Genomic DNA, 57,671 nt, shown 5'->3' with positions numbered 1-57,671 from the left:
GTCACTATGTTCAGTAGTAACAGAAGTTTCGGTAAAGCCGCAACATTTGCTAGCCATACAGAACGACTCGTTTGAATATATTCCTGCTTTGGCGTACATATAAATGGCTTTTCACGGCCCCAAAGCACGGGTAGCCACGACAATGCACCAAGCTCCCAAAAGTTGATATGCATCAACCATGCTCGTAGTTTTGCCTCGACACTTGGCTGATGGTTTTTCTCGATTTGCTTATTAAGCGGTGTCTGATCTTGAAAATACGCCCACAACCGTCTAACCAAAAATATCGTATAACTTGCATATACCGCATACAAAGGCGTGAGTAACGACACATCAAAGTTGGTATTCAAAAGCGCAACACCAATCACCAATAATGAGCAGATCTGGAGAAAGATAAAAAATCCTGTGAAATTGATCCATGCACTGAGCTGCGAGACATGAGCGCGTACGTCAGTTAAACGCGCGACTAAGGGCTTTTTACTTTTAGAGCTTGGCGTTTGAAAAACTTTAGAGCTTGGCGTTTGAAAAAATCGTGGTATGGATACATAGTCGTTTAGCACTTGCATGTTGCCGTAGATCCAGCGTCGACGTTGAGACATCAAGTCGTTCAGGGTATTGGGTAATAGACCGGTGGCAATGACTTGCGGTACGAATGCACTACGAAGACCACTGTGATGCATCAGAACGCCCATCTGTGCATCCTCAGTAATGGAAGCGCCTGACCAGCCGCCTAAGCTTAGCAAGTCAGAGCGACGAATCACCGCATAGGTGCCTGTCGATAACGCATGGTCTCGGTTAAACGGACGATATAAATGATGATTAAAATAATGATTTAATTCACTACGTGCGTCTAGTTGTCCTGTATTGCGATAAAACTGAGGGAACTGGAGTAGGGCATGGTCAGGATGGCGTTGAATTGCATCAGCAATGGCTGCTCTAGCATGTGGCAAGGCTTGATAATCACTATCGACGACAATGAGATGGGTGCACTTTGGATTCATCAACCCTAAAGCTAAATTTAATGCGCCTGCTTTAAACCCTTCTACTGCGTCAATATGATAAAAATGCACCTGACGCTCAATGTCCAAACTGGCACAAAACGCCGCTAATGGCTGGTACATAGATGTTTCAGTATTATTGTTATCGATAATGATAATTTCGTCTTGAGGTGCTTTTATGGCTAGTAAGGATTGTATGGTAGCAATAACCAATGCTGGCGGTTCTGCACGTGTCATTAGTTGAAAGCTCAAAGCAGTAGTCGTGCCAGCTTGTGTATGGTTTTCTTTTTTTGTTATAACTCGCCCTATAGGAGACTCAATCGTAGTTTCCAATATATTTTTATAAAATGTTGTGTTGTTGACCGCCATGTCTTGTCCCTATGTAACAGTCTATATGTACTATTTAATGAAAAATAATAACGAAAACGAAACGGGTATTTATTTATTTGATACTCAATAAATGCCCATTTAGTGCTGCCAACATCATAGCGTAGAGACTGACAGAAAGTTGGTGTCTAAGTGTTTAAGAATGCTGAATAATGTAAGACTGAGTAATTTTTGTAAAAAAAAGAATGACTTCCGAGAGTTTTGTTTTAATCGAATTGTTCAAATGCCACCAATATTAGGTACTCGGTAGGACTAAACGCTGAAACAGCTTTATACAAAAGCTTATAACGTTAAAAAGGCATTATCAGAAAATAGCGTATGTCTGAATAATGTCAGAGTAAAGAAACTGTATGGCGTTTTCATGACAAGGATTTTTTGTGACAAGGATTTAGAGACACCGCTACGTTTTTCAATATTAATCACCTAAATCACCGCATACCTGCTCTTAACCTACGCTTCTTTATCAATTGGTATGCTTTTTGTCATTACGTTGTCATAAGCGCGCCGTATCCTTGAGCCCATTATTAATAGATGCTTCTTCAGTCTTTATCACTGGCCTTTGAGTGGGCCGTTGATACAAGATCGTACAGAAGGTAGCATATAAAAAGAAATAGGGTGTTTTTATGAGGGGAGCTGGTCGGCTCGGCAGTATCACTACACGTATGCTAGTTATTTTAGCGTTGGCTTTTGCCCTTATTATTATGATGGTGTACTGGGTCATTGAAACCCAAGGCAAGCCGCGCATATTGGCGATGACTTCAGAGACAGTGGTCGAAACAGGCAATGAAGTCATCAATAGCATCATGACGAGCATCAATCACGTTGATGGATTGGCAAAAGCCACCAGTGCTATCGCTGGCGGGTTGCCCAAACAGGATGCCTTATATAGGGAAGCTTTTAGTAACCTTATGCGCGAAACCGATCAGCGAATCGTGGGCGGCGGCGTGTGGTTTGATCCCAACATGTATGCTGAAGGACGAGAGCGCAAGTCATTTGTGTGGGCGCGTGATCAAGCTGGCGTCATGCTGCCAACAGAACGCTACAACCAAGTGTCGCAAACGCCCAATGCCTATTATCGAGACTGGTGGTACATCCCTGCGATGTACGCACGTCATGACCACTGCGTCTGGAGCCGCGCGTATTTTGATCCGGTCAGCAATCAGCCGATGATGACCTGTGCTAAAGCCCTCTATGGCAGTCGCAATCAAACATTTGATGGCGTGGTGACATTCAATTTGCTATTGGATAACCTCGATGCTGCCATGAAAAAATGGCAAGAAAAGATCGGCGGCTACGTGTTCTTAGTAGATTTGGACAATCGGTTTTTGACATTTCCTGACCAGTCTATTGTTACCCAAGTGACTAAAAACAATCCTCAAGGTGAGATGGTAACGGCGAACCAGTTGGCAGAAAAAAACCCCGGTTTTACGCCTATCGCTGATAGTTTGGATAGTATCAACCAGACGCTTATTGATGAAGCAGTTGCCAAAGATGAGAGTCGTTATACCTTGGCCGCCCGTAGTATTTTGAGTACCACCAATCTAGGCAAAATTAGTGAGCAAGAGTCCAAACTGCTCTCTGCCTTGCTGCTTTTAAACATCGATCAAACCTTTAATCTGGTTGACAGCCATCTGGTCGATACCATCGCTGTACCCAATGATTTTGTATTGCAGCAACCTGCCACCGCTTTCGTCTTTCGCATGCCATTCACTTATTGGAAAATGGTCATTGTGAAGCCCAATAGCGACATGATGAGCGTGGCAAATGCACTATCAAACAAGCTGATCCAAGCGATGTTATTGGGTTTTCTACCGATTTTGCTACTGACCGCCTGGGTGTTCCGCCATTATTTTACGCGTCCATTAAAACGTATGGCATTGGCTGTAAATGAGATGGGCGTTCTGATTGAGCAAAAACAATATCAAAAACTCAGTGCGCATAAATTGCCTAAGTCTAATGTCAGCGAGATTCAAGTAATCAGCGAGCAGACCAACCAGTTGATTGACCGCGTTGTTGAAAATGAAGGGGCGCTTGCCGAAATCAACGTCCATCTAGAAAAACAGGTGGCAGCACGTACTCAAGACTTACAACAAGCGATGGATGAGTTAAAAGCCTCGCAAGTACAGCTGGTGCGCTCTGAAAAAATGGCCACACTTGGCCAAATGGTGGCAGGTGTGGCACATGAGGTCAATACGCCGCTCGGATATGTTCGCAGTAATATGGAATTGGTCGGCGACAATCTCACACGCTTTGATGAACTGATTGCTCATACAGATGAGCTGTTGCAAGCGCTAAAAGCACCTGATGCTGACCAAGAACAAGTGGCACAGCTAATTGACCAAACCTTGCAATGCTGTGAGGAGATCAAAGAAGACGAGGTGAGTGAGGATCTGGCAGCTTTGATCAAAGACGGCTTATACGGTGTTGATCAGATTGCAGAGCTGGTGATTAGCCTACGTGATTTCTCTCGCATTGATGAGTCAAAAGTCAAAGACATCGATATCAATGAGTGTATCAATACTTCATTGGTCATGACGCGTAACAATCTTAAGAGTTTAGACATTACGACCAACTTAGGCACACTGCCTTTGGTTCAATGCAATCCTTCTCAAATCAACCAAGTGCTGCTGAATTTATTCAACAATGCTGCCCAAGCCATAGCGCCTGATCGGAAGGGTGAGTTGCACATTACCTCATCTGTCGATGAAGTGCAGCAAAACGTTGTGGTACAGGTCAAAGACAATGGTGAAGGTATCAAAGAGAGTACGTTAGCGCGTATCTTCGAGCCGTTCTTTACTACCAAAAAAGCGGGAGACGGTACAGGTTTGGGCTTGGCAATCAGCACTCAAATCATGGAGCAGCACGGCGGTAGTATCAAAGCCAGCTCAATCGTTGGTGAGGGCACAACTTTCACCATCACGCTGCCCATACAGTCTAAATCTCGTGAGAATAAAACCTCAAAAGCTTTGTTCGAAAGTTAAGACATCTCCAACAACTTATTTAAAGAGAGCGTCATGCAAAAACCAAGAATTGCCTTTATCGATGATGAGCCGCGCATTTTGCGCAGTCTAAAAATGCATTTTCGCCAGTCACATGATGTGTTTACCACCACGGACGCCAACGAGCTGATGAAATATGTCAGCGAACATGATGTACAAGTGGTCATTAGTGACCAGCGCATGCCAGACAAGCAGGGCACTGAGGTGTTGCGTGAGGTCAAGGAAGCATCGCCAAATACCATCCGCATCTTATTGACCGGTTATGCGGATCTTAATGCAGTGATTGACTCGGTAAATGAAGGTGAGATTTATCGTTATATCACCAAACCTTGGCAAAATGATGAGCTTAAAAAAGTCGTCAACAAAGCCACAGAAATTGCTCAGCAAACGCAAGACATTGCCCAAGATACCAGTCAAGCACATGATACAGAAAATCATGCTGCTACTAGCATCAGCGGCAAGCGAAACATACTAGTGCTAGATGATGATGAAGAAGTCTATCAACAAATGAAAAGCTATTTTAAAAATACCTATAGCGTCAGTTGGGCAAACAACCTTGAGCAAGCAGCAAAGCTATTGCAGAAAAAAAGCTTTGGCGTCACTATTACAGATGCAACGCTCAATCAAGAGAACATCACGCCCATTGTTTATGCCTTAAAAAATATCCAGCCCAACCTGATGGTGCTCATGTTGACTGAGTTCAAAGATGCGCACATGGTGATTGACTTGATCAATAAAGGTCAGGTATATCGTTGTCTGCCGCGGCCTACCAACTTCTCTATCATGAGTATCAGCCTTGACCGCGCTTTTCAGCACCATGAAAGACTGGTACAGCAGCCAATACTAGCCGCCCGCCATCACGTTGAAGAAGTGCCAGAAACAGAAGCGTCTCTTTTCTCTGATAGGCTCAAAGGTTTCTTTACCAAATTTATCGGTTGGCGTTTTAGTAGATAGCACAGATTGGATCTACACTTGGTTATAAATCGGCGCTATGGGTTACCAAGAGCGCCTTTCATGGCTTTAGAATTATACTTTATGGCACTAATTATCCATTACATTCAGTTTTACAAATTAACTAGAAATATTCTCAATTTGAATCAGAGATATTCTCTAAATACTGCAAATAAAACAATAAATCACAATAACACTCCTTACCTCTTCCAGTATTATTAAAACTTAACAAAAACATCGTAGTAGTCCTCAGTATTAATATTTAAATTGAGTTAAAATCATTCTTAAGTTGGCGTATTAAATAATATGATTGACGATTATCTCAACTCTACCCCAAGGACATCAGAATGAACAAAACTACATCGAACCACTCATTACGTAGTAAATTATGGTTAGCATTACTTGTTAGTGCAGTTGGTCTTAGCGCTTGTAGTAATGAAGTAGAAGAAGCACCAGAAAGCACGGTCGAATCTACTGAAACAGCGGTAGTTGCAACAGAACCAACCACAGACACAGCAACAGTCGTACCTATGGATGAACCAGTCGCTGACACTGGTATGACAGGTACAGAAACCACTATGGATCCTGCTAGTACTACTACTGGTACAGCTACAACGGACACAGCAACTACTGGTACGATGACTGATGGTACAGTAACCGAAGGCGCTATGACTGATGGCGCAGTAATGGATGATACTGCAACTGTAGGCACAGATACTGCAACTACAGAAACAGCTCCAGCAGCACAGTAAACGCTAAGCAAAACATTAAATAAAAAACCGCATCGACATTCGATGCGGTTTTTTTATGGAGAGTTGAATATTTAGTACCTTACTTTTATTAGAACATTTCTTAAGTTGTCTATATGGTGAGGAAATTTGGTGCGCCCACCAGAACTCGAACTAGCGACCTCTACCATGTCATAAGTCAACCAATGTTATAGTATGGCATTATCTTATACATACCGATTATAGTGGTTTTATCTCTACTCCAACGTAGATTAAAATAAAAGCAGCACGTTTTTATTAAAACAGGTAGGCTGTAGAAGCCGAAGAGATCCTTCTTAGAGGATATGTCTATCCAAACTTGTGATGATTTAAGCTCAACAAACTGAGAAAATATAAGCCGAGCGGTGATTGCTATCTTACCGTGATAATAACAAGCGTGATGAAATAAATGATAAGAGAACTCAAAACCTTCGTCGCAGTTTGTGAATTAGACAGTTTTGCCGCTGCTGCTCGGCATGTAAACCTTACCCAATCTGCGGTCAGTGCGCAGATTAAAACCTTAGAAGACAACTTAGGGTTGTCGTTATTTACACGCTCTGCTAGAGCCATCGCGCTCAATCCGCAAGGCACACGTATTTTACCGATAGCTAAAGAAATTTTAGCGCTCTACGCGACGATGCAATTACCCTCAGATACCGACATTGCTAGCTATTATGGACAGCTCAAGATTGGCGCTATCAACTCAGTGCAAGTAGGTATTTTGCCAGAGGCTCTAAAAGCGATTACGCTGTTAGCCCCCTTGATGCAGACAGAAATTATTCCAGGGCGTTCTATAGAGCTGTTTGAAAAGCTAGAAGTCGGGAGTATAGATGCTGCAATAACCATCCAGCCTGCTTTTGCTTTGCCTAAAGATATAGTTACCCAGTCTATTATGACCGAACCTTATGTGCTGATTAGTCCCAAAAAATGGCCTTTTCATAGTCTTAGACAGACGCTTGAGCAGCACCCTTTTATCCATTACAGTCTACAGTCTTCAGCTGGAGCAAAATTAAGCCGGTTCTTCAAACAACAAGACATCAAAGTGAATACGATCATGGAGATTAATGATCTTGATGCCATTGTTAGGATGGTTGAGTCGGGATTAGGAGTGGCTTTGATTCCCTATGCTGGACTATGGATTAGAAGTGCTGCGCCAGTCCAAATTCACCATTTAGGGGATAACAGCTTGGTTCGAGAAGTTGTACTGGCTTATCGTTATGCGGATCGTCAGCAGCCACAAATCAACGCTTTAAAGCAAGTGTTGGGGCTATGATTTATATAGAGATTCTATAACGTCTATCTCTTTTCACTGAGACTAGGCCTTCGCTTGTGTCATTCGTGATTGGCTATGAATCAATCCAGCTTATACAGACTCAGCCTAATCGATCAGCCTTTTTCAGCCCGCAAATCTTCTTATAAAAATCTTCCCTACTAAAGAACCTCTTCCAAACGATTTTCATTGAAAGCGCTAAATTCTAAAAGAGCAACCTAATCCATAACTTATTTTGCTAAGCACCAATATTTTTTGGGCTGAGAGCGGAATATTTACGTTTTTCTTGCTCACTATTCTCGGTTACGATGGCTCTGCTTTTTAGTAACGCCAAGACAATTAATCTAAATATAGTTGAAATACTTTAAAGTCGCTACAGTATTGCTGATGTAAATTTTTTGCAGCCTCTGTCTGCGTAGGCACAGCAAGCAAGAAAAATTTGCACCAGCAGTACGTGTTGTATCGATATTACTTTTCACCGACTATACATAAGTGTTGCGCGTTGACTCATTTAACTCATTTCCAAGAAGACATAAAAATATGAAACACATTGATCACCTAGCAAACAATGAAGTCGTTACTCGCATCGAAAAAGATTTACTTGGCGAACAAGCCGTTCCTGCTACTGCGTTATACGGTATTCAAACACAACGCGCGTATCAAAATTTTAACATTACAGGTATGCCAATCAGTCATTTTCCCGATCTCATTAAAGCGCTGGCCATGGTAAAAGCAGCGGCGGCTAAAGCCAATCATCAGCATGGCCTGCTTAGTAATGATAAGCTCAGCGCTATTACCGCAGCATGCGCGGATCTTATTGGTGGTAAACATCATGAACAGTTTATTGTTGATCTCATCCAAGGTGGGGCGGGCACGTCGACCAACATGAATGCCAACGAAGTGATTGCTAATATTGGATTGAAAAAAATGGGATTTGAGTATGGCGAGTACCAGCATCTACATCCTAATAATGACGTCAATCGCTCTCAGTCGACCAATGATGTTTATCCTAGCGCGGCACGCTTGGCGATTGTATTTGCTGCAAAACCGCTTAAAGAGGCCATCATCAAGATACAGCACAGCCTAGCAGCCAAAGGACAAGAATTTAGCGGCATTCTAAAAATGGGTCGTACTCAACTACAAGACGCCGTACCGATGACTTTGGGCCAAGAATTTAACGCCTTTGCTAGTGATTTAGGCAGTGAAATTGCTCGAATCGAAGATGCCTGCCTACAATTGTGTGAAGTGAATTTAGGGGGTACGGCTATTGGGACTGGTATCAATGCGCCCAAGGGCTATGCCAGTTTGGCTGTCAATGAGCTAGCTGACATCAGTGGTTTGCCAGTGACAATTGCCGAAGACCTGATAGCAGCAAGTGCCGACATGGGTGCCTTTATTACCTTTTCTGGCTCGCTCAAACGCTTATCAATTAAATTGTCCAAATTGAGCAACGATTTACGCTTACTATCGAGCGGACCGCGCACAGGTTTGGGCGAGATCAATCTACCCGCTATGCAACCTGGTTCGTCCATTATGCCCGGTAAAGTCAACCCCGTGATTCCTGAGGCAATGAATCAAACCGCATTTCAAGTGATGGGTACTGATATGACGATTACCATGGCGGCAGAAGCGGGGCAGTTACAGCTAAATGCTATGGAGCCACTGATTGTTTATAACCTACTTAACAACACACGTATGTTAGAAAAATCGATTCGAATGCTAGATGATTTATGCATTCAAGGCATTACAGCCAATGAAGTTCAGTGCGCGCAACATGTCGAAAACAGTATTGGCATCGTGACAGCACTGGTGCCATATATTGGTTATGAAAATGCAAGTCGTATCGCAGGACACGCTTTGCTTAGTGGTTCAGGTGTTGCTGAACTGGTCAAACAAGAAAAGCTGCTCAGTGATGAGGAACTCGCGGCGATTTTGTCACCCGATACGATGGTGAGCAGTATCTAACCTCTCTTCCAGCACTGATTAAGACAAGCCACGCAGATTTTAATAGATAAAAATAGCCACTCTTGTAGACTGTTGTAAACGGTTATATCAACAGTCTGTAAGAGTGGTTCATAAATTTATCTAAGAGTTCAAGCCGTACTTATGATTACAGTTCAATCACCTTTACGCCAGAATCCATAAGTAATTCTAAAAAGGCCGCTGATTTTATCCTTAAGCTTTCGGGCGTGTACAACTTCGCAATATCATCTGAGTGCCATCTTTCTGCTGCCAATGTAAATCGTTTGATCAGTATTAATCTTACGAAACCATTCGATAGCTTGTTGACCGACAATGCCTATTGCCCCTGCAAATAATATAGGGTTTGTGGTATTCAAAATTTTTCTCCTTTCCATTATGAAAATTTCTGTAAGTAGGCAAGCTTGGTTAAGTTGTTATGGCACTATAAGCTCATAGTTACTGTTTATGGTATTTTTATTTAATTGGTCTCACTTGGTAAGCGTGCGATGACTTTTATTTCAAAATCAAACCCAGCAAGCCAAGTCACACCAACGGCGGTCCAAGAGGGATACGGTGGTTCTTTGAAGACGCTATCTTTTACTTTCATCATTGCATCAAGTTGATTTTCAGGATCGGTATGAAAGGTCGTAACGTCTATCACATCTTCAAACGTACAGCCTGCCGCCTCTAAGGTATTACGCAGATTATCAAATGCCCGCACTACTTGTTTCTCAAAATCGGGCTCTGGGCTACCATCCTCAAGACTTCCTACTTGACCTGAGACAAACAGTAAATCTTTTGATTGAATCGCTGCAGAGTAACCATTTTTCTCATAAATAGACTGTCTGTCGGCTGGGAAGATTGCTTTTCTTTGAGTCATGAAATTCTCCAAAACATTTAGATTAATATATATTGAGAGTTAGAAAGACATAGCGCTTCTCACTGTGCTTTTGATCATGTAACATACGCTATGTATGTTAATTTATCACATACGACACGTATGTCAATATAATATACGTGCCGTATGTATTTTTTTAAGGGGTCACTATGTCAAAACGTGCGTTAAAAATGGCTGAAACGAGGAAGAATATAATCGCAGCGGCCAGAAAATCATTTGCTGAATACGGTTATTCAGAGACGTCGATGGATAAGTTGACTGCGGATGTGAATCTGACTAGAGGTGCGCTCTATCATAATTTTGGCAATAAAAAAGGGCTGTTCACCGCTGTCGTTGAGCAAATAGACTTGGAAATGGTAGAGAAAGCCAAGGCAAGAGCAGAGGGGTGCAATGACCTTTGGCACGGACTAATGATTGAAGGACAAACTTATATTGAAAGCGCACTTGATCCAGAAATTCAGAGAATTATTTTATTGGATGGTCCCGCTGTACTGGGGGATCCTTCTCTTTGGCCCAGTCAAAATCGCTGTTTAATGTCTACCAAGCAGATTGTGACTCAGTTAATTACAGAAGGAACGATGAAAGAAGTAGATCCAGAAGCAGCATCCATGTTCATCAATGGTGCTGCCATGAACGCTGCACTTTGGATTGCTTCAAATGCTGATCCAAAAGTCGCTTTACCAAGTGCATTGGCTGCATTTGATATCATGTTGTCAGGGTTTAAGTCATAACTTTGATCAAGTAAAGTCACTTATCTCAGTGGCTTGCAAATAAGAGTAAAACACGCTACTAGACCCCTTATATGACGCGCATAAAAAAGCCCCAATATCAGGATTGGGGCTTTCTAAATTTGGTCGGCATAAGCAGACTCGAACTGCTGACCTATACCATGTCAAAATGGGTCGACGAAAAGACCTAGAGTTATTTTATCTCACATACGTTGATTTTATTGACCTGTAACGGTGATGATGGTAATCAAACAGGTCTTGCACCTTTAAAGATATTTCGTAATTAGAACCCAGTGCTAGTTGTGATCTATCCTTCAAAACACTGTGATCATTTCAGCGAGTTAAAACATCGATATCATTAGCATACAGCTTAAAGTTCGAACCCTCACTAGGGGGTTGGATCCTTAGACTGTGCCGAACATATTTTTCTAAGCATGGTTACATCACAAACTCGAAAGCAGAACACTTGTTTCGCTGTTGAGAATGCCATCAATCTCTCTTACTTGACGCAGCACTTCATCAAATTCTCTTAAGCTTGTCGTGTGTATTTCTGCTACCAAGTCCCACGCCCCATTGGTTGTATGAAGCTTAATCAATTGCGGGATACCTCGTAACTTCCTAATCACTTGTGAAGTAGACTTTCCTGTTACTTCAATCATCATCATCGCTTTGACAGTTTCCTCATCTAGTGCCTCATGCACCCGAATCGTAAATCCCAAAATAGCGCCGTTATGAATCAGTCTATCCAATCTGTTTTGGACTGTGGCACGCGAGACTTTGAGTTTTTTCGCAAGGTTTGAGATGGTTGCTCGACCATCTTGTCGAAGTTCAGATATCAGTTCGCTATCTAAAGAGTCATAAGTATAATACGCCATAAAAACGCTTCCATTATTGAGTTTTGACATTATGCTAAATTGTACCTAACAATGTGTCAAAAAATAATCAATATTTAATAAATTATTGACATTTTAACTGACAATTATAGTTGGTAGGATATTGATTGTCGGTTAAATAAACAATATTCATGGAATGGAGCAAAATTAATGTCTAAATTTATCGTATCGCAAAAGCAGGGTGTGCCATTTGTTAGCGTGCAGGCGATGGCTGAGATAATTAGCAATTATGGTATAGAGCAGACCATAACAGAATTGGTAGATGCTTTAGAGCAAGATTTTTCTCGCTGGGATCAGTTTGAAAAATCCAGTCGTTTTGCTTCTCACTCCAAAGACGGTGTTATAGAGTTGATGCCTGTCAGCGATGGCAAGATGTTTGCATGTAAGTATGTCAATGGCCATCCCATCAATACCAAGCGTGATTTGCAAACGGTAGCGGCCTTTGGCGTCTTGTCTGATGTCGATACAGGCTATCCCATTTTACTGACAGAGATGTGTATTTTAACCGCACTGCGTACGGCAGCGACCTCGGCACTGGTTGCCAAATATTGTGCGCCTAAAAACGCCCAAACGTTAGCCCTCATTGGTAACGGTGCCCAAGGAGAGTTTCAAGCAATGGGTATGAAGGCAGTGGTGGGTATCTCAAAAGTGCGTTTATATGATGTTGACTCAGCTGCGTCTGAAAAAGTAGCACGCAACCTTGCCGATTCAGGCTTGGAGATTACTATTTGCAAAACGGCAGAAGAAGCCGTTGACGGCGCAGATATCATCACTACCTGTACCGCTGATAAGAAAAATGCCACTATTCTCCGTGATGATATGGTCAAAAAAGGCGTCTATATCAATGCTATCGGTGGTGATTGCCCTGGCAAAACGGAGTTGGATGCCAACATATTGTTAAGAGCGGATCATGTCGTTGTAGAGTTTGAACCACAAACCCGTATCGAAGGCGACATTCAGCAGCTCTCTCAAGACTTTCCTGTGACAGAGTTTCATCGCATCGTAAACGGTGAGAAAGAAGTGCGCACCAACGAAAATAACTTAGTGGTGTTTGATGGTGTTGGTTTTGCCTCAGAAGACTTTACGGCTTTGGTATTTTTGCGTGATTTGATTAAAAAACAGGACGCATATGAGCTACTTGATTTGATCCCTCATCAACAAGATCCTAAAAACCTCTATTCGGTAGTGAAAGCTCACAGCAAGAATCGTAGCGTAGTGACGACTGAAGCTTTGTCTATGGCGTAAATGGGGGCTATATATTTTACCTGATATAAAATAAATATAGCGCTGCTGAGATGAATTTTGCGCCGCCTCTGTCTGCGAAGGCACAGCAAGCTAGAAAAATTTGTTTCAGTAGCGCGTGATACTGGGATATACCTTTCTTATTTAAGAAAGACTATGGCTAAGTAGTTAGGCAAAAATAAATTTAAATGATGAAAAAATTGTTTTATCTAATGGAGACAAAATAATGACTGATTTGATGAAAAACATAAGAATAGTAGAAGTTTATTCAGATGTTGCCGGACATAAAAAAGGCGCATCTTTAGGCATTGATGCATTGCGAGCATCATCAAAAGAGCTCAATGCAGAATATTATGAAAAACTGCAATTTGACAGTATTAAGGATGACAGTAATAAATATGACAGTGATTATGAGGGAGAATCGCAATTTTCGCATGCAAAATATGCGGATGTGATTGAGCCAATCATCTCTAAGCTAGCACATAAAATAAAAGACATAAGAAATGAAAATAAATTTCCAATCGTTATCGCAGGCGATCATTCTAGCTGTGCAGGTACGATGCATGGTCTTAAAATGGCGCATCCTGATGCTGAGATTGGTGTGGTATATATAGACGCACACGCTGATTTTCATTCGCCTTATACCAGCGGATCAGGAAATATGCATGGCATGCCTTTGGCAATGGCGTGTGCAATCGATAACTTGGAATGTAAGCGTAATGAGCTTTCTGACGCAGAAAAAGAGTATTGGGAACGATTAAAATTTATGGCATCCGACGAGCCATCAATCAAGCCAGAAAATATCGTGTTTTGTGCCGTTAGAGATTACCAAGAAGAAGAAATGGAGTTAATCAAAAGACATAAAATTCCTTTATATAGCGTGGCTGAAATAACGAAAAAAGGCATTAGCGCCACAGTAGCAGAAATCTCTAAAAAACTAGAATACTGTGATCATATTTATGTGTCGTTTGATGTTGATAGTGTTGATCCTTTATACGTCCCAGGAACAGGTACGCCAGCAATGAATGGCCTATCTTATGAGCAAGCTATGCAGCTCAATATAGAATTAATTAAGAATGAAAAAGTATGCTGTTGGGAAATAGCAGAAATTAATCCTTTGTATAACAACTCAAAAGATGACTCAACCAGAATATTTAAAATATTAGAAGAAGTTACTCACTCTCTTTTAAATAATTACTAACATAAAATTTTTAAAATGAGTTAAAAGAATCCAACATAAATAATTATATAAAATTATTCATGTTGGTTAAAAAGGGATGGAAGGTAAAAATAATATGGATATTATTAAAGCCAGCGCTTCAGAGCAGGATGTCAGCAGTACCAGCACTAAGATCAACATCAAACAATTTTTAAAATTCTTCATACCCTCTATGATAGGGTTGATCGTCTTTGTATATCCTATTCCCTATGTGGATGGTAAGTTTGTCAGCTACTCAGAAGGATTTACCATTCCTATCGCTGTACTAAAGGATTACATACAAGGTTATATGAGCGACTTTTTACCATTGCTTGTTGTCACCTCAATTATGATTACGGTGGTTGGAAGCTTATATACTAAAATCATGCAACCTTCATTGATTTTAAACAATCAATTTTTAAATAATTTACTGAACGTAAAAACATCTTGGCTGATACTTAGAATGCTTGGTGCGTTTTTTGCTGTCGTTACTTATTTTAAACTTGGGTTTGAATTTATATATTCAGACAGTATTGGTGGTCTATTATTGTATGAGTTAATGCCCATACTTTTTGTCGTTTTTTTCTTAGCGGGATTGTTGCTGCCGTTATTGTTGGATTTTGGTTTATTAGAATTCGTTGGTGTCTTATGCACGAAAGTCATGAGACCGTTATTTGGTTTGCCAGGTAGATCATCTGTCGATTGCTTGGCATCATGGTTAGGTGACGGCACGATTGGCGTGTTATTAACTGATAAGCAATTACAAAGTGGGTTTTATACCAAAAGGGAAGCGGCAGTAATTGCGACAAGCTTTTCAGCAGTTTCGGTCACATTTTGTTTGGTGGTGATTTCTCAGGTCAAGTTAGAAAGTTATTTTATCAACATGGTTGGCGTGGTTGCGTTATGTGGCATCGTTTGTGCGCTCATCGTACCAAAGTTATTCCCTTTATCTAAAATTGAAGACACGTATATAACAAAGAACGATGAGGTAGATTGTGAAGCCATTCCTGAAGGAAGAACGTTATTCAACTATGGCTTACATAAAGCGGTTCAAAGAGCAGAAAAGAGTCCAAGTTTTTTTACTTTCTTAAACGATGGGTTAAAAAATATCTTGGATATGTGGATAGGAATACTACCCATCGTCATGGCAATCGGGACTTTAGGTCTGATTGTTGCAGAAAAAACGCCTGTATTTGATTATCTAGGTATGCCATTTATTCCATTTTTAGAGTTATTGAATATACCGTTTGCAGCAGAGATGTCAAAGACCATTATGGTGGGTTTTGCTGATATGTTCTTACCGGCTATTATTGGCTCTTCCATAGAATCAGAATTAACGCGGTTTGTCATCGCTTGCTTATCAGTTTCTCAATTAATTTATATGTCGGAAGTAGGTGGATTGATTTTAGGAACAAAAATCCCCGTTAGTTTTTTTCAGTTATTAATAATTTTTCTATTGAGAACCGTTATTTCACTACCGATCATTGCATTATGTGCTCATATGATTTTCTAATGACATTTTTAGTTGCTCTCCTTATATATTGATAATTTCTGTAGCATTGTTTGCATTCTTTACGATAAGAAATTGGTCTCATTATGGTTTGACTACATTCTTTATATTAAGCACAAAAAAAGCCCCAGTCGTTAAACTGGGGCTTTCTAAATTTGGTAGGCATAAGCAGACTCGAACTGCTGACCTCTACCATGTCAAGGTAGCGCTCTAACCAACTGAGCTATACGCCTATTTAGGTTGAGCATTTTAGCAAGTTTTGAGGACTTTGCAAGTCTTTTTTATACCAATATTAAGTTATTGTCGAAATACTCAAGAATTGACGTATGTATTACTGGTGATACTCAACTTAATAACAGCGGTAACTTAAAGTTGTTACAATACTGCGTATAGCGTGCAGCTGTAATGGCACTACAATCTAGTAGTTTTCCTATGGGCGTTCAACATGAATACTAATAGATATTCAGCAGTTTTTAAATAAAATTAAAATATAGAGGAAAAAAATATGGGCTTATTAGTTGATGGTCAATGGCAAGATAAATGGTATGACACTGACGCCAACGGTGGGAGCTTTAAGCGTGAAGACGCGGGGTTTAGAAACTGGGTAACGGTAGATGGTAGCGCAGGCCCATCAGGTAAAGGTGGGTTTAAAGCCGAAGCCAACCGTTACCATTTATATGTATCCTTAGCCTGTCCTTGGGCGCATCGGACCACGATTTACCGCAAGTTAAAAGGCTTGGAGGATATGATCTCGATGTCAGTGGTACACCCTTTTATGGGAGACAATGGATGGACATTTGCAGAAGGCGATTGTGTCACGGGTGAACCAATTGTTGATGCAAGCTATCTGTATGAGGTGTATACCGCCGCCAAGTCAGACTATACTGGACGCGTGACAGTTCCTGTGTTGTGGGACAAACAAACCAATACCATTGTGAGCAATGAGTCAGCCGAAATTATTCGTATGTTTAATTCAGCCTTTGATGAAGTAGGGGCAACAGAAGGTGATTTCTTACCAGAAGAATTATTAGAAGAAATTGATGAGATAAACGAGTTCGTCTATTCTGCGGTGAATAATGGCGTCTATAAAGCGGGTTTTGCAACCACACAAGAAGCTTATGAAGAGCCAGTGACAGCGTTATTTGATGCATTAGATACATTGGAAGCGCGTTTAGCCGAGCATCGTTACTTAATGGGTGAGAAGATAACAGAAGCCGACTGGCGCTTATTCACTACCTTAGTGCGCTTTGATGCCGTTTACGTCGGGCATTTTAAATGCAATATACGTCGCATCGTTGATTATCCAAACCTTTGGGGTTATCTGCGAGATTTATATCAAGTACCTGGTATCGCAGAGACGGTCAATATGGATCATATCAAGACCCATTATTACACAAGCCACGCCAATATTAATCCCACTGGGATCATACCTGTTGGCCCTGTCCTTGATTTTAATGAACCACATGAGCGCGATCATTTATAATACCAAACTTAAGAAATCCGATTGACTGTATTACATTCGCCTTGCCTAGAAGGTATCGTACTTTGCTTTACTATGCTGATCTTTGTAAATAGTATGAGTCTACTGATTAATGTAAAAATGGCGCCAGCTGATATCAATCAGCTGGCGCCATACGTTCACAATAGGCAAAAGCAAATTAAGTAAAATTAAGCGTTGTTCAACTGTCTTGCTGCCTCTAACGCAAAATACGTCAAGATACCATCAGCACCAGCACGGCGGAAGCCAATCAAAGATTCTAAGATAACCGCATCACTTAGCCAGCCATTTTGAATGGCAGCCATATGCATGGCGTATTCGCCCGATACTTGGTAAGCAAACGTCGGTATGCCAAAGGTGTTTTTGACTTCGCGGATAAGATCTAAATAAGGCTGACCCGGTTTAATCATTACCATGTCAGCGCCTTCATTAATGTCCATTGCAACTTCATGCAAGGCTTCAGCGCGATTACCAAAGTCCATTTGGTATTGCTTTTTGTGTCCGCCTTTTAAGTTGCCAGCACTACCTACGGCATCACGGAACGGACCGTAGTAAGCAGATGCATATTTGGCTGAATAGGCCATAATGGCGGTGTTGACAAAGCCTTCTGCTTCGAAGGCATGACGCATGGCTCTGATACGGCCATCCATCATATCGCTTGGAGAGATGATGTCAGCGCCAGCACGAGCATGTACCAATGCCTGTTTGACCAAAACCTCAACCGTTGCGTCATTAACGACATACCCATCGTCATCAAGTAAGCCATCTTGACCATGTGAAGTATATGGATCTAACGCCACATCCGTCATTACCACCATTTCTGGGACAGCGTCTTTGACAGCTTTAACTGCACGTGCCGTCAGTCCGTCTTCGTCGTAGGCTGCTTTACCGTCAGGCGTTTTTAATGAGTTATCGACGACAGGAAAAATGTCAATCGTAGTCACGCCTTCTGCTAACAACTCTTTGGCATAGTCGATGAGCAAATCGATGGATAAACGTTCAACACCTGGCATGCTAGCGATAGATTCGCGTTGATTATTGCCTTCTAACACAAAAACAGGGGCGATAAAATGCTTAGGGTGTAGCTCGACTTCACGTATCATTGAGCGCACGTTATCGTTATAACGCAGGCGACGCAGGCGAGTTTCAGGGTACTGGCGGTTAAAAGTATAAGTCATGAGTTTTCCTTATTTAGTTGTCAATCATCATTGTTTTGGTTTTAAAGGTGATGGTCTCAAAAAACGGCTTTATTCAATCAGTTTAGTAGGCTGTAAAGTTTTTATGGCATATATGTTGGTAAAAGAATGAGCATACTATACCCAATCATAGGTAACAAAAGCAAAAAACCCCACCAAGTCGGTAGGGCTGATTGCATTAATCAATTTGTACTAATTGACGGTCAAGGTGAGGGCAGAGCAATATCATAAAATGATTGCCTTACAAATACTAAGGCTCAATAATCTGCGTAACAGGTACTTGCTCAACACTGTTTTCATTCAAAATCGTTTTGTCAGTGATTATGCCCAAAGCCGCATCTTTTCTGCCGTCATTGTTGATATCGACAACCGCAGTAGGTTTGAAGGTAGTTACCTCTTCTCCTTTTGCTTGCTTGATAGCGGCAACTTCTTGCGGAGATGCGACACGTGCTGAACCAGCAGCATCAATAGCGTTGGCCACTTTTGCCTTATTGGTATTGGCAGGTAGCGTCAAAACTTGAGCTAAGTTAGTATGCTGCGGTACAGGTATAACAGACGGTACGTCTAGATTGGCACCGCCGCCCAACACTTGGTATAGCTCAATTTGACTGATGATTTTTTGTAGTTCTAAATCCAATATACCTTGCTGCGTTGAAAATAACGAACGCTGCGCATCGAGCACATCCAAGTAGTTGTCAATACCCGCTTTAAATCGTGCATCAGCAATTTGATACGTTTGCTCAAAGTTATCTTGCAAACGATACTGTGATTCGAGCTGCTCGCCAAGTGTGGCGCGCGTCGCTAATACATCTGACACTTCACGGAAAGCGGTCTGAATAGAGCTCTCATAACCTGCCAAAGTCTGTTCACGTTCAATTCTAGCGACCTCATAGTTGGCATCTAAGCGTCCCGCATCGAAAATAGGAACACTAACGCTTGGTCCAAACGACCAACCGAACGAACCACTCTTGAACAAACTATCTAAACTGCCACTACTGACACCAACGCTACTCGCTAAGCTAATTGAGGGGAAGTAAGACGCCCGTGCTACTTCAATATTGGCACCAGCCGCTTTTAGATTGTATTCCGCTTGTAGGACATCAGGGCGGTAGCGTAGCAACTCACTTGGCAATCCAGCATTGAATATTTGCTGATTTGTAATGTTGCTAACCGCTGGCGCTGGAATCAAGTTGGTTGGAATTGGTCCACCAACCAAAAACTGTAACGCATTACGCGATCTTAAAATACTACTTTGCGCCCTTAATACAGCAAGTCTAGCCGTCTCTAATGACGCACTTGCTTGTAAAGAAGGTAGCTTTGGATCAATGCCTGCTTCAAAACGTTTGCCAGCGATAAATAGTGATTGCTCACGGCTCTCAACCGTTGCTTCTGCCAGTTTTAGCTGAGCCAAGCTGTAGCTTAAATTGGCATAGCTCTGGGCAATATTACTAATAAGACTGATTTGAGTTGAGTCTTTTGCAGCTGCCGTAGATAAAAAATTCTGTAGCGCTTGATCTTTTAAACTGGCAATTCTGCCCCAAAAATCAAGCTCATAATTTGCCAGACCAAGATTGACATTATAGCCATCACTCGTAACGCTTCTTTGACGCTGACGAGAGTAGCCCGCTGTACCGTTAATGCTTGGCAAATCACTAATGTCTGTGATCTGATATTGAGCGCGTGCTCTTTCAATCGCCAAACGGGCACTTTCAAAGTCTTTGTTGTTTTCAAGACCTAGTGCAATCAAACCTTTTAAACGCTCATCACTATAAAAGTCTTGCCAACGCTGACTGGCAACACTTGGTTGCTCAGCCGTACTGACAGTCTCTTTATCAAACGCTCCGTAAGTTTGTCCAATCGGAATGTTAGGCTCAGCAAGGACAGGGCGTGTATCGGCCTTTGGAATGGTGTTACAGGCAGCCATGCTCATCGCTAAAGCGGTTAAACCTAATAGACGACCGCCATTTTTGCGCATCCGTAAAAAAGCTGGCTGCGCAGCAGTAGCGACGTTCGCTACCGCTACTGAATTGTTGGTAAATGTTTTTTGAGCACTCATTGTGTATTATCTCCAAAGCTTGCAGGCTGGTAACTCTCAGAAGGCGTTGGGTTGTGTGGGTCAGGCGTACCATTACCACCGTCTTTATCATTTGGTTTGTTGTTCTCATATTTGTGCGGGAACAAACTACGCACCCAAATATAGAACATAGGAATAAAGAAGATACCCAAGAAGGTTGCGGTAACAACCCCACCAAGTACACTGGTACCGATGGCGTTTTGACTACCTGAGCCCGGACCTGTGGCGATAAATAATGGCACAACACCCAGTCCAAAGGCAAGCGAGGTCATAATAATAGGACGCAAACGTTGACGCGCTGCCGTCATGACCGCCTCTTGAAGACTATAGCCTTCTTCTTGGTGTTCTTTGGCAAACTCAATAATCAAGATGGCATTTTTGGCGGACAGACCTACTACCGTAAGCAGACCCACCTGCAAGTAAATATCATTACTAAAGCCGCGTAACCAAGTAAATATCACCGCACCCAATACACCAAGCGGGATGACTAATAGCACTGAGAAAGGAATAGACCAACTCTCATACAAAGCAGCCAAACATAAGAATACGACTAAGATTGATAAGGCATAAAGCATTGGCGCTTGAGCACCTGACTTTTGCTCTTCAAGTGACATACCCGTCCACTCGTAACCCACACCTTCAGGTAGATTTTGTATCATCGCTTCCATCGCGCTCATTGCTTCACCAGTACTCAAACCTGGCGCTGCGGCACCTTGGATATTCATTGACGGTAAGCTGTTATAACGAGTCAGACGCGGTGACCCAGACTCCCATTCGCTGCTAGAAAACGCATCGAATGAGATCATTTCACCAGAGTCATTACGGACATACCACTTGCCGATATCATCAGGATTGGTACGACTGTCTGGTTCGCCTTGAACATAAACGCGCTTGATACGGCCACGATCAACGAAGTCATTAATATAACCTGAACCCCAAGCCGTAGAGATAACACTATTGATATTGGCCAATGACAAACCATAAGCTGCCGCTTGTTCTTGGTTGATGTTAACTTTTAACTGCGGCGCATCTTCTTGACCATTCGGACGGACATCGGCGACTTGTTCATTTTGCGCCGCCATACCTAGAAGCATATTACGAGCTTCAAGCAGACCATCGTGTCCTAAGTTGCCTGTATCCTGAATCATCAAGTCAAACCCGCTTGCGTTACCAAGCTCAGTAATCGCTGGTGGTACAATCGCGAAGACTTGCGCTTCATTCAACTGGGTAAAGAAATAACCCATTGCTCGACCAGCAACCGCCTGCGCAGTATTCTCTGCACCTGAACGATTTTCCCAGTCCGACAAACGTACGAAAGCCAGTCCCATATTTTGCCCTTGTCCGGCAAAACTGAAACCTGCAATCGTAAAGACTGAGGCAATATTGTCAGTTTCTTGCGTTTCGTAATAATCGCTCACTTTATCAAGTACTGCTTGCGTTTCGTCCAGCGTCGAACCAGAAGGCAGCTGAACTAAGGTAAACATAATACCTTGGTCTTCTTCTGGTAAAAACGACCCTGGAATACGTAAGAATACGACGGCCATAAGACCGATAATGGCTGCATAGCCAATCAGATATAGCCATTTTAAACGAATGCTTTTACCAACGAAGTTTTCATAAGAACGGCTAAGCTTGAAGAAGCCTCGGTTGAACCAACCAAAAAAGCCTTTTTGCTTTTCGCTATTGCCTTTTTCGTGGCTTTTGCTGCGTTTGAGCAAAGTCACACATAGGGCAGGGGTAAAGATAAGTGCAACCAACGCTGACAGCACCATACTGGTGATCAGAGTAATAGAGAACTGACGATAAATCACACCTGTTGAACCGCCAAAGAAGGCCATTGGTACAAATACCGCAGATAGAATCAATGCAATACCGATAACTATCTTACTGATCTCACCCATGGACTGTATGGTAGCGTCTTTGATCGAAATGTGTGGATCTTCTTCCAAGATACGTTCGACGTTTTCGACGACGACAATGGCATCATCGACCAGTAGACCGATGGATAGTACCATCGCAAACATGGTAAGCACGTTAATACTAAAGCCAGCGACATAAAGTACGGCAAAAGTACCAAGCAGTACGATAGGTACAGCAAGTGTTGGAATGATCGTGGCACGCCAGTTCTGTAGAAACAAGAACATGACAATGAATACCAGTACAATGGCTTCTAACAGCGTCATCACAACCTGTTCGATAGACAAACGAACGAATGGCGTGGTGTCGTAAGGCACAACAGATACTAGACCCGCTGGGAAGTTTGCTTCCAGCTCAGCCATACGTGCACCAACCGCTTCACGAGTCTCAAGCGCATTTGCACCACCAGCCAATGAAATACCAATACCAGCTGCTTCTTGACCATTATACAGTGAGACCACGCTGTAGTTTTCACTACCAATCTCAACATCTGCGACATCACCCAAGCGCACTTGTGCACCAGAGGTGTCTGTCTTTAATAAGATGTTTTTGAATTCTTCAGGAGTTTGTAGATAGCTTTGTACAGTGACCGTGGCATTGATAACTTGCTGTTCAGTATTAGCAGGGGCTTGCCCCAACTGTCCTGCAGAAACCTGGGCGTTTTGCGCACGTACGGCATTGACCACATCAGATGGCACCATACTATAAGCACGCAGGCGGGCAGGGTCTAACCAAATACGCATTGCATAAGTAGAACCAAACACCTGAACTTCACCGACACCCTCAACACGGCTGATCTGATCGACGACATTCGAGCTGACATAATCGGCAATATCGCTGCGATCCATACTGTCGTTTTCAGAGACAAACCCTAGCACCATTAAGAAGCTGCTAGAGGATTTGTTAACGTTGACACCTTGACGCTGTACCGACTCAGGCAGCGAGCTCATGGCCGCTTGCAGTTTGTTCTGTACCTGTACCTGTGCAGTATCAGAATCTGTTCCGTTTTCAAAAGTAAGCGTAACAGAAGCGCTGCCGTTCGAGGAACTCGACGACGACATATACATGAGACCATCAAGGCCTTTCATGCGCTGTTCAATAATCTGTACTACTGAGTTTTCGACGGTTTGCGCGTTAGCACCAGGATAGCTGGCACTGACTGAAATAGTCGGTGGTGCAATACGTGGATACTGTTCAATCGGTAAGCTAATGACCGATATCACCCCGATGAGCATGACCAAAATAGCCAATACCCATGCAAAAATAGGGCGATTAATAAAAAAACGTGACATAGTATATCCCTAAGTCTTCCTATCTTTGAATGGAATTATTGTGCAGCGGCTTCTGTTTGTTTTTCACTAGAATTATTATTACCAGCTGGCTTATTATCCACTGTTTTTGCAGCTTGCTGCGGCGTTTTAGCGTTTGGTGCAGAAGGCGCAGCCTTAGTATTATCTAATGGCTTAACAACCACTTCTTGATCAGGTTTGACCTTACTACCACCAATCACTACTACCTTATCACCTGCTTGTAGGCCATCCGTAACGACCCATTGCCCATTGTAGGTGCCATTGATAGTAACTGGACGTACTTGAATCTTATTGTTCGTATCAGCGATATAAACTTGCGTATCACCTTTAGGAGTACGGGTCACAGCGCTTTGTGGTACTAAAGCCGCATTGGTGATCACGCTTTGCGTCAAGCGGGCAGTCACGTACATGCCAGGTAGCAAGATATTATTGCTATTTGGGAAGATGGCACGCAAGGTCACAGCACCTGTTGACTCATCAACCTTCGCTTCAGACAATGCGAGCTTGCCACGTACAGGATAGACTGAGCCGTCTTCTAACACCAGCTCAACTGAGTTCATACCTGGTTGCGCTTTGCCCTCAGATATTTGCTGACGCAGCTTTAATAGCTCAGATGACGATTGGCTGATATCGACATAGATAGGGTCTAGACGTGAAATAGTGACCAAAGGGGCAGTTTGACTGGCGCTTACAAGTGTACCCGCAGTCACACTAGAGCGGTCGGTGCGCCCTGTTAAAGGAGCACGTACGATAGTACGGTTGAGGTCTAAATTACTAGCATCTAAACCTGCTTCAGCGGTCTGAATACCTGCTCTTGCACTTTCGACACCGGCTTGTGCTTGTCCGACAGCAGCGGCAGCGCTTTGTACCGCCGCTTGTGCTGTGCGTACTTGCGTTTGTGCTTGGTCATATTGCTGTTTTGAGATGGCGTCAATGCTCACTAAGCCTTGTAAGCGCTGTAGATCATTTTGCGCTTGTGCTAATGAGGCTTGACGGCTGGCCAGCTCAGCTTTTGCATTAGCAGTGTTTGCTTGTGCTGTCTGGTAATTGGCCTGTGCTTGTTGCACAGCGGCCTGACCACTAACGACAGAAGAAGCATAGTTGTCAGTATTGATGCGATAAAGTGGTTGACCTTTTTTGACGTTACTTCCTTCGCGGAACAGTACTTCGTCAATGACACCATTTACCTGCGGGCGAACGTCAGCGGTTTGATAAGCCGTTGTGCGTCCAGAAAAAGTTTGTACTTGGGGTACAGTCTCGAAAGTGACAGTTTGCACGTTGACCACCGCAGGCGGCATCTGCTGCTGTGCGGCTTGCTCACCAGCGGCGTCCTCGTTTTTGTCACAGCCAATAAGTACAGCTCCAGATAGTACAGATGCTATTACAAGCGCCAGATAAGAATGCTTCATCAATGTCCTCGGCAATATGTATAAAATAAATAATGACAGTATAAAAAATTATCAATAAATCTTAGTGAATCGAATATTAAAATTAGTATTTACTCCAAGCACCCATACTATCTCTGCTAAATTAATATTTGATTACATTTATTTAGCAAAATCTCGCTACTAGGACACCTAGTAGCAAAAGAGTAGTTAAGTATGGGAATAGGAGTCTTTCACTTCAAATCTGTAGCTAAACTACAAATTCGACTGATAAATTTAATGAGTTATTATAAACTATAGGGGTAACCCCACAGTCAAGTAATTGAGCGCAGGATTTAGAACGAAAAAAGATTAGATAGATTTGCGTGAAAGAAGTAGAGGTCGGTACAGTAAGCGTTATCGCTAGTACCAGCTAATCCAAACACATACAATCTTCAATTGAAAGCTATTGTAAAATTTTGTGAAAATAGCAAAGCCATACGAGCGTAAAGGTCTTGAAAGTGCGATAAATCGGGTTTGTAAACAAAAAAACTAATTTGGCAACCCTTAAATCTGCGCATGACTCCAGTATTCCATCCTTTTTCTCTAACGATGAATATTCGACTCTATATATTATTGACAGTAGCATTCAAAGCTACAGTTACAGTAAGCGAGCGCTGGCAAGTTCAGTCAATTGATAGAGACCTTTACGATACTGATTATCAGGCAATGTATGAAGGGCTTCTTGCGCCAATTTGGTTTCTTCTAACGCCCGCTTCTTACAATAGTCTAACGACCCTGATTGGCGTACCAATTCGATAAGCTGCTCAGTGTTTGGTGTTTTACCTGTCTGTACAGCGATACGTAATTGATCATAGCCTTCAAAGTCGCTGTCTTTTAACAGCTCAAGCGCTTTGATGGTAGGCAAAGTCGGCTTACCTTCTGCCAAGTCATCGCCCAAGTTTTTGCCCATCACTGCACTGTCACCACTATAATCAAGGACATCATCAATAATCTGAAACGCATTACCAAAGTGCTGACCAAAATCACCCAGTGCCTGCATATGCTCTGTTTTGTCTTGTAAAATCGCAGCGCCCTGAGTCGCCATCATAAATAAGCGTGAGGTCTTGCCATCAATAATACGCAAGTAGTCCTCTTCTGTCGCAGCTGGGTTGTGCTGGTGTTGAAGCTGTAATACCTCACCTTCAGCGATATCACAGGTGCCGTCCGAAAAAACTTGCAATAGGGGTAAGCTTTGAAAGCCAACCAGCAGGTTAAAAGCGCGAGCAATCAGATAATCTCCAACTAAAACCGCTGTCGCATTGTCCCACGTGGCATTGGCTGTGGGTTTGCCGCGGCGCTGACCTGACTCATCAATCACATCGTCATGAACCAAGGTTGCGGTATGCAGCATTTCGGTAATTGCTGCCAAATGCATGGCTTGTTTTGAGGGCGCATCATCGAACATACGGGCACATAGCAAGGTAATCAGTGGGCGCATACGTTTGCCGCCTGCATCGATGACATGCTGTGAGACACTCATTACCAGTTTGACTTTTGAGTTAAGACTACCAAATACTTGCTTATCCATAATCTCAAAATCATCAGCCACAATGTTTTGGATGTCAGCATAGCTAAGCGTAGATTGAAGGGTAGAAGGGCTATTACTTGAAGAGGTGCTGGTCATAATGAATAGTCATATTAATAAGAATAAAGAGAGTTTTTTATAGCCTTGACTCTAAGTATATAGTTGATTCAATCCAAAAGAGGTACAAGGCAACCAAGGTAAACGCTGTAACTGTTTTATAATAGAGTGATTATAGGTAAAGCAACGTTTTGTCTATAATAGCATAGCTGTCTCTTTAAATTGTTGGTTAAAATATGTCAATGAAAGAGCAAAAGCTTGTTATTTGCGCAGAGCTTATGATCTATACTAGCCCTGTAGTACAGTGGAATGAAATCAATAAATATTTGCGAAAATGATAACTATGCAACGTTTTATTTGTCAATTAAGTTGATGTCGTATAATGGACTAATAAAAGTCTGTAAGTAACTGATTACATGCGTTATAATATCCATCCTTAGACATATAGAACTATCTATTATTATAGTATGGCATGTCTTTATACTTAGCATCATCGCTGGTGTATTTATAAATACTGTCACATAGCATGATATGAGATGGGTGTTTTATGCTCTTTGCCCTACAAAGACAAGATGTGCGACTTGCTTTTATAAGTAAAAAGACGTAAAATCTTGCCTTTAATTTTTCCCTGTCGTGTTCGTCGTAAAAGCGTTGGTATGATATCAGCCACGGCACACGGGTTAAACGGAGTCATACAATGTACGCAGTAATCAAAACTGGTGGTAAACAGCACCGTGTAGTCGTCGATGAATTGCTTAAAGTTGAATTGCTAAAAGCAGAAAAAGGCGAAACAATCAAATTTGAAGACGTGTTGATGGTTGTTGACGGCGATAACGTCAAAATCGGTCAGCCTGTCGTTGATGGCGCTAGCGTTGAAGTTGAAGTTGTTGAGCATGGTCGCGGCGAAAAAATCCGTATCATCAAGCACAACCGTCGTAAGCATTATCACAAAGAGCAAGGTCACCGCCAATGGTACACCTTGTTAAAAATCAAAGCCATTAATGCCTAATTACTCATTTAGCTATCACTGCTAAATAGCGCACTAAATGCTTAAGAGTTGTCGCATCAGCGATAAGTCACATTAACAAGGAGATTTTCTCATGGCACATAAAAAAGCTGCCGGTTCGACTCGTAACGGTCGTGATTCAAACCCAAAAATGCTTGGCGTAAAAATATTTGGTGGCCAGGCTATTACTGCTGGTAACATCATCGTTCGTCAACGTGGTACTGAGTTCCATGCAGGCGAAGGCGTTGGCATGGGTCGTGACCATACTTTATTTGCACTAAATGATGGTGTTGTAAAGTTTGCGACCAAAGGTAAGTTTAACCGTCGTTATGTTATTGTTGAAAACGCATAATCAACCATTCATGTTATTTTATTCTTTTGAGTGAAATAACGGAATGACTAAAAGCTTCTACTACCATTTGGTAGTAGGGGCTTTTTTTTATCGTTGCAAACGGTGATAAATCTCCATGAAAAGACAGGAAGGAGCCACAAATTTATCTGCTCATATCTGTTAATACAGTGTAACTACTATGGTTACAAGCCTGTATCGCAGGCGTAGTAATGATTGCAAATCATGACTAGGCGCGTAATAAAAAAAGTGGCACACTATCCCAATCGTTTATAAGCGCCAATTTTTATTGGCCTAATAGACAATTACAGAAAACAAAAATTTATTAAGACATTTTATTTTAAGCGATTATGCATTTTGAGAGAGGAACAATAATGACTTTATTAACCAAACAAACAACCCTAAAACAAAAAATAATGAGTGGCGCTTTAACAGGGGTATTAATGACATCACTTGGTGTTGCAGCACCTATGATTGCATTGACGCAATCTGCAACGGCAGCCCCTGCAGATAATTTGACTGCGGCTAAACGTTTAAATAAGTTATTAACAAACACAAAAAGTATGACTGCAAATTTTAGCCAAACAACTAAAGGCGCAAATAGTGGAACTTTTTCAGGTGCGATGAGTGTACAGCGCCCAAACAACTTCCGCTGGGAAACAAAATCACCTTCACAGCAGCTAATTGTTGCTAACGGTAGCTCTATGTGGGTTTATGACAAGGATTTGGAGCAGGCGACCAAGCAAAACGTCGATAGCCAGATTGGTAATACACCAGCACTTTTATTATCAGGTGATCCAAGTAAAATTGATAAGAACTTCAAAATTACTCAACCGTATGACAATAAAAACTACTATGTGCTGTATCCAAAATCAGACAGTGCCAGCTTTAAAAGTCTATCAATGAGTTTTAGCGGCGGTAAGCCTGTAATGATGGTACTAAATGACAGCTTAGGTCAGACCACTTCGATTAAGTTTAGCAACATTAAATTAAATCCAAGCATTAGTAGCAGTCAGTTTAAGTTTACGCCACCAAAGGGTGTTGATGTCATCAATCAATAAGTTGTGAACTTATGATGTCAATCAGTCACATTCATTGTTGAGCTGATCTGGCTTGATACAATAAAAAAGGACAGACCTTATAAGGGCTGTCCTTTTTTTATGAATGTAAAAATGGGCTGTTGGTGTTGAAAACACTTTGGTTTTTTGCGTATCGAGCCTATTTTATAGAGATAAGCTCGTTATGACATTGCCCGAATACCTTCTATGTCTGGCATCGGTGGCAATTCACTAAGATTTGTCAATCCAAAAGCATCTAAAAACTGGGCAGTAGTATGTAATAGTGCTGGACGCCCTAAGGTATCTTTGTGGCCTTTTTCCATTATCCAGCCCTTGTCAAACAGTTGCCGCAAGATATTGCTTGATAGTGTCACACCGCGTACATGCTCGATGTCGCTACGTGTCACAGGTTGCTTGTAGGCAATGACGCTCAATGTTTCAAGCAATGCTTGGCCCAAGTGTTCTTGACGCTGAGGAAACGTGCGCTGTATTAATGGACTATAGGTGTCTGAGATTTGCAAACGATAACCACTGGCTGTCTTATGTAAGCTCAGAACACCTAGATCTAAACGCGCTTGTAATACGTTTAATGCCTGCTCTAACTCTTTAGTAGACACAGACAAATGCTTTTTAAGATCATTTGCTGTAAGCGGTGCTTCTGAGGCGTGTAATAGCACTTCAATATGCTTGCTTACCTCTTCAAGGTACTGCTGTTCATCAGTCGATAAAGGCATGTTTGCGGATAACGGTTTTAGTGTGTTGTGATCGTGCTTGGTGTCATCCGCATCGAACATGGGCTAGGTACTCTTCTTTAATTATGGGGTTTTTAATCACGCCAGTAGTAAGAAATAATATAGTTGGTTCGAAATAAAATCGATACGTAAATAACTACGTGCTACTGATATAAATTTCCCTTGCTTGCTACTAAACAGAGGCTGCGAAACCGTTATTCTACAAGCAAGCATCTCAGTAGCACTGTATCGGTTTTAAAGTAAATCGACTATAAAGCCTCTTGCCTAAACCAGCCACTGCAACGTCAATTGCTCAAGCTGATTTCCAGTGTCAGATTGAAGCTCATCAGTAGTGCTTGCTAAGCTGTCGTTATCTGCATCAGTCGTCATCACACCGATCAGCTGGCGCTTCATTAACTCCAGTACAGCGACGAAGCTTACGACCACGCCGACTTTGCCTTGCGCTTTATCTAATAGATCATAAAAGGAGCGCGCGCCTTCTGTACTTAACTGGCGACTGATACTGGCGATACGGTCAGCGAGCGGTACGCTATCGACTTTGATAGTATGCATCTGATAATCAGGCTGCAGTTGCATTTTAAAGAGACTATCAATCAATAAAGTAGGGGAGTAACTTGGCAGCTCAGCACTCATAACTTCTTGACTTGGCATACTCACCATCGCCAAAAACACATCACGCTCTAAGCGAACTAAGTTGTCTAAACGCTGACTGACCGCTTTGATTTGAGCATATTCTTCTAATCGTTCAATAAGCTCGGCCTTTGGGTCGCGCTCATCGGTAGGTGTTTCTGGTTTAGGCAGTAGAAGCTCAGTTTTGATGGCAATCAATGTTGAGGCCATCAATAAATAATCACCTGCCAACTCAAAATGTGCCGTGTCCAGTTCACTGATATAAGCCAAGTACTGCTCAGTGATGGGCAAGATAGGCAGCTGCGTCAAATCGACATTGCTTTTTTTGACGAGATACAACAAAAAATCTAATGGTCCAGCAAATTGCTCCAACCAAATAGCAAACGCTTGCGGGGGTACATACAAATCATCTGGCAAATGCTGCACTGGTGTCTGGTAGATACGGATAGCGCTAGTATCAAACATATCTGTCATAGTTAAGGTTCCTGACGCACTGCCATAAATAAGCCTGAACCCATCTCTAACGTATGACAAATATAACGGGTATCGTCTGTAAAGGCTGCTAAAAATTGGCAAACCTCATCACAATGAGAAATGACATTGTCTACAACAAGAACGCTACCAATCGTGAGTGAGCGGTGTAGAGAGGCAATATAATCGCAATAAAACTGCCGCTTTGCATCCAAAAATATAAAATCGAAAGTCTTATCGTTTTGATTTAAAAACTCGAAAGCATCTTGCACTCTTATATCAACCAGATCCGATAGCCCGACCGCTTGCAGATGTTGTCTAGCAATGTCACTTCTTTCTTCATCTATATCTAACGAGGTAAAATGAGCGTGAGAGTCGTGACGTAAGCCATAAGCAAGCCACAAAGTAGAGAATCCAGTTGAAGTACCAATTTCCAATATTTCTTTAGGCTTTTGCATCATAACAAGGCTTGCTAGAAACATGGCAGACTCTGGCTCTAAGTGACGATGACGATTTAGTCTGTCCGTCTGCTCGCTGTCATACGCGCTATCAGCCTCGTATAAGCTCTGACAATAAGACAAAAAATACGTGTCGTTAAATACGTTAAGCCTTGACATCAGCGATACCTTGTTTATGCTTCTACTTTAAGTTCGTAGATTTTTATATTGTTACTATTTAAGCTTAGCAAGCGGACGAATACCAATCGCGCGGCGCGTTTTATCTAGCTGCTTACGACTATGACGACGGGCTTTTTCTGCTCCCATTTGCAGGATTTCTTCTAGCTCCTTTGGATTAGCCATCAGTTCTTCATAGCGCGCGCGGAACGGAGCAATCTCGCTATTGATTTTATCAAACAAGGCTTGCTTGGCATCACCCCAGCCGATACCAGCTGCATATTGTGCGCGCATGTCCGCAATCTCTTTAGGGGTAGCAAAGGCTTTGTAAATCTCAAAGATAGCAGAGTCATCAGGATCTTTTGGTTCAGAAGGCAATTGTGAGTTGGTCACAATTTTCATAATTGCTTTATGCATCTGTTTTTCAGGACTTACCTGTGGATTAGGCTCACCAAATAGCGGGATGGTGTTGCTATAACTCTTACTCATCTTGCGACCATCCAGTCCAGTCAATAGCGGTATGTCATTGTCAACGACAGCGGATGGTAAGGTAAATAGTGGTTTATAGCGATGATTGAACGTACCGGCAATATCACGTGCCATCTCAATGTGCTGTATTTGATCGCGGCCGACAGGTACGTGGGTTGCATTAAACATTAAAATATCAGCGGCCATGAGCACCGGATAGCCAAATAGACCCATCGTTACGCCCTGATCAGGATCGACATCACCTTTTGCCATGTTGATATCGACAGATGCTTTATAAGCGTGAGCACGATTCATCAGGCCTTTGGCACATGAACAATTTAAAATCCAAGCAAGCTCGGAAATCTCAGGCACATCTGATTGACGATAAAAGGTCACGCGTTCAGGATCAAGGCCACACGCAATCCAAGTGGCAGCAATAGTTTTGGTCGACTCATGGATAATCGCTGGATCATAGCAGCCGATAATACCATGATAGTCCGCCAAAAAGAAAAACGCTTCGTGATCGCTGTTTTGAATGGATTCAATCGCGGGACGAATGGCGCCGACGTAATTGCCCAAATGCGGAATACCCGTTGGTTTGATACCTGTTAGGATGCGTTTGGTTTGGGCTGAGTTATCAGAAGTTAAGCCGTCAGAGGTTTGACTATTAGAGATATTGTTGTTACTCATGAGAAATCCGTTATTTGGTTTATCAAATTATTATAGGTGCGTCTTAGTTGGGATGCGCGTAACTGTGCAAAATATGAACCGCAAAGTATAGCAAAATTTCCAAGTTATTTTGTTGGGAATAAAAGCCTACTTATTATAGATATCGGTTCGCCCGTCGGGGCCATTTTTAAACCGACGATGGAACCACATCCATTGGGTTGGATCAATCCGAATCAACCCTTCTAACACTTCATTGACGCGGGTCGCATCAGCGACTTCATCATCGCTTGGATAATTATCTAGCGCTGGTGTAATAGTCAAATGGTAGTGTGGACGTTTACCACTTGGTAAATTGTCTGGTGTTCGTCGATAAGTATGTAGTGCCATAAACACGGGTGGGCGCGATTTATCACCCAATTTGGCCATGCGGCGGGCGGCAGTAATAGTGGCTGCTGGCACGCCAAAGAAGGGTGCCATTACACCTTGATTGAGGCCATAATCTTGGTCAGGAGAATACCAAATAACATGTCCTGCTTTGATAGAGGTGACTAAGCTACGCATATCTCGGCTAGAGATTTGCTTACCAAAGAGATTGGTACGACCATTATAAATAAACCAGTCAAGTAGCGGATTATTCTGTGTGCGATACATACAATCTAAAGGAAAAAACTGGGCACAAAACAATCCACCCAAATCAAGCATCGTATAATGCGCGCCAAGTAGGATCACAGGACGCTTGTCTTTTTGAGCATTAATAAGATGCTGTAGTCCAGAAATGGAAACAGTACGGGTAAAGACATTTGGGCGGAACCAAGCACATAAGGTTTCGAACACGCCGATGCCTTGATTGACAAAGACTTGCTTTGCCATTAATTCACGTTCGGCTTCTGGCTTCTCCGGAAAAGCAAGCTTGAGATTTATCAAGGTATCACGGCGACGTGAGCCTGCAACGTTATAGCATAAAATACCGAGCTGACGTCCCAACCAAAATTGCCAACGTAGCGGCAAATACATCATTGGCAAGATTATAAAAAACAATAACCAGATACCCCAGTATTTTGGTAATAAAAATTCCCATTGGAAGGGCTTTTTCTCAGCCTGTGCTGTACGCTTATGAGTTTGCGTGATCGTCGGCGTACCAGTAGGTATCGCAGGCGACTTAGTGGGTGGCTGCACAGTCGGCGATGACATGCTAGTCTTTGAAGAGGGTTTACTGGGATCATATTGTTCGGGCGCTTTCATAATATCCTTTTGCAGCACGGTTTATGGCATCGGGTTATAGTTGTCTTATACCATTAAGGTTAACGATGAACGTTTAGTATAATGATGGGGTAGCGCCAAACGCTTTGCAAGCAATAATCTTTAAAGCATAGCTGTTTTAACGTATTCATATCTGATGTACTGGCATAAGTATTAATATCTTAGAAGCTGCGCTGTATATTGTTTATTAGAATAGTTTATGAACATAATTTATAAGGACAGGCATAAAAAAACCTTACAAGCTGTGACCAGCTTATAAGGTTTTGCAAATCTACACCCTTACTTAATGTTGTGGCTGTCGCTCCGAGAAAAAGACAACAGCACCAAGAAAATAAGAGAGAGCTTTGATTAACGTTTTGAGAATTGTGGACGTTTACGTGCTTTACGTAGGCCCAATTTCTTACGTTCAACTTGACGTGAGTCACGAGTAACGAAGCCAGCTGCTTTTAGAGCAGGTTTTAGCGTTTCGTCAGCTTCGATCAATGCACGTGTAATACCGTGACGGATTGCGCCCGCTTGCCCACTGATACCACCGCCTGCAACAGTTACATATAGATCATATGCGTTAGCAGAGTCTAGTAGTTCTAGAGGCTGACGAACAACCATGCGTGATGTTTCACGGCTGAAGTATTCGTCAAGTGGCTTACCGTTCACAACGATGCTACCAGTACCTTTTGATAAAAATACACGAGCAGTAGACGTCTTGCGGCGACCAGTTCCGTAATTGCGTTCCATAAGTATATCCTTAGATGTCTAGTTCTTTAGGTTGCTGTGCAGTATGTGGATGTTCAGTACCCGCATACAGTTTCAGCTTCTTGATCATTGCATAGCCAAGAGGGCCTTTTGGAAGCATACCCTTAACCGCTTTGTGTAGAACATCTTCAGGCTTATGTGCAAGCAGCTTATTGAAGTTGGTTTCTTTAATACCGCCTGGGTAACCACTGTGACGATAGTATTTTTTATCTTGTGCTTTTTTACCCGTTACCGTGATTTTGTCAGCATTGATGACAACAATAAAATCACCAGTGTCTACGTGCGGCGTAAAAGAAGGCTTATGCTTGCCACGTAAGCGACTAGCGATTTGAGTGGCTAAGCGACCAAGGGTTTTGCCGTCAGCATCTACGACATACCAGTCATGGGTCACTTCAGCTGGTTTTGCACTAAGTGTTTTCATGATAAAACCTTAAAATTAGAATTCGTTGAGAGTTTAGCTGGGAACGGGGCTCTCAAAAAACAGACTGCACATTATAAGCAGTAGCGCCTACGCTTGCAAGCTGCATTGGGGTTTATTTTTGCCTTATATACATTAAACTGCAGCGTTGGGCCAGTTTTTAAGCGGTTTTAGACATTTTTAGCAGATATTGATGATTTTACAAAATAGCATTCATCAAATACTAATGGCTGTTATCTTAGCCAACACTATATAATTATGACAATGACAACTGATAAAGTCCAGCGACAACTTGTCCAACTTTGGTTTGTTTTAAACACTCAAAGCGGATTGTCTTTTGGGTTGCTTGTTGATGCAAATCCAAACTTTCGTTAAGCGTATTCGCCAGCTGTCTCAATTGACTGTCTAAGTCAATATCTGCTTCCAAATAAATCAGCGTATTTGTATCGACGAATGAATGAGTAATTAATGCTGTTAAAATAGGCTGCCACAGATCCTGAGCATAAGGCGGATCGATGAAAACCACGTCAAAATAGCGCTGAGTCAGTTGGTTTTGCGTCAATATCTGCTCTGCTGTACCTTGCAGGATTTGATAAGTAGTGGTATCGAGCTTTAACTGCTCAGCACTCTGGCGTAGCATCTGATTTTGTGCAGGGTTTACTTCGATAAAGGTCGCATGAGCGGCGCCGCGCGATAAGGCTTCAAATCCTAGAACGCCACTACCAGCACAGCTATCAAGTACGTAACCACCATGAATATCAGCCAGCAGCCAGTTAAATAACGTCTCTCGCAGGCGATCTGGCGTGGGACGTAAACCTTCAGCCTCGACAAAACGTACAACGCGGCGTTTGAACTGACCGCCAATAATACGTACGTCGCCTGCCGCCGTATTTTTGGCTTTCAAATTTTTCTTAGGCTCACGGTTGCTTGAGTGTTTTGTCATAGTATGTCTCTTTTACCGTCTTTTTATTCAGATGCCGCTACTGTCAATGCGGCTTTTTCTTCTAGTGCTTTTGCCTCTTTATCACGTATGGCATCGCGTGCCGCTTTGGCCAATGCCTTTTGACGTTTAATAGCGCGAAGCTCATCCGCTGATGGTGGCAAAATAGGGTTGGTCTTGCGCTGCATTACCCAATAATCAAACAATTCGCGACCAATAGGGGCAGCTACAGCACCACCGCCACCGCCGTTTTCGACCAAGACAGCAAGGGCGATCTGTGGGTCATCTACTGGCGCAAAGCCATTGAACCAAGCATGATCCCAGTGCCGCGAATCTAACGCTGCTTTATTGTAACTTTTGCCTTGGGCAATAGATTTTACCTGCGCGGTTCCAGATTTGCCAGCGATACGATACTTTGGATTATAAGCGCGGCGTGCTGTACCGCTTTCAACGGTTGCTTCCATTGCGTCATGCATACGCAGCCAATCAGAAGGCTTACCATTGTAATCAATTTTGCCATCAGGCTTGGTGATGACGTTGACTGCTGCCGCGCCATCGCTACTTTTTAATAAATGCGGGGTGATGTGATAGCCTTTGCTTGCTGTCATAGCGGTCGCATTTGCAATTTGTAATGGCGTGGCTAAGAAATACCCTTGACCAATACTAACCGAGATGGTTTCGCCCGGTAACCATCCTTTATCATAAGTGTCTTTTTTCCATTTGGGCGATGGCATAATCCCTGATTTTTCGTTGGGTAAGTCGATGCCCGTTTGCTCACCAAAACCGAAGCGTACCATCCAATCATGCAAGCGCTGAATGCCCATCTCGTAAGCTAGCTTATAATAATAAGTATCAACTGACATCACGATAGATTTTTTTAAGTTTACCGTGCCATGGCCGCCGCGCTTCCAATCACGGAATCGATGCGAATCCCCAGGTAAGCTAAAATAACCGGGATCATAAATGGTGGTATCCCAATTACGTAAACCATAATGAATACCGCCCAAGCCTTCAAAGGGCTTGATGGTCGAGCCTGGTGGATATGTTCCTTGTAGCGCTCGGTTGTATAGTGGCTGATCAAGATCTTCTCGTAGTGCATCATAGTCTTTAAAAGAGATGCCAGAAATAAAGGGGTTTGGGTCATAACTTGGATTACTGACAAACGCCAATACGTCCCCGTTTTTTGGATCAATTGCGACAATCGCACCGCGGCGCCCATCAAGCTGTTGCTGCGCCACAGTTTGTAAGCCGTAATCTAAGCTTAATGTAATGTCATTGCCTGATATAGGCGGCTTGGTATCCAATTGGCGCAAAATATTGCCATGTGCATCTGTTTCTACCGATTGGTAACCCGGTTGTCCCAGCAGGATATCTTCATAATAATCTTCGATACCAATTTTACCGATCAAATCGGTGCCCGCATATTTGTCCTTATCAATGCGTTTGGATTCTTTGTCATTGATACGGCCTACATAACCGATGACGTGTGCAAATAACTCATCGTAAGGGTAGGAGCGCGTCAATTTGCTTTGAATAGTCACACCGCGAAAGAAGGGTTTACGCTCACTAAACTGAGCCAACTGCGCTTCAGTGACGTCAATTTTAATCGTCACAGGGTCATTTTTACTTTTACTCAGACGCGCCAAAATATCAGTAATGTCTTTTTCTGTCAGCTCAAAGATAGGCGCAAGCAAATGTAACGTACGTTCTGGGTTTTCAACTTCATCAGGGCTCAACATGGCCGTAAAAACGGGTTGATTGTCTGCCAATATGATGCCATTACGATCATAAATATAGCCGCGACTTGGCGGAGCAGATATCAGTTTAATACGGTTGTTGTCAGCTTGCGTGGTGTATTTATCATGAGCATAGACCTGCAAATAGCCGTAACGCATTATCAAGCCGCCCAAACCAATAAATATCACAATCCCAAGGATGATAATACGACTGGTAAAAACACTGTTGGCCTGTTCGGTATCGGGAGTTAGCGGTTTATTCATATAAATTTAGAGCCCAAACAGTCAGTGAGTCAATAAAAGAGAGGTAAATGAGCGGGGTCGTGAACCAAAGTGCGGTGAGCATAAAGGATAATGCGAAGGATTTCAATCACATAGATAGATATTATTTGCAATTATGACGCATTAACTTAGACACGAAATAGCCGTGAGAGAAGTACTGGCATTTACTCGCGAATTATAGCAGAACAAATAAGAGGGCGCAGTATTTGACCACTTATTTTGTCATTAACGTGAGCTTCAGTGCTTGCGAGTTAGGGCAAGGGTTTTGTCAGTGTTGATGAGTAGTGAAACGTGTCATCTCTAGTCACAACTTGCCTAGGCTCTACGTGTGCTAATAGATAGCAAGTATGCTAAAATCAGGCGATTTATTTTATAGTCATTGTTTTTATTTTATAGAAACAGTTATAGGCAGGACGCGTTCTTTTAAGCGTTCTAATTTGCTAAGAGCTGTTCATTAGCAACAACAATTTATTAGCAACGACAATCAACTTGTCAGAGGCAAGATAAGTCATGGATGCAAATTCATTGTGGCAGACGATAGCTGAGCACCCAGAGTTTTTTGCCATGCTAACCATTCCACCAGTGACGGCATTTGTCACTTGGATACACGTGTGGATGGCTCTTAAAATGCTGTTTTATCCGATTAAGTTTTGGGGTATTCGTATTCCAAACTTCCCATTTTTTGGGTTACCGGGTATTGGCTGGCAAGGCATTGTCCCACGTAAGGCAGGTAAAATATCAGGCGTTATCGTTGATCAGACGCTATCAAAACTTGGGTCGCTTGATGAGTTCTTTCAGGCCATGGAACCTGAGCAGATGGCGATATTTATCACCGATACGGTCGACAAAAATCTTGAGCCATTGATTGATGAGATCATGCTCGATCACTCGCCTGCGCTGTGGGGTAATCTGCCTTACGCGTTAAAACGCCGTGTCTATGCCCAAGCGCACCAAGAGTTGCCCAATATTATGCAATCTTTGGTGACTGATCTTACTTATCACGTCGAAGACTTGGTTGATATGCGTAAGATGATTGTTAACACGATGGAAAGTGATCGTCGTTTGATGGTCAATATGTTTTTAAAAGTGGGTCAAAAAGAGATTAATTTTATTTGGCACATCAGTGCTTTGATTGGTTTGATTTTTGGTATTATCCAAATGTTTATCTTCTTGGTGGTACCGCAGCATTGGACGGTGCCGTTTTTTGCCGCAATTTGGGGTTTTCTCACCAATTGGATCGCGATTTGGATGGTATTTAACCCAGTAGAACCGCACTTTATACCGTATTTAAAGTTTTTTACCGCTCAAAGCCGCTTCCCATTTATCAAACCGCAGATGCCGCATATCGCACAGTATCGTCTGCAAGGTGGCTTTATGAAGCGCCAAGAGGAAGTGTCTGAAGTATTCGCTGAAATTGTCGTAAAGGATTTGGTCACGCTTGAGAACATCATGAATGAGATGATGTATGGTGACCGTGCAGCGCAAACACGTGAGTTGATGAAATCGCATTTATATAAAGTGCTAGAGTCACCTGTCATTAGCACCACATTGCGCGTCGGTTTGGGTCGTCGCGAGTATGGTCAGCTAAAAAATACCATTATTGATAAATCTATCATTGCCACGATGGTACCACTGCGTGATCCTGAACTGAACGAAAGCCGTGCCAGTAAAATATTTGGCTTATTTCGTGATCGAATTCGTGCGTTGACCCCGCGTGAATTTCAAAACTTGCTGCGTCCAGCCTTTCGTGAAGATGAGATGACTTTGATTATTCTTGGCGGTTTGACGGGTTTTTTGGCAGGCTGGTTACATCTAGTCTTGGTATTTTTCCCATCAATTCAATAACCAATAAGCTTTTGGTTTTTTATACACATCGCATACAGAGTGGATACAAAAACGTGACAAGTTAACGCTAATGTACTTCGCTGTAAGTCTCCTCTGCTGATACAGCTGTTGGCGATCACGGTGGCAGTAGCAATAACACTTACTGGATGGTTCTGACTGTCCTAAACTCCTAATCCCTAAATAAACAATGACCGTATTAAGGTAAACAAGGTTAGACCGTATGTTAATCACAGAATTGGGTTATTTTGCCTTGCTAGCCGCCTTTATATTGGCGATTTTGCAGGTGGTATTACCGACCATTGGGGTCATGCGCGATCACGTTGCTTGGCAACGTTTGGCGCCAAGTCTGGCGTGGGCACAGTTCGCTGCCATGATTGTCTCATTTGCAGCGTTGATGGCAGGCTTTTATTACAATGATTTTAGCCTAGTCTATGTCACTCAGCACTCCAATACTTTGTTGCCTTGGTACTATAAATTGTCGGCGACTTGGGGCGGTCATGAAGGCTCGTTGCTGCTTTGGATGACCATTATGGCCACTTGGTGTGCGCTGGTTTCCTATTTTAGCCGTGGTCTACCATTGTCTATGCGTGCGCGAGTACTGGTGGTCTTAGCTGGCGTACAGATGATGATGTTGGCGATGCTGATATTTACGTCCTCACCATTTGATCGCACATTGCCCAATTTACCTGTGGATGGCGCAGATTTAAACCCTGTGCTGCAAGATTTTGGTTTGATTATCCATCCGCCTATGCTTTATATGGGATATGTGGGTTTGGTCGTGCCATTTGCTTTTTGTATGGCGGCATTGTGGGAAGGTCGATTAGATGCAGTATGGACTCGCTGGTCGCGTCCATGGGCATTGGCTGCTTGGGGATTTTTGACCGTTGGTATCGCACTTGGCTCATGGTGGGCTTACTATGAGCTTGGCTGGGGTGGTTGGTGGTTTTGGGATCCAGTAGAAAACGCGTCATTGATGCCATGGTTAGCGGGTACGGCATTGCTTCATTCGCTTGCAGTTACCGAAAAGCGCGGTGTTTTTAAAGCTTGGACGATCATGCTAGCGATTTTTGCTTTTGCACTCAGTCTACTGGGTACGTTCCTTGTGCGTTCAGGCGTGATTACCTCGGTGCATTCGTTTGCCGCTGACCCGACACGTGGCCTTGTGATACTAGTAATTCTTGGTGTGATTATTGGCGGTGGTTTGCTCATGTTTGCTGTACGCGGCTGGCGTTTGACCGTCGAAAGTCAATATCAGCTGATTTCACGTGAGTCATTTTTAGTTATTAACAACGTCATTCTTTTGATTTCGACCTTAGTCGTCTTACTTGGTACGCTGTATCCTATCATTGCTGACTCCTTTAACTTAGGTCAGGTATCGGTCGGTCCTCCGTATTTTAATGCGTTGTTTGTCCCGTTGACATGGCTGTTATTGATAGCGATGGGCATGGGCTCAAATATTCGCTGGAAGAAAGACAGTCGACCGCTTTTAGGTGCAGGCATGGTTATTGCGGTAAGCAGTCTAGTGTTGGCTGCGATTATCGCGTATTTTACCAGCCCGTCTGCGATGCTCAATATTGGCGTGACTTTGGCTATTAGTTTTTGGGTACTGCTGTGGATGGTTGTTGATTTTAGAGACAAGACCAAAAACGCGCCCGGCCGTCTTAAAGGCTTACGTCAGTTACGGTTAAGCTATTGGGGTCAACAGACAGCGCATATTGGTGTCATTATTGCGGTCATCGGTGTCGCCTTTACCACTACTTTGAGTATCGAGCGTGATGTCGCTCTAGGACCGAATGACAGTGTCCATGTCCAAGGTTATGATTTTGTCGTTAAAGGTTTCCGTGAGTTTAAAGGTAGTAATTTTGATGCCACCCAAGCAGAAGTTGCTATCAGCAAAGATGGGCGCGCTGTGACCACTTTATACCCTGAAAAACGCAACTTTATTATCAGTATGATGCCCATGACAGAAGCTGCTATTGATGCCAGTCTAATGCGTGATGTATATGTGGCACTTGGCGAACCTATCGCCGAAGACAGCAATGAGTGGGCCTTCCGTATTTATGTCAAACCGCTTATCCGCTGGATATGGCTTGGTGCGCTTATTATGGCGTTAGGGGCATCATTGAGTATATTTGACAGCCGCTATCGTATTAAAAAAATCAAAACGCTGACGCCAATTGAGCCTAAGCAATCAGGTTTTACTACTGATTTGGATGCGCCAACCATGAAGATAGGGGACAAGTGAGATGAGCACGTCAAACAATTCCTCTGATCAAAAAGCTAGGCAAGATAAGGTAGGTGCCACTAAAACCATGAATAAAAAGCAGCTTAAATTGTGGTTTTTGATTCCACTTATCGTATTTATTGGTTTGATTGCTATGCTATACATGCGTTTGGGTAAGCCGACGGATATCGTGACCAATACAGCACTTGAGCGTCCAGTGCCTGCTTTCGAGCTGCCTTTATTGTCTGATACCAGTCGTACCATAACCAATGAAAACTTGCCTGATAAGCCGTTTTTGATGAATATTTGGGGTTCTTGGTGTCCAACTTGCATCATTGAGCATCCTTTTTTAATGAAGTTAGAAGAGCGCGGTGTCAATTTGGTGGGTGTCAATTATAAAGATGAGATTGGCGATGCCTTGGGATATTTAAACCGAGGCGGTGATCCATTCTCGATGTCCATTCAGGATTTGTCTGGTCAGTTTGCTTTAGATTTGGGTTTGACAGGTGCACCTGAAACCTTCGTTGTCGATGGTGAAGGCATTATTCGTCAGCATATTATCGGTGAGATCAACGAAAGCAACTGGCAAAGTCGTATTGCTCCTTGTTTGATGGTACTTAACGATGCCAATAGTAACAACGTGAGTCTAGATATGAGGCAGGTTGAGGAGGTGTGTCAATGATAGCCAATCCGTTGAAGGCCTTTACTATACAGCTGGCAAGCTTAATCATAGCTTGTCTGCTGAGTGTGACAAGCTATGCTGCAATTGAAGTGTATGATTTTGACTCTATGCAGCAAGAAGCGCAGTATCGTGGTCTGATTGAGGAGCTACGTTGCCCAAAATGCCAAAACCAGAATTTGGCAGGATCTGATGCACCAATCGCACAAGACTTAAAACAAAAAACCTACGACATGGTAAAAGATGGTCGTAGTGATGGTGAGATTCGCGCTTATATGCAAGAGCGTTATGGCGATTTTATCAGTTATAAACCGCCTGTGCGTCCATCAACGTGGATCTTGTGGTTTTTTCCGCCGTTACTGCTCATCACCCTACTGATAGGATGGTTTTGGCAGAGCAAAAGACGTCAGCTTGTTGCTAGTGGAGAGAGTGGCATAAAGGTAGACAGTACTGCTACAGCTTTATCTGCTGCTGAAAGAGCCGAACTTGATCGCCTCTTATCACGTACTGATAATGATGAAAAAAACGATCATGACATCACAAGCCTTGAGGACAAAAAATGACCCTATTCTCTACTGTTGGCTTATTTATTGCTTTAAGCTTACTTATTGCTCTAGTACTTGCTGTAATTGCTATCTTGCCGTGGCTAAGAGCTTCACGCACATCAAATAAACCTGTGGACAATCAGCTATTAGATATCAATATTGCTGTGTTTCGCGAGCGTCTGGCAGAGCTAAAAACCGACAAAGACAGCGGCATTATTGATGATGTCCATTATCAAAATCAAAAGCTTGAGCTTGAACGTCAGCTCTTGGATGCACAGCGTGAAGTCATGCCAATGGTTGCGCCTGGCATCAAGAGCCGATTGATCATCATGGTTTGGGTGCCTGTGCTGACCGCTATGGCTTATTTGATGGTCGGTGATCGCACGCCTGTGTTTGATCTTTGGGCAAGCGAGGACAAAGTAGGTCAAGTCGCCGATGACTTATTAACAGGTAAGATTGATCAGCCGCCAGCGTGGGCAATCGAAAATGGTACGCAACTGATTAGTGCCATGCAGACCAATGTTTATCGCCATGCTGACGACCCCAATCGTTGGATGCGTCTGTCTGAGCTGTTTTTATCATTAGAAGCGACTGATTCTGCGATAGAGGCATTGTCCCGCGCATATCGTTTGTCGCCAGATAATGAAGAGATTGCAATTACTTACGCACAAATTAGCTTTTTTGCTAGTAAAGGCCAGCTGGATGCCAATAGTCGCCGAGTACTACAAGACGTACTGGCCAAAAATCCAGAGCATGAGGGCGCACAAATGCTAATGGCGATGGGTGAGGCACGCAGTAGTAACTTTGAGCAAGCACAAGGCTGGATTAAGCGTTTGCGTGAGAGCATCGCTGCCAAGCCCGGCGATCATTCTCAAGCGCTGGCAAGTTTAGATGAATTAAGTGCCAATGTGACCGCTCAGCAGCAGCAAGCATCCGAAGGTGTTGAGGTGACAGTAAGAATCAATGCTAACTTGTTGCCACTGGTGAAGGGTGACGATGTGTTATTTGTTGCGATACGTGATGTAAAAGGTGGGCCACCATTTGCCGCTAAGCGCTTGCCAATTAGCGTTATCAAACAAGGCGAGGCGGTAATTAGCCTAAGTGATCTTGATGCAATGATGCCTGAGCGTACGCTACAGTCCGCCCGATCTGAAAAAGTGCAGCTGGCAGTCATTGCTCGTATTAGCCATAGTGGTACAGCAAACGCAGAGTCAGGAGATCTATCAGGCAATCCAGTGGTGATTCGCGCTGATCAAGATCAGGCCACCGTAGAAATTAACCAACAGATACCATAAGAGGTTTTTTGTGTCTGTCAGCATTGACGATCTAAGCGTTGTTGCGCGACTGCTGTTCGATATGGCAGCGTGCAACAGGGTTATATGAACAGATAAGTCATAGCAACTTGCTGCCGCAATAATGAAAATACTTGAGGTTTGTAGAGCCACAAGGTAAGGTAGCTCTGAAACCAACCAATCCCTAAGTTTTATTAGTCCCAAAATCCTATTTATTAAGGAGAGTAGTATAATGATGCGTATTATTTTGCTAGGTCCACCAGGCGCCGGTAAAGGTACCCAAGCCCAGTTCATTTCTAAAGAATATGGTATCCCTCAGATTTCAACTGGTGATATGCTGCGTGCGGCAATCAAAGAAGGTAGCGAGCTTGGCAAACAAGCCAAAGACATCATGAATGCTGGTGGTTTGGTGTCTGACGACCTCATTATTAACCTAGTGAAAGAACGTATCGCTAAGCCTGATTGTGTCAATGGTTGTATTTTGGACGGTTTTCCGCGTACTATTCCACAGGCGCAAGCACTTGCTGATGCCGACGTTGCTATTGACCATGTGATTGAAATCAGTGTGCCTGATGATGAGATTGTTAAGCGTTTATCTGGTCGTCGTCAGCATCCAGGATCAGGTCGTGTTTATCATGTCGATCACAATCCACCTAAACAAGAAGGGCTCGACGATGTGACTGGCGAAGCGCTTATCCAGCGTGAAGACGATCAAGAGTCTACCATTCGTGATCGCTTAGCCACTTATCATGAGCAAACATCAACGCTCGTTGGTTTTTATCAAGACAAAGCCAAAGAAGATGATAATGCACCAAGCTACAATAAGTTTGATGGTACACAAGGTATCGATGACGTTAAGCAGCAAATCTTATCTGTGCTAAAAAGCTAATCATCAATTTTAGATAATCGGTGCAATCATTGAAGACCCTGCTAATAGGCAGGGTTTTTTTATATTAAAACTGCGCGTTTGGCATATAACTGTGTCGTTTAAGGTTCGCGATTTAGAATAAAACAGTAAACTTAATATTAGTAATATTTAAGGATGAAGCATCAAACCAGCTGACAAGACATCATATTCCATTGACTGTCCATATTCGCTTGTACTAGAGCATCATGCATCGCATCGGACACAAATACATGACCCATTAGTAAGGGGTCGTGCCATAGGTCTAGCTCGCAGTTCTGTACGGACTGATCTACTAGTAACTGTCCACTTTTGATGTCACCACGAACGCTATACTGAAGAGCCTTTTCATCGGTCATAAAAGACACCAACATGTCATCTTTCTCTAAGTCTCGAAGGTACTCTCGTCGCTCGCACAAATTAAGAAAATAAAAAGTCTCCTCACTATACAGTTGCTGGGTCTCAAGGTCATAGATTTGTACTGGCGTAAGCGTACTTTCCCCTAAGCGAAACTGCTGTAGCAGCTGGGCACAGGCTTGGGTAAACATAACACCACCACTTCTTACCTTGAAAATATATTCAGATGATGGCGGTAGCTTGGTGTTACTACTCTCTACCCACAAGCTGTCTGGTAAGTGCTCGGTCTTAAAAAAATAACGACCTGCACCTGATAGCTCCAACATTTCTTCTTTAAACATTTTTTTTATTTCTAATAACTTAGGGTCAGCTGTTTTTTCTATACGCTGAAGTACTTTCCAATGCTTAGGAAAGTCATATTTTTTACTATTGGCGGGATAGATATCGTAAAAATTGACAGACGTTAGCTTAAAGCCTGACAGCCAGACGTTGTTTATATTGCTCATTTATTTTTCCTTAGTCAGTAACACTAAACACAAAAAAGCCGCTTACTCATAAGAAGTAAACGGCTTTCAAACACAGCTATATCAATGCGCTATCACATCAAAACTTATGCGTTACCTTGAGCATCAACTTGCGTTTGCTGTTGGCTTTGCGCGTATGCTTGATCAAAGTTCACTGGAGCAAGCAACAATTGCGGGAAGCTACCACGTGTCACGATATCACTGATGACTTCACGAGCATAAGGGAACAACACGTTAGGGCAGTATGCACCTAAGATTTGACCGATTTGATCTTCAGGTATGTCTTTTAGTAAGAAAATACCTGCTTGATGAACTTCTGCGATAAAGGCAGCTTCATCAGCATTTTTGGCCGTTACGCTCACGGTCAAGATGATTTGATAATGATCATCATCAAGCTTTTCAGCATTGCTAGATAGATTGATATCAAGCTCTGGGTTCCACTCTTTGGTGAATACTTCAGCGCCTGGGACTTCAAGTGACATATCTTTTACGTAGATGCGTTCTAATGCCAATTGTGGTTGTGCGTCAGCCATGGTAATTCCTCTAAAATTGAATCAGATAATGGGGCAAACTGTCATGATATAAAACAGCATTGTAATATAAATCGAGATCATATCTCGATATTTTTTTATTACTAACTTCTACCTCGATGTCTGTTTTTTCTTAGTTAGATAAACAGACAATCAAGAATACTTATAAATTAACCCGCTAATAGCTCATCAAGTTTGCCTTGCTGGTTCATTTGATTGAGCTCATCAAAACCACCAACAAAGGTTTCACCAACGAAAATTTGCGGCACAGTGCGATAGTTATTGGTTTTTTTCATAAGCGCTTGACGCTCTTCGCTACTCATGTCATGCATACCAATCTCTTCATAATTTACGCCTTTAGATTGCAGTAATTGCTTAGCGTTTGAGCAGTATGGGCAGATAGGAGTCGTGTAAACTTTAACAGATACAGTCATGATAAATCCTTATTTATAAGTTTAAGAGGTAACTGTGTTGTTATAAAAAATCATTTGATAAAAATTATTATAATCCGTTACCAACAAGGGAGTTGAAAATATATTTGATGATGTTCACTATTAAAGTGGGGATAAGTATCACAAATTCAAGTTGAGAGTGCGTAAAAGGTTGGGCAGTAGCATAAAAGCCACATAAAAAAAGACACCTTATTCTGAGGTGTCTTTTTATTCGCTCGTATCAACTAGATGCTAACGAATATAAGTAGGACATTTCCTTTACTTATGCAAACTTGGCTTGGCCTTACCTTTGTTCTTAGGCATAGTATCTTTTAGTCCAACCAAAGGCATGCCAGCGCCTTGCCAGCCACCGATACCGCCATCTAGACGATAGACACTGTCTTTACCAATCATTTGAATAGCAGCGCCTGCTTGTACGCCCATATCACAGATGATAATAACTGGATGCTCAATCGCACGAATTTCTTCTATACGGTCTTTGAGCTCAGAAAAAGGTATGTTGCGGCTGCCTTGAATATATCCTGTGGCAAACTTCTTTTTATCGCGAATATCAATAAGCTGCGCGTTTTGAGAGTTAACCATCATACCAAGGGTGTTGGGCGATATTTTTCTGCCGCTACGTTTGTTTTCAATAGTAAAAAATAGCACGGCAAGTACGGCTAATATACCAAATAAAAACGGGTGGTTGCCCACAAATTCCAGCGCACGATCCAAACCATACCTCCAAAAAAATAAGTGTTCTATTAGGCTGAGAAGACAGCCTAACGATATTGAACAAGGCGCTATTATACCGATAAGGTCATCTATAGTAAACGGTCGATAGTTTAGACGCTATTTTAGCTTTTGCTACTGAGAAAATGCCTGCTAATAAGGCTTGGTGTCTGCCTCTTCTCTGAGCGTGACAAGGTTTTCAACACGGCGCTGCAATACTTCACCGTCAGCGACAGCTTGCCACAAGGCACAGCCTTTACTGTTATGGGTGTGACGGCAATCACGGAACTGGCAGTTACCAGCCAGCGGTGCAAGTTCAACAAAGCCTGAGATGATGTCATTAGGGGTCAAATGCCAAATACCATACTCACGGATGCCAGGTGTATCGACGATACCACCTTGGGTCAAATCATCTGGATTGAATGGTAGTAAGCGGCTGGTCGTCGTCGTGTGCTGACCAAGCTGCGAGTTTTCAGAGATAATGTTTACACTTTGACCAGACTCTGGCAATAGCGCGTTAATCAAACTGCTTTTACCGACGCCAGATTGTCCAGCAAAAATCACCAACTGCTTGTCTATATAGCGTTTTAGCTCATCAAGTCCTTTTTGCTCATCGCTATCCGCGACATTTTCAGGACAATCTACTGAAGTTAGCACGCTTTCATAACCAAGAGCGGCATATTGTGCCAATAATTCGTTGGTATCAACGCCGTTTTCTTGTGCCAATAGATCGGCCTTATTGAGCACTAATAATGGCTTAACACCAGCATGATGGCAGACAACCAAATAGCGATCTATAAGTGTAGGTGCAGCTGCAGGCAACGGCGCAAAGACTATCGCTAAGATATCGACATTGGCGGCGACGGGCTTTAACTTATGATAACGATCAGGACGAGAGATAAGAGAGGTGCGCGGTTTGACCGATTCAATGCGTCCAAAACCGGTATTGGAGTCGGCGCTCCAGCGTACTTGATCGCCCGCTGCAAGCATTGGTAGGTTGGTACGCACATGACAGCGCCAAATGTCGCCCAAGGCTAACGTTTGCCAAAATGGCTCAGGATCATCAGGTGCAACTTCTGGCTGCATGGGTATTACGGCTGGCAAGCTGGTGACTTGTACTTCTAATTGCTTGCCATAATGCGCCATGACCACGCCATCCATCAAACTGTCATCGATGCTGTCTTGACTGATCAGCTGTTGTTTGTCGATGCGACGAATCTGCTGCTTAGTCAGTTTGCGTTGCCGAATTAATGCCATGGGTTTTACCTATTAAAAAAATATTGCTAAGTGTAGCGTGAAAATTTGCTAACATACAGCCTAAAGCACGTACGGCAGATAGGGGTTTTGTAATATTTTAACGATTATGAACTCGAAGACGCTCAGTAGTTTTGTCTGAGTGTTTGCCTTTGACTTATTTAAAGCTGCTTTAACTATTTAAAATTGCTTTAACCGTGTTTCAAACTTTATTGACCATAGGATATTTTATGACCACAGGCGACCATCCCAATAAGATTAAAATCAGAAATCAAGGCAAAAAAGGGCTGGTATGGATTGACCTAGAGATGACCGGACTTGATACTTTAAATGATGAGATTATCGAGATTGCCACAGTGGTCACTGATGAGGATTTAAACGTCCTTGCAGAAGGGCCTGTATTTGCCATTAAAGTTTCTGATCGCGTGTTAAACGGTATGGATGACTGGAATACCAAGCAGCATGGGCAGTCAGGACTGGTAGATCGTGTGCGCCGTAGTACGGTGACACTAGCAGAGGCGGAAGCTGAGACGATTAAGTTTTTGAATAAATGGGTTGATAGTGGCAAGTCGCCCATGTGTGGCAACTCCATCTGCCAAGACCGCCGTTTTATGGCGCGTCAAATGCCAGAGCTGGAGAGATTCTTTCATTATCGCAATCTTGATGTCTCGTCAGTCAAAGAGCTTTGTTTCCGCTGGCGTCCTGATATCTTGAGAAGCTTTGAAAAAGGTGGTAGCCATCTGGCATTGGATGACATTCGTGACTCTATTCGTGAGCTCAAGCACTACCGCCAGCATTTCTTTAAATTGATGCCTTAAATAATGAGACGATAGCCGTTTATAAAAGTAGCGAGGTGCAACTGGTACAATTTTTTGCTTGCTGTGCCCATGTCGCCAGAGGCTACAAAAAATTTATCCCAGTTGCGCTCTAAAATAAAAAGAAGTTGGACGATAAAAAAAGGATCTGTCGCACATGCAACAGACCCTTTTTTGTTTTAAATGAGGGGTGATTCATTAAATTGTAGTGTAGGTAAACTCAACCAATCCAAATTCAGCATCTTTTTTCGAGTTTTCTGGTGTGGTTACCACCCCAATCACCGCGCTTACTTTTGGCTGGCGAGCGTCTTTATCTAATAATCGCCAATCGCCAAGCACATAACGTTTTTTACCATCAATGGTTTGATGAACAGCAGGTCGGTGGGTATGTCCATGTAGTAGCGCATCACTGTCAGTTATGACAGCCGCGACTGCTTCATCGTTGACATCCATTATGTGTGCTGCTTTATTGGCATTATTCTGCTGACTTTTTCGGCGCATTTTATCAGCGATTGCCAAGCGTTTTTCTAATGGCTTATTTAGCAGATACCACTGTGTCATACGGTTACGCATGATTCGGCGAAACAACTGATACTTTTTATCATCGGTGCATAAAGCATCGCCGTGCTCTAACCGATAACTCTGCTGTCCGACAGCTAAGGTATAAGGCTCGTAAATCAGCTCGCCACCGAATAGATTACAAAACAGTTGACCCAGCAAAAAATCACGATTGCCATGCATGACCAAAATCTCGCAACCATCAATACGCAATTTTTTTAGTTTAACAATAAGCGGGGTCAGCCAATGCGTTTGACGTGCTTCTTCTGACCTTTTCTCTTTTAATAGGGACAAATATACGTCGTCACCAAGCCACACTTCGAACCAATCGCCTAAGATAAATAAGCGTTTGAGAGTGGGTAGTGCAAGACAGTCATCAAGCAATGCCAAAAAAGCCTGCACTAAGGCAGGCTCATCTAACGATAAATGCAAATCGCTAATCAATACTTGTCGCACCTCATGAGGGCGGGTCGTTATCAAATGGTTAAAATTTTGCATTTATCTTTATCCTTGTAACGCATCATACGCCATTCCTAATAAGCGCTTACTAAGTGATATTTAACAAATCACGCCTATTAAGAAATCGCTCTCAAATCACTATTATTATCTTAATAGTATTAAGTAACTATTACTGAGTGATGATGGTTGCTGAGTTGATCACTACTGGCTCTTTTGGTACATCAGCATGCATACCGAAACGACCTGTTGGTACGCCTCTCATTTTTTCGATCACATCCATACCGCTTGTGACTTTACCAAATACGGTATAACCCCAACCTTGCATGTTTTTGCCAGAATGGTTTAAAAAGTCATTGTCTTTTACATTAATAAAAAACTGACTAGTGGCTGAATGTGGATCTTGCGTACGTGCCATCGCAATGGTGCCAACGTCATTTTTTAGACCATTGTCTGCTTCGTTTTCGACAGGTGCGTTAGTGGATTTTTCATTCATCTCAGCGTCCATTCCGCCGCCTTGAATCATGAAACCATCAATGATGCGATGGAAAATAGTACCATCATAATGGCCGGATTTTACATAGTTCAAAAAGTTTTCAACGGTCTTTGGCGCTTTTTCTTCATTGAGTTCGATAACAATCGCACCCATACTGGTGTCAAGTTCTACTACTGGTGGCATGTCTACCATGGGATATTCCTTTTTTAATTGCAGTACCTTAAATGGCACTGTCGTGAGTGGTTGATAAAAGTCATGGGTAGTCTAACGGCTTTTTTATGCTGTGTCATGTATCAGGCTGTTAATGCGTTTGCAAAAGCTGATAGAATAACGCAACTTTATCTATTTTCAATAATGTAGCCTAAATGGAACAGTTTTTACAACTTGCTGTTTTTACGGCTTAAAATTTTATTATTTCTTATTCCAAAAGTTTGGTTCGAATTTTCCATGATGCGTGATGGCACGTATCATGAATTGACTATTTGCGTTAGGAGCAATGCCCGATGAGTGAGCACTCAAGCAACACTGAACAAAAAAACGACTTTATTCGTAATATCATTCGTGACGATGTCAATGCGCAAAAATACCAGCAAATCGTGACCCGCTTTCCGCCTGAGCCAAATGGCTATCTGCATCTTGGTCACGTAAAGTCTATCTGCCTGAACTTCGGCGTGGCAGAAGAGTTCGGCGGTGTGTGTAATCTGCGGTTTGATGACACCAATCCAACGGCAGAGAAGCAGGACTACATCGATAATATCGAAAGCGATGTTAGATGGTTGGGTTTTGAGTGGGTTGGGGAAGCGTATCATGCGTCAAGCTATTTTGATCAGCTCTATGCTTGGGCAGTGCAGCTGATTGAACAAGGCGATGCTTATGTGGATTTGCAATCTCCTGAGCAAATTAAAGAAAATCGCGGCTCGTTCAATGAAGCAGGAACGCCTTCACCACAACGTGATGCTAGTGTTGCAGACAATTTAGCACTATTCAACGATATGAGAGAAGGTAAATACGCGGAAGGTAAAGCAGTGCTGCGTGCCAAAATTGATATGGCAAGCCCAAACATGAACCTACGTGACCCTGTTATCTACCGCGTGATGCATCAAACGCATCATCAAACGGGTGATAAATGGTGTATCTACCCCATGTATGACTTTGCTCATCCGCTCTCTGATGCCATCGAAGGTATTACTCATTCATTGTGTACCTTAGAGTTTGAAGATCATCGCCCCTTTTATGATTGGGTGATTGAAAAGATCGGCTTTGAAGTGCCGCCGCATCAGTATGAGTTTAGCCGTCTAAACGTTGATCATACGATGACCAGTAAGCGTAAGCTTAAGCAGTTGGTCGATGAAGGCATCGTTAGCGGCTGGGATGATCCACGTATGCCAACCATCGCTGGCATGCGTCGCCGTGGTTATACCGCAGAAGGTCTGCGTGATTTTTGTGATCGAGTTGGTGTGACCAAGGCGGATAGTGTCGTTGATTTTCGCTTACTAGAATTTAGCGTGCGTCAGTCGCTAGAGACGACTACAGCGCGTGGTATGGCGGTATTGAAACCGTTAAAAGTCACAATCACTAACTTTGCTGATGCGGTCAGTGAGTGGGAGACGCAGAAAGCCGAAAGCGTCAATGCTCGCTTTGATGATGCGACGCAAACGCTATGGTTGACGCAGCCAAATCATCCCAATGTCGATATGGGTGAGCGTGAAATTCCGTTCACTGAAACCTTGTATATCGATCAAGGCGATTATGAAATTGAGCCGCCAGCAGGATATAAGCGTTTGTCACCTGAAAAACCAGAGATTCGTTTGCGTAATACCTATGTATTAGCAGTGACTGAGCATGTTACCGATGAGAGTGACAACGTCATTGAATTAAAGGCAACGATTGATCCTACGACATTAGGTAACAATCCTGAAGGCCGCAAGGTTAAAGGCGTGATTCATTGGGTGTCAGCAAGTCAAGGTGTACCAGCAACCGTACGCATGTATGAGCAGTTGTTTAGCGCTGAAGACCCAAGCAGCGTGAGCGATTTGCATCAAGCGCTCAATCCAAACTCATTAACTGAGCTACAGGCAGTGGTTGAGCCGTCGTTGGCGAATGCCGATGCGGGCACGCGTTTTCAGTTTGAACGTGAAGGCTATTTTATCGCTAACAGTGATGATCATACCAGTGATAAGCCCGTATTTAACCAAATCGTAAGCTTACGTGACACGTATAAGCCTGCGTAATAGCCAATATTATAGTCGATACACTTTAAAAGCGTTGTAGCGCTACTAGGATGAATTTTGCGCAGCCTCTGTCTGCATAGGCACAGCACGCAAGTAAAATCTATTCCAATAGCGCGTTTAAATTTATATAACAATTTTATTTTCAACTGACTATAAAGCAGTCAAAGTCCATATTTAGGATAATACTGAACAATAGTGGTTTGCAATTTAGCCCGTTTCTAGTACGCTAGAGATGGGCTTTTTTGTGGCTGAGCACAAATTCTAATTATAAAGGGTGAGGGTAAAAGAATGGCGAAGTTTTTAAACAGTAGTGGCATGACTTATCATTTAGAGGAATTGATTAAAGATGCATCTGACAGATTGATTATTATCAGTCCCTATCTTAAGCTTAATGAGCGCATCAAAGAGCTGCTAGAAGATCGCAATCGTCTAAAAATCGACATTCGAATTGTCTATGGTAAGAATGATCTGCACCCTGAAGAAATTAACTGGCTTAAAAACTTGACCTTTATTCGTACCAGCTTTTGCAAAAATTTGCACGCTAAATGCTACCTCAACGAAAACGAGTGCATCATCACCAGTCTGAATCTTTATGAATTTAGTCAGGTCAATAATAATGAGATGGGCGTACTGATTTATCGTAACGAAGATGCCAAGCTTTATGCCGACACTTACGAGGAAGCCCAACGCATTATTCGTATCAGTGATGAAGTCAGAATGTCGCTTGAAAAAGTAAATGAGCCTGATAATACGACAGAGAGCAAAGCCAATCCTGTCCCTGCTATGGCTAATAACAGAGTAAATACGACTGTAGCATCTCCTCCCACTTCAGGAGTTACAGCGTCTAACTACTCAAAGCTGACCACCGCCAAGCTGGCCAAAGAGCTAGGATTTAAAACGCAAGAGTTGAATGATAAATTACTGGCAGCTGGTTATTTAGAAGCGCAAGACGGGGAGTTGGTATTGACAGATGCAGGACGAGCAGCTGGTGGTACTAGTAAAAAAGGCAAATTTGGAGAGTTTTGTCTGTGGGATTCAGGAATGGTGGTTTAAAGATTGCTAAGTCGCTATTCAGCTTTTATTTAGTTATAAATGGAATAACCGCATTACAATCCATCACAAGACATTCATAATCAGTTTGTTACTATAAAATGACGTTTTTTTGATATGCTTTGGTTGTTTAAGTAAGCATGTCGATGATAATAATAGAGCGCGAAGATATTTTTGAGTATCAGTGCTCATCACTAACATAGCTAAGGAATTAAGCATGGCACATTTACGTTTAGGTGATACTGCTCCAGACTTCAACGCGACAACCACCAATGGTGATATTAGTTTTCACGAATGGGCAGGTGACAGTTGGGTCGTTTTCTTCTCCCATCCAGCCGACTTTACCCCAGTATGTACGACTGAGCTTGGGCGCGCCGCTGCTCTCAATGGCGAGTTCCAAAAGCGCAATGTTAAGCCAATTTGTATCTCAGTTGATGGTATAGACGATCACCACGCTTGGGCAAAAGACATCGGTGAGACGCAAGGCACTGAGATGAACTTTCCAATCATTGCTGATCCTAATAAAGAAGTCGCCGAGCTATATGACATGATGCATCCAAATGCAGACAGCACGCATACAGTACGAAGTGTCTTTATTATTGATCCAAGCAAAAAGATTCGTCTAACGCTCACATATCCTGCCAGCTGTGGTCGTAATTTTGATGAAATTATCCGTGTTATAGATGCCCTGCAACTGTCTGATGAGTATAATATTGCTACGCCTGTGGACTGGAAAGACGGCGACGACGTTATCATTCCACCGAGTGTAAAGAACGAAGACATCGCTGCCAGATACCCTAAAGGCCATACAGAAGTTAAGCCTTATCTCCGCACAACGCCTGCGCCTAATAAGTAAAATGTGTGTAACGATGAACTAAAAATAAAAAGCCCTATAACTTAATGTTATGGGGCTTTTTACTATTCATATAACAAGCAGTGGTAAGGTTTTGCTATGATGAATAAGAACAGCGTTATCTAGGTAGCAAAGTCTGTCCGCTATCATGGATTCATTTTAAAGTTCATACTGCGGCTTTGTGGTAAAGGCGACTGGAATGAATTTTTCGTAGCCTCTGTAACAGCAGCAAGCAAGGAAAATTTATACCAGTCGCATACATTAATGTTAATTAAAAATATTGATTCTCTTTTACAACTATAAAATTTCAACAGCGCTGAGTCGCTTTTTAATCCATCTTACAAGGAGTTTGTCATGAAAAAATTATACGTAACCCGTACTGCACCCAATCCACGTAAAGCCCTTATTTTATTAGCATCAAAAGGAATTGACGTCGATGACATGGATGATATCGATGTAGTAGACATTGATTTTGCTGCGAATGAGCAAATGTCAGACGAGTTCACCAAAATAAATCCCATGCAGACTGTGCCAGTATTGAAGTTAGACGATGGCACCATTCTCAATGATTCGCAGGCAGTGTGCGAATATCTTGACCGTGTGTATGGTGAGCGCTCAGTGATGGGCAACGATGTGATACAGCGTGCGCAAGTATGTTCAATGCGCCGTATTGCAGAGTTTGAAGTGTTATATAATTTTATGCTGGCATTTCAGCACAGCCATCCGTCTAAAGCCCAGCGTGTTGAGCAAGTACCAGAGTTTGTTGCACCATCTATCGCGCGTACTGGTAAAGCACTGGCTTATTTTGAAACCGTCTTGGAAGGTCATGAATATTTGGTAGGAGATCAGCTGAGTTTTGCGGATATCGTATTATATTTAGGTTTAGACTTCGGCAAAGTACTAAAAGTAGATCCTAGTGAACAAGGTGAAAATCTTGCTCGCTTTTATCAAAAAATGAATGACCGTTTTAGTATTGCGAACATGGCCAAAGCAAAACCTGCTAGTGGAAATGAGTGAGTAAGCGGTTCAGTATTTTGAAATATTTGTAACCTATAGTCTTAGATAGTTAGTGTGTTTTTTGGCTGTCTAAGACTATCTGCATAAATAACATAATTTAGAAAAGTAAAGATGCTTGTTACTATCGACTTATAAAATAAAACACTTTGTTACAACAGTGAGGGATATGAGCGTTATAGTAGTCAAATTCTTCTGCTTGACGAAAGCAGGCACAATTGCTTCTTGAGTTGTGAAAAAAGATGTAACCACAAGGTGTGACTGTTATGACATTATCTTCCAAGTCTTTTAGATGGCGCATATTACCGAGTATATTGGTAGCAAGTTTGGCGCTAAGTGCTTGCCAAGACTCTATTTCATCTCAAGAAAAAAATCCAAAAGAAAGTGCCAAGACAATTAATAATAAGTCAGATGATAGCAGTACCACCTCTCATACTGATGTAGCCACTGACGACCCTACAGCGGATACAGTAAGTCCTGAACAAAAAATGATCGCCAATCTATCTAACTATCGTTGGACACTCACGTCCGCGGTGGACAGCAAGACGCGGCCATTAAGTACATTGATGTCAATTAAAGATCAGGTAAGATTGTCATTCAATCAATACCAAGGTCAAAATACCGTAAGCTATAGCGTTGGTTGTAATACCATAAGTGCCGTTTATGAACTG

49 protein-coding genes, 1 tRNA gene and 1 pseudogene (1 of these 51 running past the window's edge) are annotated in these 57,671 nt (G+C 42.6%); 25 read left to right on the top strand and 26 right to left on the bottom strand.

Annotated features, from left to right (window positions below):
* Positions 1–1,364, bottom strand: the 5' portion of a protein-coding gene (locus ACT3TH_RS02685) for a glycosyltransferase family 2 protein (RefSeq protein WP_444754315.1). It extends 250 nt beyond the left edge of the window; the window shows 1,364 of its 1,614 coding nt (coding positions 1–1,364); its start codon is at positions 1,362–1,364; its stop codon lies off the left edge, out of view.
* Positions 1,365–2,005: 641 nt separating this feature from the next.
* Here ACT3TH_RS02685 and ACT3TH_RS02680 point away from each other — a divergent pair.
* The 5 genes from ACT3TH_RS02680 (at position 2,006) to ACT3TH_RS02660 (ending at position 9,334) form a co-directional block, all read left to right on the top strand.
* Positions 2,006–4,363 carry an ATP-binding protein gene (locus tag ACT3TH_RS02680; RefSeq protein WP_444754314.1) on the top strand — a complete coding sequence of 786 codons (2,358 nt, stop codon included), beginning with the start codon at positions 2,006–2,008 and terminating at the stop codon, positions 4,361–4,363.
* A 33-nt stretch (positions 4,364–4,396) separates the two neighbouring features.
* The gene (locus ACT3TH_RS02675) at positions 4,397–5,335 is read left to right on the top strand and encodes a response regulator (protein WP_444754313.1); all 939 of its coding nucleotides are present in this window, start codon (positions 4,397–4,399) and stop codon (positions 5,333–5,335) included.
* Positions 5,336–5,679: 344 nt separating this feature from the next.
* Positions 5,680–6,084 (top strand): hypothetical protein, encoded by a 405-nt coding sequence (locus tag ACT3TH_RS02670; protein ID WP_444754312.1) that lies wholly within the window; start codon positions 5,680–5,682, stop codon positions 6,082–6,084.
* A 424-nt stretch (positions 6,085–6,508) separates the two neighbouring features.
* A complete protein-coding gene (locus ACT3TH_RS02665) occupies positions 6,509–7,372 on the top strand; it encodes a LysR substrate-binding domain-containing protein (RefSeq protein WP_444754311.1) in 864 nt (287 codons plus the stop codon).
* A 537-nt stretch (positions 7,373–7,909) separates the two neighbouring features.
* The gene (locus tag ACT3TH_RS02660) at positions 7,910–9,334 is read left to right on the top strand and encodes an aspartate ammonia-lyase (protein WP_444754310.1); all 1,425 of its coding nucleotides are present in this window, start codon (positions 7,910–7,912) and stop codon (positions 9,332–9,334) included.
* Between the two features lie 242 nt (positions 9,335–9,576).
* Here ACT3TH_RS02660 and ACT3TH_RS02655 read toward each other — a convergent pair whose 3' ends face one another.
* Both ACT3TH_RS02655 and ACT3TH_RS02650 read right to left on the bottom strand, forming a co-directional pair.
* Positions 9,577–9,708 carry a hypothetical protein gene (locus tag ACT3TH_RS02655; RefSeq protein WP_444754309.1) on the bottom strand — a complete coding sequence of 44 codons (132 nt, stop codon included), beginning with the start codon at positions 9,706–9,708 and terminating at the stop codon, positions 9,577–9,579.
* A 101-nt stretch (positions 9,709–9,809) separates the two neighbouring features.
* Positions 9,810–10,211, bottom strand: coding sequence for a RidA family protein (locus ACT3TH_RS02650; RefSeq protein ID WP_444754308.1), 402 nt, complete (start codon positions 10,209–10,211; stop codon positions 9,810–9,812).
* A gap of 167 nt (positions 10,212–10,378) precedes the next feature.
* Here ACT3TH_RS02650 and ACT3TH_RS02645 point away from each other — a divergent pair, with 167 nt between their 5' ends.
* Positions 10,379–10,960 carry a TetR/AcrR family transcriptional regulator gene (locus tag ACT3TH_RS02645; protein ID WP_444754307.1) on the top strand — a complete coding sequence of 194 codons (582 nt, stop codon included), beginning with the start codon at positions 10,379–10,381 and terminating at the stop codon, positions 10,958–10,960.
* Positions 10,961–11,400: 440 nt separating this feature from the next.
* On the opposite strand, the gene ACT3TH_RS02640 is transcribed toward ACT3TH_RS02645, so the two are convergent.
* Complete coding sequence (locus ACT3TH_RS02640) at positions 11,401–11,832, bottom strand: Lrp/AsnC family transcriptional regulator (RefSeq protein WP_444754306.1); 432 nt, start codon at positions 11,830–11,832, stop codon at positions 11,401–11,403.
* 168 nt (positions 11,833–12,000) lie between these two features.
* Here ACT3TH_RS02640 and ACT3TH_RS02635 point away from each other — a divergent pair, with 168 nt between their 5' ends.
* The 3 genes from ACT3TH_RS02635 (at position 12,001) to ACT3TH_RS02625 (ending at position 15,803) form a co-directional block, all read left to right on the top strand.
* On the top strand, positions 12,001–13,095 hold the full coding sequence (locus ACT3TH_RS02635; protein WP_444754305.1) for an ornithine cyclodeaminase: 1,095 nt from the start codon (positions 12,001–12,003) through the stop codon (positions 13,093–13,095).
* Positions 13,096–13,318: 223 nt separating this feature from the next.
* Positions 13,319–14,293 (top strand): arginase, encoded by a 975-nt coding sequence (locus ACT3TH_RS02630; protein ID WP_444754304.1) that lies wholly within the window; start codon positions 13,319–13,321, stop codon positions 14,291–14,293.
* A 76-nt stretch (positions 14,294–14,369) separates the two neighbouring features.
* A complete protein-coding gene (locus tag ACT3TH_RS02625; protein ID WP_444754303.1) occupies positions 14,370–15,803 on the top strand; it encodes a YjiH family protein in 1,434 nt (477 codons plus the stop codon).
* Between the two features lie 153 nt (positions 15,804–15,956).
* Here the strand turns inward: ACT3TH_RS02625 and ACT3TH_RS02620 are convergent.
* Positions 15,957–16,033, bottom strand: a tRNA-Val gene (locus tag ACT3TH_RS02620).
* Between the two features lie 272 nt (positions 16,034–16,305).
* Between ACT3TH_RS02620 and ACT3TH_RS02615 the strand changes: the two genes are divergently transcribed.
* Complete coding sequence (locus ACT3TH_RS02615) at positions 16,306–17,283, top strand: glutathione S-transferase family protein (RefSeq protein ID WP_444754302.1); 978 nt, start codon at positions 16,306–16,308, stop codon at positions 17,281–17,283.
* A 185-nt stretch (positions 17,284–17,468) separates the two neighbouring features.
* Here the strand turns inward: ACT3TH_RS02615 and hemB are convergent, their stop codons facing one another.
* The 5 genes from hemB to ACT3TH_RS02590 all read right to left on the bottom strand — a co-directional run bounded on the left by hemB (position 17,469) and on the right by ACT3TH_RS02590 (position 26,846).
* Positions 17,469–18,476, bottom strand: a complete 1,008-nt coding sequence (gene hemB / locus ACT3TH_RS02610; RefSeq protein ID WP_444754301.1) for a porphobilinogen synthase — start codon at positions 18,474–18,476, stop codon at positions 17,469–17,471.
* Positions 18,477–18,744: 268 nt separating this feature from the next.
* The gene (locus tag ACT3TH_RS02605; RefSeq protein WP_444754300.1) at positions 18,745–20,550 is read right to left on the bottom strand and encodes an efflux transporter outer membrane subunit; all 1,806 of its coding nucleotides are present in this window, start codon (positions 20,548–20,550) and stop codon (positions 18,745–18,747) included.
* Positions 20,547–23,777, bottom strand: a complete 3,231-nt coding sequence (locus tag ACT3TH_RS02600; RefSeq protein WP_444754299.1) for an efflux RND transporter permease subunit — start codon at positions 23,775–23,777, stop codon at positions 20,547–20,549. Before ACT3TH_RS02600 ends, ACT3TH_RS02605 begins: the two co-directional genes overlap by 4 nt.
* Before the next feature lie 35 nt (positions 23,778–23,812).
* Complete coding sequence (locus ACT3TH_RS02595) at positions 23,813–25,204, bottom strand: efflux RND transporter periplasmic adaptor subunit (RefSeq protein WP_444754298.1); 1,392 nt, start codon at positions 25,202–25,204, stop codon at positions 23,813–23,815.
* Between the two features lie 616 nt (positions 25,205–25,820).
* Positions 25,821–26,846: a polyprenyl synthetase family protein gene (locus ACT3TH_RS02590; RefSeq protein WP_444754297.1), complete on the bottom strand. Its 1,026-nt coding sequence runs from the start codon at positions 26,844–26,846 to the stop codon at positions 25,821–25,823.
* A gap of 655 nt (positions 26,847–27,501) precedes the next feature.
* Here ACT3TH_RS02590 and rplU point away from each other — a divergent pair.
* The 3 genes from rplU (at position 27,502) to lolA (ending at position 29,220) form a co-directional block, all read left to right on the top strand.
* On the top strand, positions 27,502–27,813 hold the full coding sequence (rplU, locus tag ACT3TH_RS02585; protein WP_057761012.1) for a 50S ribosomal protein L21: 312 nt from the start codon (positions 27,502–27,504) through the stop codon (positions 27,811–27,813).
* A gap of 91 nt (positions 27,814–27,904) precedes the next feature.
* Positions 27,905–28,162 (top strand): 50S ribosomal protein L27, encoded by a 258-nt coding sequence (rpmA, locus tag ACT3TH_RS02580; RefSeq protein WP_444754296.1) that lies wholly within the window; start codon positions 27,905–27,907, stop codon positions 28,160–28,162.
* Positions 28,163–28,533: 371 nt separating this feature from the next.
* The gene (lolA, locus tag ACT3TH_RS02575) at positions 28,534–29,220 is read left to right on the top strand and encodes an outer membrane lipoprotein chaperone LolA (RefSeq protein WP_444754295.1); all 687 of its coding nucleotides are present in this window, start codon (positions 28,534–28,536) and stop codon (positions 29,218–29,220) included.
* Between the two features lie 179 nt (positions 29,221–29,399).
* Here the strand turns inward: lolA and scpB are convergent, their stop codons facing one another.
* From scpB to mrdA, 9 genes are all read right to left on the bottom strand, one after another.
* Positions 29,400–29,951, bottom strand: coding sequence for an SMC-Scp complex subunit ScpB (scpB, locus tag ACT3TH_RS02570; protein WP_444754699.1), 552 nt, complete (start codon positions 29,949–29,951; stop codon positions 29,400–29,402).
* Positions 29,952–30,233: 282 nt separating this feature from the next.
* Positions 30,234–31,073, bottom strand: coding sequence for a segregation and condensation protein A (locus ACT3TH_RS02565; RefSeq protein ID WP_444754294.1), 840 nt, complete (start codon positions 31,071–31,073; stop codon positions 30,234–30,236).
* A gap of 2 nt (positions 31,074–31,075) precedes the next feature.
* Entirely contained in the window at positions 31,076–31,687 is a 612-nt protein-coding gene (locus tag ACT3TH_RS02560) for an O-methyltransferase (RefSeq protein WP_444754293.1), read from the bottom strand.
* A 54-nt stretch (positions 31,688–31,741) separates the two neighbouring features.
* Entirely contained in the window at positions 31,742–32,842 is a 1,101-nt protein-coding gene (gene trpS, locus ACT3TH_RS02555; protein ID WP_444754292.1) for a tryptophan--tRNA ligase, read from the bottom strand.
* Positions 32,843–32,968: 126 nt separating this feature from the next.
* Entirely contained in the window at positions 32,969–34,063 is a 1,095-nt protein-coding gene (locus ACT3TH_RS02550; protein WP_444754291.1) for an LpxL/LpxP family acyltransferase, read from the bottom strand.
* 366 nt (positions 34,064–34,429) lie between these two features.
* The gene (rpsI, locus tag ACT3TH_RS02545) at positions 34,430–34,816 is read right to left on the bottom strand and encodes a 30S ribosomal protein S9 (protein ID WP_021813618.1); all 387 of its coding nucleotides are present in this window, start codon (positions 34,814–34,816) and stop codon (positions 34,430–34,432) included.
* 10 nt (positions 34,817–34,826) lie between these two features.
* Complete coding sequence (gene rplM / locus ACT3TH_RS02540) at positions 34,827–35,255, bottom strand: 50S ribosomal protein L13 (RefSeq protein WP_444754290.1); 429 nt, start codon at positions 35,253–35,255, stop codon at positions 34,827–34,829.
* 253 nt (positions 35,256–35,508) lie between these two features.
* Positions 35,509–36,195, bottom strand: a complete 687-nt coding sequence (gene rsmD, locus ACT3TH_RS02535) for a 16S rRNA (guanine(966)-N(2))-methyltransferase RsmD (RefSeq protein ID WP_444754289.1) — start codon at positions 36,193–36,195, stop codon at positions 35,509–35,511.
* A 23-nt stretch (positions 36,196–36,218) separates the two neighbouring features.
* On the bottom strand, positions 36,219–38,192 hold the full coding sequence (mrdA, locus tag ACT3TH_RS02530) for a penicillin-binding protein 2 (protein ID WP_444754288.1): 1,974 nt from the start codon (positions 38,190–38,192) through the stop codon (positions 36,219–36,221).
* Positions 38,193–38,720: 528 nt separating this feature from the next.
* Between mrdA and ACT3TH_RS02525 the strand changes: the two genes are divergently transcribed.
* From ACT3TH_RS02525 to adk, 6 genes are all read left to right on the top strand, one after another.
* Positions 38,721–40,055: a hypothetical protein gene (locus tag ACT3TH_RS02525; RefSeq protein ID WP_444754287.1), complete on the top strand. Its 1,335-nt coding sequence runs from the start codon at positions 38,721–38,723 to the stop codon at positions 40,053–40,055.
* A 220-nt stretch (positions 40,056–40,275) separates the two neighbouring features.
* Positions 40,276–42,300, top strand: a complete 2,025-nt coding sequence (locus tag ACT3TH_RS02520) for a heme lyase CcmF/NrfE family subunit (RefSeq protein WP_444754286.1) — start codon at positions 40,276–40,278, stop codon at positions 42,298–42,300.
* Position 42,301: 1 nt separating this feature from the next.
* Positions 42,302–42,961 (top strand): DsbE family thiol:disulfide interchange protein, encoded by a 660-nt coding sequence (locus tag ACT3TH_RS02515; RefSeq protein ID WP_444754285.1) that lies wholly within the window; start codon positions 42,302–42,304, stop codon positions 42,959–42,961.
* A complete protein-coding gene (locus ACT3TH_RS02510) occupies positions 42,958–43,521 on the top strand; it encodes a cytochrome c-type biogenesis protein (protein ID WP_444754284.1) in 564 nt (187 codons plus the stop codon). Before ACT3TH_RS02515 ends, ACT3TH_RS02510 begins: the two co-directional genes overlap by 4 nt.
* Positions 43,518–44,798: a c-type cytochrome biogenesis protein CcmI gene (gene ccmI, locus ACT3TH_RS02505; RefSeq protein WP_444754283.1), complete on the top strand. Its 1,281-nt coding sequence runs from the start codon at positions 43,518–43,520 to the stop codon at positions 44,796–44,798. Before ACT3TH_RS02510 ends, ccmI begins: the two co-directional genes overlap by 4 nt.
* Positions 44,799–45,030: 232 nt before the next feature.
* Positions 45,031–45,684 (top strand): adenylate kinase, encoded by a 654-nt coding sequence (gene adk / locus ACT3TH_RS02500; RefSeq protein ID WP_444754698.1) that lies wholly within the window; start codon positions 45,031–45,033, stop codon positions 45,682–45,684.
* A 161-nt stretch (positions 45,685–45,845) separates the two neighbouring features.
* On the opposite strand, the gene ACT3TH_RS02495 is transcribed toward adk, so the two are convergent.
* From ACT3TH_RS02495 to rsgA, 5 genes are all read right to left on the bottom strand, one after another.
* Positions 45,846–46,562 (bottom strand): hypothetical protein, encoded by a 717-nt coding sequence (locus ACT3TH_RS02495; RefSeq protein WP_444754282.1) that lies wholly within the window; start codon positions 46,560–46,562, stop codon positions 45,846–45,848.
* 104 nt (positions 46,563–46,666) lie between these two features.
* Complete coding sequence (gene secB / locus ACT3TH_RS02490) at positions 46,667–47,113, bottom strand: protein-export chaperone SecB (protein ID WP_346716103.1); 447 nt, start codon at positions 47,111–47,113, stop codon at positions 46,667–46,669.
* A 167-nt stretch (positions 47,114–47,280) separates the two neighbouring features.
* Positions 47,281–47,544, bottom strand: coding sequence for a glutaredoxin 3 (gene grxC, locus ACT3TH_RS02485; RefSeq protein ID WP_062845070.1), 264 nt, complete (start codon positions 47,542–47,544; stop codon positions 47,281–47,283).
* Positions 47,545–47,820: 276 nt separating this feature from the next.
* Positions 47,821–48,276, bottom strand: coding sequence for a rhodanese-like domain-containing protein (locus tag ACT3TH_RS02480; RefSeq protein ID WP_444754281.1), 456 nt, complete (start codon positions 48,274–48,276; stop codon positions 47,821–47,823).
* 150 nt (positions 48,277–48,426) lie between these two features.
* Complete coding sequence (gene rsgA / locus ACT3TH_RS02475) at positions 48,427–49,530, bottom strand: ribosome small subunit-dependent GTPase A (protein WP_444754280.1); 1,104 nt, start codon at positions 49,528–49,530, stop codon at positions 48,427–48,429.
* A 227-nt stretch (positions 49,531–49,757) separates the two neighbouring features.
* Here rsgA and orn point away from each other — a divergent pair, with 227 nt between their 5' ends.
* On the top strand, positions 49,758–50,345 hold the full coding sequence (orn, locus tag ACT3TH_RS02470; RefSeq protein WP_444754279.1) for an oligoribonuclease: 588 nt from the start codon (positions 49,758–49,760) through the stop codon (positions 50,343–50,345).
* Positions 50,346–50,540: 195 nt separating this feature from the next.
* Here orn and ACT3TH_RS02465 read toward each other — a convergent pair whose 3' ends face one another.
* Complete coding sequence (locus tag ACT3TH_RS02465; protein WP_444754278.1) at positions 50,541–51,398, bottom strand: UDP-2,3-diacylglucosamine diphosphatase; 858 nt, start codon at positions 51,396–51,398, stop codon at positions 50,541–50,543.
* 130 nt (positions 51,399–51,528) lie between these two features.
* The gene (locus ACT3TH_RS02460) at positions 51,529–52,044 is read right to left on the bottom strand and encodes a peptidylprolyl isomerase (protein ID WP_444754277.1); all 516 of its coding nucleotides are present in this window, start codon (positions 52,042–52,044) and stop codon (positions 51,529–51,531) included.
* A 311-nt stretch (positions 52,045–52,355) separates the two neighbouring features.
* Between ACT3TH_RS02460 and ACT3TH_RS02455 the strand changes: the two genes are divergently transcribed.
* The 5 genes and pseudogenes from ACT3TH_RS02455 to ACT3TH_RS02435 form a co-directional block, all read left to right on the top strand.
* Complete coding sequence (locus ACT3TH_RS02455; protein ID WP_444754276.1) at positions 52,356–54,083, top strand: glutamine--tRNA ligase/YqeY domain fusion protein; 1,728 nt, start codon at positions 52,356–52,358, stop codon at positions 54,081–54,083.
* Positions 54,084–54,371: 288 nt separating this feature from the next.
* Positions 54,372–55,136 carry a phospholipase D family protein gene (locus ACT3TH_RS02450; protein WP_444754275.1) on the top strand — a complete coding sequence of 255 codons (765 nt, stop codon included), beginning with the start codon at positions 54,372–54,374 and terminating at the stop codon, positions 55,134–55,136.
* 214 nt (positions 55,137–55,350) lie between these two features.
* On the top strand, positions 55,351–55,989 hold the full coding sequence (locus ACT3TH_RS02445) for a peroxiredoxin (protein WP_444754274.1): 639 nt from the start codon (positions 55,351–55,353) through the stop codon (positions 55,987–55,989).
* A 351-nt stretch (positions 55,990–56,340) separates the two neighbouring features.
* Positions 56,341–57,003, top strand: a complete 663-nt coding sequence (locus ACT3TH_RS02440; protein ID WP_444754273.1) for a glutathione S-transferase family protein — start codon at positions 56,341–56,343, stop codon at positions 57,001–57,003.
* 263 nt (positions 57,004–57,266) lie between these two features.
* Positions 57,267–57,671, top strand: a pseudogene (locus tag ACT3TH_RS02435) (META domain-containing protein); the annotation flags it as partial.

This window comes from Psychrobacter sp. AOP22-C1-C5, assembly GCF_052378885.1.
GTDB lineage: Bacteria > Pseudomonadota > Gammaproteobacteria > Pseudomonadales > Moraxellaceae > Psychrobacter.
This window is presented reverse-complemented; position numbering and strand designations above follow the sequence as displayed.

Bases quoted from the DNA above. Each gene is read 5' to 3' on its own strand.
- ACT3TH_RS02680 (WP_444754314.1), top strand. From the start codon at position 2,006: ATGAGGGGAGCTGGTCGGCTCGGCAGTATCACTACACGTATGCTAGTT.
- ACT3TH_RS02675 (WP_444754313.1), top strand. From the start codon at position 4,397: ATGCAAAAACCAAGAATTGCCTTTATCGATGATGAGCCGCGCATTTTG.
- ACT3TH_RS02670 (WP_444754312.1), top strand. From the start codon at position 5,680: ATGAACAAAACTACATCGAACCACTCATTACGTAGTAAATTATGGTTA.
- ACT3TH_RS02665 (WP_444754311.1), top strand. From the start codon at position 6,509: ATGATAAGAGAACTCAAAACCTTCGTCGCAGTTTGTGAATTAGACAGT.
- ACT3TH_RS02660 (WP_444754310.1), top strand. From the start codon at position 7,910: ATGAAACACATTGATCACCTAGCAAACAATGAAGTCGTTACTCGCATC.
- ACT3TH_RS02650 (WP_444754308.1), bottom strand. From the start codon at position 10,211: ATGACTCAAAGAAAAGCAATCTTCCCAGCCGACAGACAGTCTATTTAT.
- ACT3TH_RS02645 (WP_444754307.1), top strand. From the start codon at position 10,379: ATGTCAAAACGTGCGTTAAAAATGGCTGAAACGAGGAAGAATATAATC.
- ACT3TH_RS02640 (WP_444754306.1), bottom strand. From the start codon at position 11,832: ATGGCGTATTATACTTATGACTCTTTAGATAGCGAACTGATATCTGAA.
- ACT3TH_RS02635 (WP_444754305.1), top strand. From the start codon at position 12,001: ATGTCTAAATTTATCGTATCGCAAAAGCAGGGTGTGCCATTTGTTAGC.
- ACT3TH_RS02630 (WP_444754304.1), top strand. From the start codon at position 13,319: ATGACTGATTTGATGAAAAACATAAGAATAGTAGAAGTTTATTCAGAT.
- ACT3TH_RS02625 (WP_444754303.1), top strand. From the start codon at position 14,370: ATGGAAGGTAAAAATAATATGGATATTATTAAAGCCAGCGCTTCAGAG.
- ACT3TH_RS02615 (WP_444754302.1), top strand. From the start codon at position 16,306: ATGGGCTTATTAGTTGATGGTCAATGGCAAGATAAATGGTATGACACT.
- hemB (WP_444754301.1), bottom strand. From the start codon at position 18,476: ATGACTTATACTTTTAACCGCCAGTACCCTGAAACTCGCCTGCGTCGC.
- ACT3TH_RS02605 (WP_444754300.1), bottom strand. From the start codon at position 20,550: ATGAGTGCTCAAAAAACATTTACCAACAATTCAGTAGCGGTAGCGAAC.
- ACT3TH_RS02600 (WP_444754299.1), bottom strand. From the start codon at position 23,777: ATGTCACGTTTTTTTATTAATCGCCCTATTTTTGCATGGGTATTGGCT.
- ACT3TH_RS02595 (WP_444754298.1), bottom strand. From the start codon at position 25,204: ATGAAGCATTCTTATCTGGCGCTTGTAATAGCATCTGTACTATCTGGA.
- ACT3TH_RS02590 (WP_444754297.1), bottom strand. From the start codon at position 26,846: ATGACCAGCACCTCTTCAAGTAATAGCCCTTCTACCCTTCAATCTACG.
- rplU (WP_057761012.1), top strand. From the start codon at position 27,502: ATGTACGCAGTAATCAAAACTGGTGGTAAACAGCACCGTGTAGTCGTC.
- rpmA (WP_444754296.1), top strand. From the start codon at position 27,905: ATGGCACATAAAAAAGCTGCCGGTTCGACTCGTAACGGTCGTGATTCA.
- lolA (WP_444754295.1), top strand. From the start codon at position 28,534: ATGACTTTATTAACCAAACAAACAACCCTAAAACAAAAAATAATGAGT.
- scpB (WP_444754699.1), bottom strand. From the start codon at position 29,951: ATGCCTTTATCGACTGATGAACAGCAGTACCTTGAAGAGGTAAGCAAG.
- ACT3TH_RS02565 (WP_444754294.1), bottom strand. From the start codon at position 31,073: ATGACAGATATGTTTGATACTAGCGCTATCCGTATCTACCAGACACCA.
- ACT3TH_RS02560 (WP_444754293.1), bottom strand. From the start codon at position 31,687: ATGTCAAGGCTTAACGTATTTAACGACACGTATTTTTTGTCTTATTGT.
- trpS (WP_444754292.1), bottom strand. From the start codon at position 32,842: ATGAGTAACAACAATATCTCTAATAGTCAAACCTCTGACGGCTTAACT.
- ACT3TH_RS02550 (WP_444754291.1), bottom strand. From the start codon at position 34,063: ATGAAAGCGCCCGAACAATATGATCCCAGTAAACCCTCTTCAAAGACT.
- rpsI (WP_021813618.1), bottom strand. From the start codon at position 34,816: ATGGAACGCAATTACGGAACTGGTCGCCGCAAGACGTCTACTGCTCGT.
- rplM (WP_444754290.1), bottom strand. From the start codon at position 35,255: ATGAAAACACTTAGTGCAAAACCAGCTGAAGTGACCCATGACTGGTAT.
- rsmD (WP_444754289.1), bottom strand. From the start codon at position 36,195: ATGACAAAACACTCAAGCAACCGTGAGCCTAAGAAAAATTTGAAAGCC.
- mrdA (WP_444754288.1), bottom strand. From the start codon at position 38,192: ATGAATAAACCGCTAACTCCCGATACCGAACAGGCCAACAGTGTTTTT.
- ACT3TH_RS02525 (WP_444754287.1), top strand. From the start codon at position 38,721: ATGGATGCAAATTCATTGTGGCAGACGATAGCTGAGCACCCAGAGTTT.
- ACT3TH_RS02520 (WP_444754286.1), top strand. From the start codon at position 40,276: ATGTTAATCACAGAATTGGGTTATTTTGCCTTGCTAGCCGCCTTTATA.
- ACT3TH_RS02515 (WP_444754285.1), top strand. From the start codon at position 42,302: ATGAGCACGTCAAACAATTCCTCTGATCAAAAAGCTAGGCAAGATAAG.
- ACT3TH_RS02510 (WP_444754284.1), top strand. From the start codon at position 42,958: ATGATAGCCAATCCGTTGAAGGCCTTTACTATACAGCTGGCAAGCTTA.
- ccmI (WP_444754283.1), top strand. From the start codon at position 43,518: ATGACCCTATTCTCTACTGTTGGCTTATTTATTGCTTTAAGCTTACTT.
- adk (WP_444754698.1), top strand. From the start codon at position 45,031: ATGCGTATTATTTTGCTAGGTCCACCAGGCGCCGGTAAAGGTACCCAA.
- ACT3TH_RS02495 (WP_444754282.1), bottom strand. From the start codon at position 46,562: ATGAGCAATATAAACAACGTCTGGCTGTCAGGCTTTAAGCTAACGTCT.
- secB (WP_346716103.1), bottom strand. From the start codon at position 47,113: ATGGCTGACGCACAACCACAATTGGCATTAGAACGCATCTACGTAAAA.
- grxC (WP_062845070.1), bottom strand. From the start codon at position 47,544: ATGACTGTATCTGTTAAAGTTTACACGACTCCTATCTGCCCATACTGC.
- rsgA (WP_444754280.1), bottom strand. From the start codon at position 49,530: ATGGCATTAATTCGGCAACGCAAACTGACTAAGCAGCAGATTCGTCGC.
- orn (WP_444754279.1), top strand. From the start codon at position 49,758: ATGACCACAGGCGACCATCCCAATAAGATTAAAATCAGAAATCAAGGC.
- ACT3TH_RS02465 (WP_444754278.1), bottom strand. From the start codon at position 51,398: ATGCAAAATTTTAACCATTTGATAACGACCCGCCCTCATGAGGTGCGA.
- ACT3TH_RS02460 (WP_444754277.1), bottom strand. From the start codon at position 52,044: ATGGTAGACATGCCACCAGTAGTAGAACTTGACACCAGTATGGGTGCG.
- ACT3TH_RS02455 (WP_444754276.1), top strand. From the start codon at position 52,356: ATGAGTGAGCACTCAAGCAACACTGAACAAAAAAACGACTTTATTCGT.
- ACT3TH_RS02450 (WP_444754275.1), top strand. From the start codon at position 54,372: ATGGCGAAGTTTTTAAACAGTAGTGGCATGACTTATCATTTAGAGGAA.
- ACT3TH_RS02445 (WP_444754274.1), top strand. From the start codon at position 55,351: ATGGCACATTTACGTTTAGGTGATACTGCTCCAGACTTCAACGCGACA.
- ACT3TH_RS02440 (WP_444754273.1), top strand. From the start codon at position 56,341: ATGAAAAAATTATACGTAACCCGTACTGCACCCAATCCACGTAAAGCC.